Raw genomic sequence first — 41,649 nt, forward strand, 5'->3', positions numbered from 1 at the left:
GCCTGAAGTAATTGTAATGTCTGTACTACTCGGACCATCACCTCCAAAATCATCATTGCTTACTACTGCTATATCTATTGTATTATCTTCCAAAACAGTAGCCACATCATTATTTGCTTCAGGAATGAAATCAGTACAAAAGTCAAAGCTTCCAATACCTGAACCATGAACATTCCCACTAGAACAAGTTGTACAATCTTCCCATACAATTGTAATACTAGCAATTCCATCTACATCTTGAAAATTTACCCCTACTTGATCGTTATCTCCGGTAGTAGAACCTCCTGTTGCATTGACTATACCTGTGCTATTATCGGAGGTATAAGACGGTGTAGCCGAATTCGTGAATGTAGGAAAAATTGTATTACCATCACCATCTAAAGCTGTTATTGTAAATGAATCTCCATTAGCTCCTAAACCATTAATATGATACAAATCAAATCCAAATGAATAAACATTAGAACTAAAACTAATAGTTTGCGTTATGTTTCCTCCTGCTGTAAAACCTGTTGTAAAAAACTGTAAAACTTCATTTGTAGTACTTCCTGAAGCATCAGTCGCAACATCTGGCGTATCAGGTCCCCCTGCAAAATTCCATTCCTCTAAACTTCCTGTTTCTCCCGAAAAAGTGTGTGTAATATTCACACCTGACCCATCTACATTTGTAAATGTATTTGTTAAAGCCCCATCTGGCGTCCAATCAAATTCATTTACACCATTTGGCGAACTTGTGTCCCAATTCAATTCATATACTGTTCCCCCACAATTTGGAATTTCATGTAAAATAGGCTCTTCTGACAAGCAAGAAATAGTTGCCTCCCATCCTCCTGAAGAGAATAAGTTATCTGATGCAAAAACGAAATGTAATTGCGCCCCAGAAGATATTATTGTTCCAGGTGGACTACCTCCACAATAAATACCAATTAAGTTTGCTGCTACTGCTGTATTTCCATTGTATATCTCTAATCTATCAAAAAAGCAGTCTAGGTTATTCTCCACTAAAAAAGAAGTAAAATCCACTACTAAATTCCCCCCCGTAGCAGAAGTTAATGTAAAATTATGGTTTTCATTTATTCCATAATCACCTGTAGATCCCCCCGAATCAACAAAAACCCCACTACATACTGTTTGATCACTTCCTGAAATAGGATATTCTTGTGATAAAACATTAAAAAAAGATGCAAGTAAGACCAACAAAATCAGTCTTACTTTAAAATTGTAAAAGTCCCCCATATAATGATAACTTTTAAATGTTGAAAACTTATCCCCTATAACGTTCCCATTGGTAGCTATCAGAAACTAATACAATTAGATACTCAAAAAAATATGGATGTTAGATTAAAAAGTTGACGTGAAGTATAAAATAAAAATAACTTACATTCCCTGTCTCAGACATTCAAAGCTAAAGAACCCATATCGAGCAAGTTATACAAAACTTCCTGATAACGGGGGAACGTAACCTTAACAAATATATATATTTTTTTTTGTTAAAGTATGTTAATTAAAAATATTTCCTTCTTCTTTTTCACACAAATAGTGTTTATCCCCAGTAAGTAATAGTAATATTAAGGAATACAAAGAAAATACAGCATAATATTAAATCATTGTAAAACCTAACGAAGTTGCTATAATTCATTTTAAGTTACTTTTACGAAACTCTTTTAAAACAATTTATTTTTTTAATAGAAGTTTAATTTTATCTATCACGGTTTCTACCTGTTCTTTCGTAGAAAATTTACTGAATGAAAATCGTATTGAAGTTTTATTTAATTCATCTTCATCTAGCATTTCTTTTAAAACATGCGAAACTTTTTTCCCTCCACTTTGACAAGCACTACCACTTGAAGCCATTACACCTGACAAATCTAAATTGAACAACAGCATTTTATCAGAAATCGGAAAACGTACATTCAAAATATAAGGGCTTGATTTTTCAGCATCTGAAGAATTTCCATTAAATGATACATCTTGAAACACTTCTTTCAATTTCTCGCAAAAATACTTTTTGAGACTTAATACGTACTCTTTATTAGTCTCTAAATTTTGCAATGACATTTCCAAGGCTTTTTCCATCCCCAAAATTCCATGTACATTTTCAGTACTTGATCGTATACCTTTTTCTTGATTTCCTCCAAGTAACATAGGCTTAACAATATGTTTATCATTAAAATATACAAAACCTATTCCTTTAGGCCCATGAAATTTATGAGCACTCGCTACTAAAAAGTCAACAGGATATTTTTCCAGATTGATATCTATATGCCCCACAGCCTGCACAGCATCTGTATGCAATAACGCTTTGCTTTCTTGACAAATTTCTGAGACTTCTTTGACAGGTAAAATATTACCTATCTCATTATTCACCATCATTAAACTTACCATCGTTTTTTTGTCATTTTCTAACAAAACCAATTTAAGTACTTCTATATCTACTTCTCCATTTTTGTTTACAGGAAGGTATACAATTTCGATTCCATGTTCACTTCTAAGGTTTTCTACAACATTTAAAACTGCATGATGTTCTATTTTTGTAGTAACAATTCTTTCAATATTAAGGTTTTTAACCGCATTATTGAGTATCAGATTATTTCCTTCAGTTCCACTAGACACAAAAACAATTTCTTTTGCTGTAACTTTTAACTGTTTAGCTATTTTTTTTCTTGCAGTTTCTACTACCACTTTAGCCTTTCTTCCCATTTGATGTGTAGAAGATGGGTTACCGTAGTTTGTCTCCATTGCTTCTTGCATTACTGTTATAACTTCTGAAAGCATTGGTGTAGTAGCAGCATTATCAAAATAAATTGTTTTCATATCCATTTCTTTATTAGGCAAAGGTACTATTAAGAATTTTGAAAAACATATACTTCTGTTGCTCCCATACCATATTTTTGATAAGAAGCATCTTGATATTCTACAGGGTATTTATTAAACAAATATTGTAGTTCGGCTTTTAAAACTCCTTCTCCAACTCCATGTATAAAAACTATTTTTGAAATTTTCTTTTCTATACAGTATTCTAATTTTCTTTTTGCCGTTTCTAATTGTATCGATAGAATATCATAATTATCAAGTCCTTTTGTCGATTTCACTAGCTTTTCTGCATGCAAATCCACTTCCATTACAATTTCGTTCTTTCGTTTTTTAAAGGTATTTTTTTTCGTTTTTTTCTCTACTTGAATTTTACTTTTTAATAATTGAGATGAAACTTTTGTAGTTTTTAATAATTCACCTTGGTCTACTCCTATTTTCACCAATTCTGATGAAAAAAACCACAATTCCATATCATCACTAGTCTTGATTAATATGTTATTCTTTTCGATTTTTATTACGATTCCTTCAACAACATCATCTAAAACAGCTACTTTATTACCGATTTCTAAACACATACTTAACCTTATCTTAAAAATAGATACCTTTTTAGTTCCTTAATTTTGCACTAATTAATTATTGTACAAAAATACACTAAACCCCCGGTTAACAAGCGTAAAAATTATAATGATAAAAAACAGTTATACTACCACTAAAGATTTTTTTGAAAATGCAAAGAACGATATAGTTCTTACAGAAGAAAGAAAAGAGCTACTATTCTCTATTTCAGATACTATTATTGAAGAGTTTGAAGATCGTGATAAAATTAATTTAAATTTTATTTGTACTCATAATTCACGTCGTAGTCAAATGGCGCAAGTTTGGGCTTTTTACGCAATTAATTATTTTCAATTAAAAAATCTTTTTCCTTTTTCTGGTGGTACTGAAGTTACTACTTTTCATCGTAACACAGTGAAGTCTTTGCAAAAAACAGGATTTGAATTTAATGTTGATGATTTCTCGCATCAAAACCCTCGTTATTTAATCTCTTTTGCTGGTTCTAAAGATTCGATCTTAGGTTTTTCTAAAACATATGATGATGAGAATAATAGCTATCCATATATAGCAATTACTACTTGTGATAGCGCTGATGAAAATTGCCCTTTTATTCCTGATGCAATTCATCGTTTTCATTTGCCATATGTAGACCCTAAACTTGCAGACAATACAGAATCTCAAAGCGAAAAATATCTGACAACCAGTAAACAAATTGCTGGAGAATTATTCGTAATTTTTGAAGAAGTAAAAAGGCTTCTTGATGAAGAAAATACAGCAATTTAATTTTCTATTTTCTTATACTAATTCTTAAATCTCTATTGATTTATCGTAAGGAATACTGTCCAAAATATGCTCTATACATGTAATTCGAGCCTCAGTTTTTCTATTAGCTCTAATTATTTTCCAAGGTGATAGTTCTGTGTTTGTTTTCTTAAACATTTTCTTTTTATAGGCTGTATAATCGTCCCATAACTCTTGTGCTCTTTCATCTACAGCTGTCATTTTCCATTGTTTTAATGGATCATTTTTTATTTCATCAAAACGCTTTTGCTGCTCTTTTTTAGAAATAGACATGTAAATTTTTACCAAACGAATCCCAGATTGTAAGATCATTTTTTCGAAACCATTTACCTGTTTCATAAAAACCTTATACTCTTCTTCTGTACAGAATCCATTTACAGGCTCTACTACAGCTCTATTATACCAGCTCCTATCAAATAACACTAACTCTCCTGCTTTTGGGAACTGTTCTACATAACGTTGAAAATACCATTGCGTAGTTTGTTCTTCACTAGGTTTGGGTAACGCTACAATTCTCATATGTCTAGGATTAATTCTTTCTGTAATCCTACGAATAGCACCACCTTTACCAGCTGCATCACGCCCTTCGAACAATATTATAATTCGTTCATTGTTTTCTATCGCCCAAGTTTGTAGTCTAATTAATTCTACTTGAAGTTTTTCTAATTTCTGCAAATAGTTAACATAACGTAATGCTCTTTCTACATTATATGGCTCTCTAGAAAGCATTGCTAATAAACCTTCTTTAGAATTAAGCTTTTCTGCATCCTGCTCTGTCAATTTAAATTCCGTATTGTGAGGATTCATATTATTTACAGTCATTTTAATCGTTTTGTTTTACAGATCTGAAATAACGCATTACTACATTAGGATCTGGATTTAAATTAATCATAGCATCTTCTTTTCCATCATAATCGAATTTAGACAGTACATGTCTTATCGCTTCTAATCTAGCCGTCTTTTTTCTGTTCGTTTTAATAATTGTCCAAGGACAGTATGTTGTATGTGTATTTGTAAACATCTCTCCTTTATAATAGGTGTATCTGTCCCATAACTCTTGCCCTTTTTTATCTACTGGACTAAATTTCCAATGTTTTAAAGGATTTCCTTTTCGTGCCTCAAAACGTTTTAATTGTTCTTTTTTTGAAATTGATAACCAAAACTTTATTACTAAAATCCCATCTTCATATAGCATGTGTTCAAACTCAGGAACCTGCACTAAAAACTTTCGGTATTGCGCTTCTGTACAAAAGCCCATTACTGGCTCTACTACCGCTCTATTATACCAACTTCTATCAAAAAACACAATTTCACCTGGATTTGGTAGTTCTTTAATATAACGTTGAAAATACCACTGCCCTCTTTCTACTTCAGTTGGTTTATTTAAAGCAACCAAACGAGAAGAACGTGGATTTAAATGCTCCATAAAACGCCTGATATTTCCTCCCTTACCAGCAGCATCTCTACCTTCAAAAATAACAGCTACTCTTTTGTTATTTTTAGCAATCCATTGTTGTAGTTTTACCAATTCAATCTGCAAACATCTTAGCTCCTGCTCGTAAATCAAATCTTTTTCTACTTTTTTAAAAGGGATTTCTTTTTCTGCTATTAAAGCTAACAACTCTTCATTGCTTTTAATTTCCTCAAAGTCTTGAATGGTTAATCTAGGCGTATCCTTCATAGTGTGTTAATGAATTACTAAAGTATAAATTCTTAGTAAGAATCTTATTATTTTTTTGTTATTTCACTATCTTTAGACGGTACATTTTGTTTATGAAAAAAAGTTTTTTACTAACATTGTTATTTATCAATGCTTTAAATTGTATTTCTCAAGTGAAATATAGCAGCTCATTTAATATTATAAATGACAACGATTTATACATATCTACATCTCAAGATAGATACTATACAAATGGAGTTTTCTTATCATATAATTATATGAGTAAAAAAGCTTCTGAAGATCAACTCAAAAAAATCTATTCAATACAATTAGGACAACGCATGTATAGTCCTTTTAAAGCAAACGTCCGAGATATTCGCGAGCATGACAGACCTTTTGCAGCTTATTTATACGCCGGTTTTGGCTTTCGAAATTTCTATAAAAACAATACTTACTTCGGACTTTCAGGAGAAATAGGTGTTATTGGTCCCTCCGCTTTTGGAGAAGAATCTATGGAGTTTGTTCATAATATTTATGGTTTTGCTCCAGCAACTGGATGGAAATACCAAATTAAAGATGCTTTTGCTCTCAATTTTAAAGCAGAATATCTTAAGGAACTTACTGCATCTTCTAATAAATATTTTGATTTAAATTGGAAGAATGAGGCCACTTTAGGAACGGTTTTTACTGATGTTTCAACAGGTTTTCATGGTAGAATTGGTATAAAACCTCTACAAAAAGCAGCAAATTCTGTTGCTTTTAATAGTAATTTAAACAATGACGCTACTGAAACTAACAATGAAAAAGAGCTGTTTTTTTACATTAATCCGATGCTAAGATACACCTTATATGATGCTACAATTGAAGGAAGTTTTTTGAACGACAACAGTATTATTACTTATGATGTAAGACCTTTAGTATTAACGACTGAAGTTGGTTTTTGGTTTACCACAAACAGATTTAATTTTAAATATATGATAGTACATCATACCAAAAAATTAGAAAGCGAAAATGTATCACGACATAATTTCTATGGCGGAATACAAATCAATTATTTATTTAACTAATAAACAAAAAGTACAAAAGTGTTGATAAATTAATTTTAAAAATTGATTGAATAGAATATCTTTGTACAACAAACTACTTTAGAAAGAACAAATGAAATTTATTGTATCTAGCTCACATTTATTAAAACAATTGCAGGTTTTAGGTGGGGTTATTAATAGTAATAATACGTTACCAATCTTAGATAATTTCTTATTTGAATTATCTGAAAACGAATTAAAAGCTTCTGCTTCTGACTTGGAGACAACCATGAGCGCAATTGTTAATGTTGAAAGTACCGATACTGGATCTATAGCTATTAATGCTAGATTATTATTAGATACCTTGAAAACATTTCCAGATCAGCCTTTAACTTTTAAGACTGAAGGAGAGAATACTATAGAAATAAGTTCTGAACAAGGTAAATATGACATGGCTTTTTATAATGGGGATGAGTTTCCAAAAGCCATTGAACTTCCTTCACCTACAAGTACAGAGATTCCTGCGCATGTTTTATCTACAGCTATTTCGAAAACGATTTTTGCTGCTGGTAATGATGATTTAAGACCTGTGATGAGTGGAGTGTTTTTCCAGTTCAATTCTAAAGAATTAACATTTGTAGCTACAGATGCACATAAATTAGTAAAATATACTAGAACAGATGTTTCTGCTGATAAGTCTGCAGAATTCATTATGCCTAAAAAACCACTTAACTTGCTAAAGGGTATTTTAGGTGGAGTTGAAGACAATGTTTTAGTTGAATATAACGATACTAATGCTAAGTTTACTTTTGATAATGTAGTTTTAGTTTGTCGTTTAATTGATGGAAAGTATCCAAATTACGAAGCTGTAATTCCAAAGGAAAACCCTAATAAATTAACTGTAGATAGAGCTTCTTTCTTAAACTCAGTACGCCGTGTATCGATCTTCTCTAGTAAGACTACACACCAAATTCGTTTAAAAATGGCGGGTACTGAATTAAATATTTCAGCTGAAGATTTAGATTATGCCAACAAGGCAGATGAGCGTTTAAGCTGTGATTACCAAGGAGATGACATGCAAATTGGTTTCAACTCTCGTTTCCTTAGTGAGATGTTAAACAATTTAAATGCTAACGATGTTCAACTAGAGATGAGTTTACCAAATAGAGCGGGAATCTTAACTCCTATAGATGGAACTGAAGATGGAGAACACGTAACAATGTTAGTTATGCCAGTAATGTTAAACGGATAGCATAAACATTTTATAAAATATAATAGTAAAACACAGCTTTTAAAAGGCTGTGTTTTTTATTTTACAATCATTTTAGTTGTATCGTAAAGATTTGATTCATTTCTTACCTGTAAAAAATAAATTCCTCTACTAAGTTGAAAATCTGCCAAATTTATTAGTACTTCCTTTATTCCTTTAATTGTAAAATCACTAAACGTTTCCACTATTAATCCGTTTATATCAATTATTGAAATACTTACCTCTTCACTCCTATCTGATTCAATTAAAAGCTTACAATTGTTTTTAACTGGGTTGGGATATATTTTCTGAATATTTAAATCACTAAAAACAGCTTCATATTTTTCATTTTCTCCATATTCATCTAATAATAATTTTACGCTTTTAAACACGTTTAATCTGCCTTCTGAAGTTATTATGTTTTCTAATGAAACACTTTTGTCGCTTCCTTCTAAAATGAGTTGTTTTATTAACAATGCTGTTTCTTGTGGTCTTTCTATGATATCATTTTGAAATTGCTCAATAAAAACTGTATATAAAAGTCCAATTGTACCACTCACATAAGGCGCAGCTGCAGAAGTCCCTCCAAAAACTCCATATTCACCTGAATTTAGCAATGTAACGCTTCGATCACCAGGTGCTGCAATATCTACAGAATAGCTACCATATGCAGCTTCTACTACTTTTTCATCTAGTTTGTTAACATTAGTTACGGTTAGTAAATATTCACTCCTACATGTCGAAGGCATATCTCCTACTTCATCTACATTGATGTTATTATTAGGTACAGAAGAAACTACTAGTACACCTTGTTCTCCTAACTCATTATAAATACTGCACCATTCAGGAAAATCAGCAGCCCATAGCATATTCTTACCCCAAGAACAATTTACAGCTACAATAAATGCACCTTCTTTTCCTCCAGTTTCATTATACTTTTTCCGCATAGATAAGACATAACGCAGAGACTCTAAAACTTCATCAATCTTATCTCCTTTTACTAGATTCATTAGTTTAATTTTTTGTGCACTAGACACCAATCTATTTACTAAACTAAAAACTGGTGTTCCATGCCAATCTCCTAACCCATTATTTATTACATCGTTTGTATCGTTAGAAAAATTCCAACCTTCATAATCATCTACATACCCATTTCCATCATCATCAATATTATTATTTGGAATTTCATGAATATTTGTCCAAAAAACAGTTTCTGAGAACAATTCCTTCCTAACAGCTCCATCAATAATTGCTATTACTGGAGATTTTGGAGTTTTTTCTACTTTTTCTAAAACCTTTAATGCTTCATAAAATTGAATTTTTTCAAAGTTTTGAGCATTAATTATTTCTTGTACTCCAAACAACGTGCAACAAAACAAAAACAGGCGAAATATAATCGCCTGTTTTTCTGTCTTTCTATTCTTATTCTTCAATTTCAATGATTACTGAATTATTAGTTCCTTTATATTTTCTTCTAGCTTTCATTCTATAACAAGGAGTTTCTGTATGAGAAGCAGTTTCATTATTTTTAATTCGCTTCCACTCACTCACTATTGTACTCCAACCACTGTAAGAATATCTTTTATACTGTACTCCATAATAACCTCTTTTCCATGCATTACGCCCAAAAACATTTACGGTTACTGTATGATCTGACGAAGTATCTGCAACACTATAATGAGTAGAATAAGACCACCCTCTCATGTCTTCATTATACGGAGGTACTTCTTCTAAAATAATTCTTTTATTTCCTGCATTTATTTGCTTACTAAGAATTGTGTAAGAAATTTCAGCAGCTACTTCATCAGAATCATCTTCATTATAATTATTTGCTCTACTTTCATCTTGATCTGTAGCATAAACATCTTCTAATGATTGATTTTTATCAATAAGTTTCAAATTAAAATTCTTTGCAGTCCACATGTTAAGTACCGATTGATCATCTGATCCTATGAGTACTACAACAGAGTTTTCCTGATTCTCATCAAAGATTTTTAATTCTTTTTGAAATTTTCCTAATTCTTCTTGAATACTATTTTCTTCTACTTGTGCAACAGATTCATCTGAGCAAGAATTAAAAAATAATGACATTGTAAAAAATCCTACAATTGATAAAGTAGTTACTAATTTTGTTTTAAAGTTTTTCATTGTTGTTAAATTTAAAATGATGTTACCTACTCATACGCTTTTCGGTTTCCGCGTTGGTAAAGGCTGATCAATTCCTTTCTTTTTCTTTTAAAAGAACACTGCAAACATAAATAGCGAACACAATGAAGATGTAATGATTAGTCCTAGTTTATAGAAAGGAAAAACACTCAGAAAAAAACCAGTGAAGTCATGTGCTTTTTGATTTAACTTTTTTTGTTAATATTTTAAACTTTAATAAGTCATAAATAATTGTATTTTTACGTTCTGTAAATACATAAAAAGTATGGGAAAAATTATAGCAATTGCAAATCAAAAAGGTGGAGTAGGTAAAACAACTACTTCAGTAAACTTAGCAGCTGCTCTGGGAGTGCTAGAAAAGAAAGTTTTGTTAATTGATGCAGATCCTCAGGCAAATGCTACCTCTGGATTAGGTATAGACGTAGAAACTGTTGAGTTTGGTACGTATCAGGTATTAGAGCATACATCTTCTGTTAAAGACACTATTATAAAAACAGAATCCCCAAATGTAGATTTAATTCCTGCCCATATTGATTTAGTTGCCATTGAAATTGAATTGGTAGATAAATTAGAACGTGAATACATGCTTAAAAAAGCATTAAGCGAACTTACTGAAGAATATGATTACGTATTAATAGATTGTGCTCCTTCTTTAGGTTTAATTACATTAAACTCTTTAGTTGCCGCTAATTCTGTAATTATTCCTATTCAATGTGAATATTTTGCACTTGAAGGTTTAGGTAAGTTATTAAACACAATAAAAAGTGTACAAAAGATTCATAACAAAGAGTTAGAAATTGAAGGTTTATTACTAACAATGTACGATGCTCGTTTACGTTTATCTAACCAAGTAGTAGACGAAGTTAGAAAGCATTTTAGCTCTATGGTATTTGACACAGTAGTACACAGAAATATTCGATTAAGTGAAGCACCAAGTTATGGAGAAAGCATTATTTCATACGATGCTACAAGTAAAGGTGCTGTGAATTATATTAACTTAGCGAACGAAATTATTAATAAGAATTAAGATACAATGGCAAAAGCAACAAGGAAGCAAGCTTTAGGAAGAGGATTATCTGCTTTGTTAAAAGAAACTGCAGAAGTAAATTCAGCATCTGATGAAAATGCTGACAAAGTTGTTGGGAGTATTATTGAAATTGATTTAAAATTAATTGAGGTAAATCCTTTCCAACCACGTACTTATTTCGATGAAGAAGCGTTAAATGAATTAGCAGCTTCTATTAGAGAATTAGGGGTTATTCAACCTATTACTGTTCGAAAGTTAGCAGAAGACAAATTTCAACTTGTTTCTGGAGAGCGAAGATTTAGAGCTTCTAAATTAATTGGTAAGGAAACTGTACCTGCTTATATTAGAATTGCTAATGATCAGGAAATGCTAGAAATGGCATTAGTTGAAAATATTCAACGTAAAAATCTTGATCCTATTGAAGTAGCTTTATCATACCAACGATTAATTGATGAAATTAAGTTAACTCAAGAAGAGTTAAGTGTTAGAGTAGGTAAAAAACGTTCTACAGTAACAAATTACTTACGATTATTAAAATTAGACCCTATCATCCAAACTGGAATGAGAGATGGTTTCATTTCTATGGGACATGGTAGAGCACTTATTAATGTTGAAAGTGAAACAGATCAGATAAACATTTACGAGAAAATTTTACGTGATAAATTATCTGTTAGACAAACGGAAGATTTAGTTCGTGTTTTAAAAACTGGAAAAATCCCAAAACCTGACACTAAGAAAAAAGCACTACCTGCTGAAATTTCTAGTAGTTTAAAAGGACTTACAGATTTTTTTGACACTAAAATTGACGTTACTGTTAACAATAAAGGAAAAGGAAAAATTTCAATTCCTTTTAAATCTATTGACGACTTTAATCGCATCAAAAAATTATTAGAGTAATTGAAAAGATCTTTTCACATATTTGTTTTTGCCTTCTTTTTTACAACTGTTGCTATTTTTGCTCAGCAACAAAAAGATTCGATAAAAACTACCAAACGATCTATTACAGTTTCACAACTACAAAAAGTAGATTACAATCCTTTGTCGCCATCTAGAGCTGCATTTTATTCGGCTATTTTTCCTGGTGCAGGTCAAATTTACAATAACAGATATTGGTGGCAATTACCATTGATTTATGGAGGAATGGCAACTAGTATTTATTTTTATATTGATAATAGTAATCAATACGATCGTGTTAGAACAGCTTTTAGAAGACGTAAAGCTGGTTTACCAGATGAATTTACGAATCCAGATGGTACTCAAATAATTTCTGATGCTGGATTAGAAAGTGCTCAAAGTCAATTACGTCAAAATAGAGATTTATCTTTATTAACTACAGTTTTAATTTATGTATTACAAATTGTAGAAGCTAGTGTTACTGCACATTTAATTCAGTTTGATGATTCTGATACACTTACTTTAAGTCCTTCAGCAATACCTGATCGAAGTTATTTTGAAAACTCTCCTAAAGTAGGTTTAACTCTTAAATATTCTTTTTAATATGAAATTAGCCTTACTAGGTTATGGTAGAATGGGTAAAGAAATAGAAAAAATTGCCCTAGAAAGAGGACATGAAATTGTTATTAAAACCTCTGGAGACGATACTTACCAAATTACTGATGCAGATGTTGCTATAGATTTTAGTATTCCTACAGCTGCTTTTGGTAACATTTCTAATTGTATAGAACACAATGTACCTGTTGTATCTGGAACCACTGGTTGGTTAGATGAATACGACGATGTTATTCAATTATGTGAAACTAAAAAAGGAGCATTTATCTATGCTTCTAATTTTAGTTTAGGGGTAAACATTTTCTTTGAGTTGAACAGACAACTTGCTAAAATGATGAAATTGCAAAATCAATATGATATAAGTATTGAAGAAATTCATCATACTAAAAAGCTAGATGCTCCTAGTGGTACTGCTATTACACTTGCGGAAGGAATTATTGGAAATACCGATAAAAGTGGATGGGAATTAGACAGAAAATCATCTGATGAAATTATTCCTATAAAGGCTATTCGAACACCAGAAGTGCCAGGTACACATACCATACAATACGATTCTGAAGTAGATAGCATAGAAATTAAACATACCGCTCATAATAGAAAAGGCTTTGCTTTAGGAGCTGTAATTGCTGCTGAATGGTTAAAGGACAAGCAAGGTGTGTTCACTATGAGAGATGTGTTAAACATAGGTTAAAAAACAAAAAATTGATAACGATTAAGACCAACACGCGTCTTATCTATTTATAAAAAATTAAACTAAAGAAATTATGTCATTGACTGGTTGGTTTATACTATTTTTAGTAGTACAAGTAATTCATTTTTTAGGAACATGGAAATTATATAAAGCTGCTGGTAGAAAAGCTTGGGAAGCTTTAATACCGGTATATAATGCTGTAGTTTTAATGTCTATTATTAAAAGACCAAAATGGTGGATTTTATTACTATTCGTTCCAATAGTTAATTTAATTATGTTCCCAGTAGTATGGATTGAAACTTGTAGAAGTTTTGGTTTTAAAACTACCAAAGACAGTATATTGGCAATTGTAACTTTAGGTTTTTATATCTACTATATTAATTATTTTGCGGAACCAGTTTATGATAAAGACAGAAGTTTAAAAGCACCTAGCGCAGCTGGTGAATGGATTAGCTCTATTGCTTTTGCTGTAATTGCTGCTACAATAGTACATAACTACTTTATTCGTCCATATGTAATACCTTCTTCTTCTTTAGAAAAAACATTACTTATTGGCGATTATTTGTTTGTAAGTAAATTCCACTACGGAGCTCGTGTTCCAATGTCTACAGTATCCTTACCTATGATTCACGATACTATTCCAGGATTAAAGGCAAAATCATACTTATTTAACGACAATTATGAAGAGCGTAATACTTCTTTAATTAACAAACTTCAATTACCTTATTTAAGACTTCCAGGGTTAACTAAAATTAAACGAAACGATATTGTTGTTTTTGGGCAACCTGCAGATACTTTGTTAGACATGAATGATTTTCATCCTGACAGAACATATTACAAGCCTATTGATAAAAAAACGAACTTAGTTAAGAGATGTGTTGGAGCACCTGGAGATAGTTTAGAGATTAGAGATGGTTATATTTTTATTAATGGAAAACGCTCTATTCTTCCTAAAAGTGCAAAACCGCAATGGTATCATATTGTAAATACAGGTGGTCAACAACTTAGCGATGCATTTTACAAAAGGTATAATGTTAGGAAAAATGAAATTAGATACAACCAACAAACAGGTGAATATTATCTAAACCTAACAGATGAAGAAGCTGCTTTGATGGCTAAGAACCCGATTGTAAAAAGTATTACAAAAAGAATTCTTCCTAAAGGATATCAAAATGAAGATTTATTCCCACAAAGCCCATTATATAAATGGAATGTAGATAATTTTGGTCCGATTTATATTCCTAAAAAAGGAGTTACTGTGGCCTTAAATCATAAATCTATTCCTTTTTACAAACGTCTTATTCGTGAATATGAGAAGAATGATTTGACCATTTTAAACGACGATATTTATATTAACGGTAAAAAAGCAGATACCTATACTTTTAAACAAGATTACTATTGGATGATGGGAGATAACCGTCAGAACTCATTAGATGCGAGAGCGTGGGGTTATGTTCCTTTTGATCATGTTATTGGTAAACCAGTAATGATATGGTTTAGTCGCGATAATGAAACCGGAAGAATTCGTTGGGAAAGAATGTTTACAACAGTTAGTAATGGGGAAACAAAATCTTATTTCTGGATTGGAATTATTTCTGCTATTCTAATTTTATTCTTTGTATTTAAACCTAAAAAGAAAAAAGCATAGCGTTTGGCACTTTTTATTCCTACATATTTTTCACCTATTAGTCAGTATGCATTTATTACGAGAGCTGATAATATTACTTTTGAACTTGAAGATAATTTTCAGAAACAAACCTATAGAAATAGGTGTTATATATATGGAGCCAATGGTAAACTTTCTTTAAACATTCCAATTAAACATCGTTCAAGTGTTGGACGAAAAAAAACAAAAGATACACTTGTTGAAAATGACTTTCCTTGGCAAAGTCAACATTTCAAATCTTTAAAAGCTGCTTACAGATCTTCTCCATACTTCGAATTTTTTGAAGAAGATATTTTTAAAATTTTCAACAAAAAATATGTATATTTAGTTGACTTAAATATTGATACGTATTTATTTGTTACGGATGCTTTACAAATTAGTCAAGATTTTTCACGAACAAATCAATATGAAATAACTCCATTGGCGGGCGATTATAGGGATTTTTCAATTGCTAAGAGTGGTAGTATATCAATAGAAATGGACACTTATACCCAAATGTTTGATGACAAACATGGGTTTATTTCTAATTTATCAATCTTAGATCTACTTTTTATGGAAGGTCCTAATGCATTGACTTTATTAGATACGGTAAGACTATTGTAGATAGACAACTAACTTAACATTAAAATATTATTATGGAAAGCGATTTAATTGCTTCATTCTGTAGTTTTTATATGAATAACGTATCAGATGAAGCCATTCATCAGTTTTCAAATATCGTAAAAACTAAAAAGTTTAAAAGAGGGGAAACTTTAATAAAAGGAGAACACGACAATATTTCGAAATTCTATATTATAAAAGAAGGGATTGTTGCTAGTTTTTCTAGAAATGCTAGTGAAGATAAAGAGTATATTAGAACAATTCATATTGAAAATTATGCCTTCACCAATCTTTATTATTTAGATTCAAATTTAGCGAATCTAGACTTGGATGTCAGCCCTTCTAGAGATTATTACAAGTGTTTAACAGATTGCTTGCTGCTAGAAGGTAAGTTTTCAGATTTTTTAAACCTCATCCAATCCAATCACGAAATTTGTTTTCTTTACAATAGAATAAATCAAACGCTTTTATTGCAGCTTTTAAAGCGATTAGACAGACTTTCTTTACTCGATGCTACTGATAGATATAAACTACTTAGATTACGTATTCCAAACATCGAAAACCTAATTCCTCAATACCAAATAGCAAGTTATTTAAATATTACGCCTGTTCAGTTAAGCAGAATTCGCAAAAAGTTATATTCTGAATAGATTTGTAAACCTATGTTTATCAATTAACTCTTTGATTTGCCATATATTTGCGGTGAAATAATCCCTATTTCGCCCCCCTTAAAAAGACTTGTCTACCCTTTTTTAAAAACAAGTCTTTTTACTTTAATATTTTTTGAATTAGTGAAGATATCTGATCAGATACTTTAAGTTTTATTATCACTATTAAATAAGCACTTACAATTAAGATGCTTTTCAATATTATATTTAGTATTGGACTTACTTCAAATCCAAATACTTCGAATGTTGGTACATTAAAGTTCCAATAATAAAAGCCTATGAAAAAAACTGTAATTATACTTAAGACTAGCCATGTTTTATTCGTTATTGGACTCATCTTCATTTTTCTATAAACAAATACCAATTTAAACGTGTTTAACATGATAACAGTTAGTAATGTAGCCAATGCTAAACCGTCTGTATTCATATTTATTTTATGATAGAAAAGAACATTTAAGCAATAAACTAATATTGCAGCTCCAACACCAATAGGTAACGTAATTTTATAGAATTTAGAATTTGCTATAATAGGCCCATTATTTCCTAAAAACATATTGTACATCTTAGCTATAGATATTAATAGAACTGCAAACACTCCTTGTTCGTAACCTTTTGGCATTAATTTAAATAGTTCTACAACATTACAATTCACTAATAGAAAAAATAATCCACCTACAACTAAAAGATTAATAGAACTCTTCTTATAAAGACTTTCTACTTCACTTGCGTTATTTTCATTTAGTGATTTTGAAGTTAAAGGCTGTAATATTTGATTCATTGCTCTACTAGGGGCTTCAATAAAAGAACCAATAAAAACAGCTACAGTATAGTAGGCAGCAGCATTAAATGTTTCTTTACTAATCACCATTACTTTGTCTATATCAATTAGCATTGCTCCTGCGCTTCCCGCCAAGATTATAAACAATGAAAAAGTAGTGACTTCCTTGTAGTTTTCAGGAAGGCTAAAGTTTACTTTAGGAAAATAGGTTTTAAACGCATAGAACATCATAATTAAAGTTCTTAAAACATAAAAACCTGTTAACGAAAAAATAAATTGAACTGGTGTTATCATTTTGAAAAACACTAGTATTAATAAGAGCATAATAACGGCTCTATTATAAAACTCTTTTAAAAAGTTACCTAATACCGTTTGTAAATGAACTTTTGCCCAAGCGTAAAAAACTTCGAAATAAGCACAACAAATTGCTATAATATAAATTACTACTGTATAATCTTCTAGTCCTCTATTTTGAGCAGCTATAAAATTTGTTACAATATATTCTTGAATTTTACTCCAAAAAAAACCAACTGGTAATGCTACAAAAAGCGGCGCAATCATTGCTAATGACAGAAACTTGTCTTGCTCTTCTTTTGTTTTATAATATGAGAAAAACTTAACAATCGTATAATGTATACCTAACGCCATTAGAGGTGTTATTAAATTTGCATACGACAAAAGAACTGTAACAATACCTTGAAACTCGCTCCCTAAAATATCTGGATAAAAGAAAACAGTATTCAACCCTCCGATTAAAAACCCTAGGTATATTATAATTGTATTCTTAAACGATTGTTTTAATATAATTCCCAAACTCTATTATTTTACCATGTTTTTAATAATTCCAGATAATCTCTTTGTTAGATTTCTTCTATGAAAATTATCTAGATTTTTAATATCAACCTCTAACTTATCTTCTTTATAGAGTTTATATAGTCGTAAAACTTCTGTTTTAATTTTAGCTTTGTTTTTAAAATCTGCAACAACACCAGCTTCAGCTTCATTTAAAATACCAGCTAAGTCACCATCTTCTGGAGCAATTCCTATAATTGGTCTACCTGCTTGTAAATACTCAAATGTTTTTCCTGGAATCATTTCTTTAGCACTAGGATAATCATTTACAACAATTAATAGTACTTGCGACTCTCTTTGGTATTGTTTAGCTTTTATATGTGGTACATAATTAATCTTAGTAACATGCTTAAAATTTCTTGAATCTATCTCATTCTTGAATATAATTTCATCTACTTTACCGATAAATTTAAGCTCTAAATCATTTCCAAATCCATCAATCTCTTCAGATAATTCTTTCAATGCATACCATAAATTTCTAGGATTACGTTCAGAATTCATGGAGCCAATATGAGTAATTGAGAATTTTTCATCTAAAATATTTGAGGCTTCCAATTTATCTTCTGTATCAAACCCATTAGTTATTACATTTATTTTAGAATTAAAACCTTCATATTTTTTCTTTGCATGATTACTAACCATTAAAACACTATCTGCGCTTTTAACCACTTTTTCCTCTAACTTAAAATGCTTTTTTCTCGCTCTTTTCGTCAGTGGTAGTAAATGAAAATAATCAATACTTGTCCATGGATCTCTAAAATCTGCTAACCATTTAACTCCTAACTTTTCTTTTAATTGCATTCCTATTAAATGCAAACTATGGGGTGGACCAGTAGTTATGACAAGGTCTATTTCATTTTCTGAAAGGTATTTTTTTAGCTTTTTTACAGCTGGCTTTACCCAAAACATTCTTGCATCGGGTATAAAATAGTTAGCTCTTATATAGATTAAGATTTTTGCAAAAAATGAAGGATTAGGATTTAAAAAACCAGCACTTTGTTGCGCTTCACTTTTTTTAAACTTTGCTACAATGTTATTAGGTTCAAAAATTGGACATTTAATTACTTCAATTCCTTCTGGAATATCATCACTTAATGTTGCATCTAATGTAGGATAATATGGATTGTCTGCTGTAAAAACTACAGGTTCTATACCAAAACTTCTTAAATACTTTACGAATTTAAGCCAACGTTGCACTCCAGGTCCTCCCGCTGGTGGCCAATAATATGTTATAATTAATACTTTCAATTGATGTTATTGTATAAAGTAATAAGGTTTTTAGCCGTTACACTCCAGTTAAAGTCATTTTTAATAAAATCTTCTCCATTTGCTCCTAATCTCTTTCTTAAATCTTCAGATTCAAATAACTCTATTGTTTTCTCTATAAAATCAGGAATGTTTTTATCTTCAAAAATCAAGCCTGAATCTACTTTTTCTATGAGTTTTTTCTGAGCTATCGCATCACTTGCTAACACGGGTTTTGCTAAACTCATGTACTGAAATATTTTATTAGCATATGCTACATCGTGCTGTTTACTACGATGTAATGGAGAAATACAAATATCACTTGCCAATATATACGAAGGAAAGAGCTTTAAATCTTGCCAACCTTGAAAATCTACATACGCTTCTATTCCTAATTCAGCTACTCTCTTTTTTAAGATATAATCTGTAGTATTAGATCCAACAATCACTAATTTGATGCTAGGAATACTCTCTTTAAGTGCTGGTATTGCATCTATTGCTGTAAGCAAACCTCTTCGAATATTGGTATCTCCTAGATATAGCATCGAAAAATTATTACGATACCTATCAATTATTTCATTATTTATTACTGCTTCATTATAAAACGCTGCATTTACCGTGTTAGGAACTAGTAAAAATTTTTCTGGTTTCTGAGTTCTTTCTATCAATTCATCTACAAACTCTTGTGAAACAGAAACAATCTTTGTTGCTTTTTCCATAAAAACAGCCTCTTTCTCCTTCCATTTTTTTGGTGAAATTATATATTTCCCCGGAAATTTCTGAAGGTGTGGATAATACTTCATATTATCCGGTAGATTATCGTGCATGTCTAAAACAACTGGTAATTTTAGTTTTTTATTAGCCCAAAAAACTGCTTCTGCTACACGAATATCATGGCAATGTATTGCTTCTATGTTATAAGTAGTTAGAAAATGTACTATTTTCTTTTTCATTATCATAGAATAGACAGGAATGGTATATGCTAAAGCTGATAGTTTATATATCAATTTAGTACTTGGATAACGCTTCACCTCTATTCCATTTATCTTTTCTTCTAGTTTTTGCTCTCCATATGTTAAACAAAATAGAAAAACTTCATGTCCTTCTTTTATTAATTCAATAGCTTCATTTTCTACCCTAGGATCAGGCGGAAATGTATCATCCAATATCATCCCTATCTTCATCCTAGCTCTTTTTTTCTGCATAAACTGCATAATATCTTGGCGTAAATTGCCTTAAGATAGGTCTAAATCCAATCTTTTTAACTGGATTTACCCATTTTTCTGTTTCTTGTATATTCCAATTTGATTTTTCTAATAGCCAATCAAATTGCCAATCTTCAAACTCATGATAATGTCTGTCCCACTCATCTGTACTACTTCTATAAGCTTTAGCAAACCATAATTTTAATGGTACAGTTGTAATTAGTTTATCACAAGGAATTTCTCTTAAAACGTTAAAAGGCGCAATTAAATGTTCGAAAACTTCAAAAGATGTAACTGCATCTACTTTATATTCTTTAACAATTTCTGGTAATAAATCTAGATCTTCTCCATTCGTATTAAAAACAGTATATCCATGTGTTTCCATAATCTCGCTAAATGCATTTCTAGTTCCTAAATCTAGAATTGTTGCTGGAGCTGGTAAAACTTTATTTAAAAAAGCAATGGTTTTACGATACCTAACCGTTTTACTGTATTTATATACGCCGTCTTTTAAATTCATCTTTTTTTATTATAAAAAACAAATCTATACATTCAAAAAATAATTATTAAGTAATTAGAAAGAAAATTTAAAAAAGGAGTAAAAATACTCCTTTTTTATAGTAGGTCTTTTTCATAAGAATTCCCCGTTATCATTTTTCTTTTTCAGGGAAGACAAATTTAAGTTCTAATGGTGTTTTAAAAAAGTTTTATATTGCACTTTTTATAAAATGCATATAGTATTTTATAGGTTTAATACTGTTTTCACCCTTTATAATCCCAGTAAGTTTGAACTTTAGATTGTTCTTAGTATGTATTAGTATTTCTTTAAGTAGTTTGTCGCAAACTAAAATGGAACTTTATAAAGAAAAAGACCTTATTTATAAAGCCTTCAAATTTAAAGACACCAATTTAGATAGTCTTATTTACTATATAAAAAAAATTCAAACATCGACTAGTAAATGCGATCGATTATTTGGAAAATATTTAGAAACGTATTATTTCTATAAACTAAAAAAATACGATACTATCAAAAACTTATTAGGGAAAACTATTCCAAATATGGATTCACTTTATAAAGAAACCCCTAATGATTTATGCTACATCAAGCTAAAAATTAATTCTTTAAACCGCCTTTTTTGGGTATATAAAAATTCTGGAGAATATGAGATGGCTTATGAACAGTTAATAAAGGCATCTAGATTTATAAACTCAAGAAATAATGAAAATTTCGAAAACTTTTACTATTCTTTGAATATAGAAATGTCTAAAGCTATTATTAAAAGTGACCTTAAAATGGAAAAGGACTCTAAAACTATTTTAAAGAAGCTTATTACAAAGTTAGAATCGAAGAAAAATGACACGAATAATTCTTTTCAATATGAAAGTTATCTTCGTAAAAAAGCTGACATCTGTAATCTTTTAGGAAAAACATGTGTTTCGATTAGTAAAAGAGAGAACAATCTTTCTTTTTTAGATTCTGCTGCTATTTATTATAAAGAAGCTTATACAGCTGCTCAAAAATTCATTCCTCCTCATCCAGATACGCAACTTATATACGATTATCGAAGAACCGAAGTACTTATAGCTAAAAAGAAATATGAAAAAGCGCTCCAGCTAATCAATCATTTTCCTAAAATTAATTATGGTACTAGTTATCTTGAAGAAACTAATTTTTATAAAGCCATTTGTTTTCAAAATTTAAAACAAGCCGATTCTGCTATTCATTACTCGAAAAAAGTTTTAGAAAACAAAAAACTTCAAAAAAGTAAGCTTATTACTATCTATGATATTCTATCAAATCAATATGTAAAACAACGTCAATTAGACAGTGCTTATAAATATTCTCAGTTGACCTTACGAGAATTTGATACTGCCAGAGTACACAAACAGAAAACATATCAACTATTATATGATAATGATTTAGAAAAAGTAACTCAGTTAAATCATTCCATTCTAGAAAAAGAAAAGAATAAAAACATCAAAACCATCAGTTTTATTACACTTGCATTGGTGATTATTTCTAGTGCTTTTGTGGTTAAAAGAAGAAAATACAAAAAACAACTTTCTGAAAAAGCCAATGAAATTATTGAAACCACACAAGAACAAGAAATAGTAAAAGAAGAAAAGCCTCAAAAGGTAACTTATAATATTGAAGAGGAATTAGAACTAAAAATTTTAAATAAACTCAACAAAATTGATCTTGATCATGAGTACATAGCTTCTGACTTCTCTATTAATAGTATTGCAGAAGCTTTGCAAACAAATACAACTTATATTTCCTTTGTTTTTAACAAACATAATACCGTAACATTTAAACAATATTATACTCAGAAAAAAATAACATACGTCGTTAATTTATTAAACAACAACTCTATGTATAGAAAGTTTTCTGTTCAAGGCCTAGCAGAAGAAGTTGGATACACTAACGCATCTGCTTTTACAAGAGCTTTTAAAAAACATATAGGTGTTACCCCATCTGCATACATAAAAAGTTTAAAAAGTTAATTCCTTTCTTTTTATAAATGCCCAAACTAATGGAATTCCAAATAAAGCAATTGTAAACAGTAATGATAATAAACTTCCTCTTTGTATTACTTTAGGCTCAAACTTAAATTCAATTACATGCTTTCCTGCTGGTATTGGCATTCCTCGTAATACATAATCTACTTGATAATATGGTTTCAGTTCACCATCTATGTAGGCATTCCATCCATCTTTATAATAGATTTCAGAAAAAACAGCAAACTGTTCTTTGATTGCATTACTATCGTATACCAAGTAATTTGTATCATATTTTCTCAATGCAATTGTGGCTGTTGAATCTTTAGCATATGTTTTACTTCCATCAAAAACACCTTTTCTTATAATTGCTGTTGTTTTTGTATGTAAACTATCTAATTCTTTTATTTCTTCATTAGCTGAATCAACTGATTTTAGTTGTTCAACATACCAAACATTTCCATTTGCTCCTGTATTCTCTTTCACTTCAGTATCACTCAAAATAAAATACTTAACATTTAACATATTCAGTATTTCTATATTGTTTTTTGCCATTTGATACTCAAATAGTTCTTGATAACGCATCATTTTAGCAGCATGGTATCCTCCAATAGATTTATGAAAATATGAAGTCCTTCCTTCATTCATTAAGTTTGCTGTAAAATTAGCTACTCTGTAATAAGAAGTATCTTTTAAAATTTGGTTATCTGCCTTATTCGCAACAAATGGTTTCTGTACTTTTCTTGCTGTAGTAAAATCTTCTTTATTAACATATTTTGTATCTACAGATATTAAATCAAATAGTATTAATACTGTTAACCCAGCAAGTACAGGAACTTGTTTTATTTTATTTTGTAAGAATAACCATAAAACACCACCTGATAATCCGATTAAAACAATAGATCGGATACTATCCATCAGTAGCATAGACTTTCTATCTGAAATTAAAGCATCTAATAGTGAAGGTACTTGCTCATATTGTCCATCTCTAATTCCTATAAAATCAGATGACATATGTACAAAAATGAACCCTACTAACACTAAACCTCCAGTTGTAAGTACAGCTTTTTTTAAAGCTTCTAATTTATCTTCTGTAGTAATTGTAGTATTAGAGAAAAACTCTTTTAAGCCCAAGAAACCTAATAAAGGAATACATAACTCAGCTATTACTTGAATAGAAGATACTGCTCTAAACTTATCATATAACGGTACATAATCGATAAAGAAATCTGTTAGTATTGAAAAGTTCTTTCCCCAGCTTAAAGCAATCGATAAAATAGTAGCTGAAACTAACCAGTACTTTAATTTTCCGTGTACAATAAAAATCCCTAAAAAGAATAAGAAAATTACAATAGCACCAATATATGCCGGTGCTTCAACTATGGGCTGTGTTCCCCAATAGGTTAATACTTGACTTGAATATTCTCTTGCTACTTTTGGTCCGGCTTGAGATGCTACTTCTTTATAGAAATTCGTATTATCTCCAAGTTTTTCTACTGTACCACCTCCCATAAAACGCGGTACTAATAAATTGAATGTTTCTAATTTTCCATAGCTATATTCTGTTATGTAACTTTTATCTAAACCTGAAGAGGCTACTTTTGGTGTTCCATCAGGTTGAATTGTTAACTCTGACTTTCCTCTAGTACTAAATGCAGCATATTCTTTTGTAGATAACAATCTCGTTGCGTTTACCCCAATACCAATAATAAATGCAACTAATAATATTCCTACTTGCTGTAAAAAGGGTTGTACATTTTTTGTTTTTATAGCCTCAATTAACTCCACAATTCCTAAGATCAACAAACAAAAACCTAAATAATATGTCATTTGAATGTGATTTGCTGCAATTTCCAATGCCATTGCTAACGACGTAATTGTAAAACCTAATAAGTATCGTTTTTGAAACACATATAAAACTCCTGCTATAATCGCTGGCATATATGCAATTGCATGTGCTTTCGCATTGTGACCTGCACCGAAAATGATAATTAAATAAGTAGAAAAACCAAAGGTTAGACTTCCTAGAATGGCTAGTTTCCATTCAACTTTTAAAGCATTTAACAATAGAAAAAAGCCTATAAAATACAAGAATAAATAATCTGCAGGCCTAGGTAAAAAACGTAAGGTACGATCTATAATTTTTATATGATCATTTGGGAATTTAGCTCCCATTTGATAGGTTGGCATCCCACTAAACGCATTTCCAAGCCAGTACGATTCTTCATTCTTATCGGCTCTAAACTCATTCATTTCTTTAGCCATCCCAATATATTGGGTAATATCGCTTTGTTTGATTTGTTTTCCAGATAAAACAGGATTAAAGTATAATAATGCGGCTACAATAAATACTAAAACAGCACCTAAGTAAGGTAAAAATTTGGTTAATTTCATTCTTTAGTCAATTTCTTCAAAATCGATATATTCTCCTACCGACTTATCACTTTCTTTATTTTGATTTGGTTTTTTATCTATAACTGTTTCTCCTACTTTCACTCCTTCTTGTGGCTTTTGTCCACCATACTGTTTTTCAGCCTTCTCTCTCATTTTCTCTACTGCCTTTTTCATTAGAAAAGGACCAAATAACCTTGCTAAAAATTTGATTGCATAATAGATTAATGCGATGATAAGTATTGTTCTTAAAAAATTCATAGGGCCTGCATAATGTATTTCTAACATAAATTAATACTAAAAAAAGCAATCAAAAATAACAATTTGATCTAAAACCTTACGTTAATAATCCTGTAAACTTATTAGATTGAATAATTTTACTGTATGTTTGTATTACGTGTAAAATGTTTGCGTTGAATATGATTAAAAAAATTTTAGGGATAATAATGTTCTTTTTTTCTGTAACATTATTTGCTCAATACACGGAAGTAATTAATTCTAACAAGCCTGGTTTTTCAGAAAGTCCTTATAGCGTGGGAGTTGGGGTCTATCAATTAGAAAGTAGTATTTTTCATAGAAGTGCTAAAGCTATTCCTACTTTTAGTAATCCAAGAGCTACAGGGTTAGAATTACATTATAGAATGGGGTTGTTTGATGAAAAATTAGAATTTAATTTAACTACATCGCTACAACAAAGTGAATTTGCGTTTGTAAACGTTTTTGAATCTTCACATTCTAAATTTGGATTTGGACAGTTCACTTTAGGAGCAAAATATCTAGTGTACAAACCAACTTATGAGGATAAATCTAAAGAAGTAAGAAGCTGGAAAAAAAGGCATTCTTTCGATTGGTCTAGATGGATTCCTCACGTTGCAGTATATGGAGGTTTAAATTTTGGTTCTTTCTTGAACGATTTCCATGCACGAGGTGGAATTACTCCTAAACTTGGTGTATTACTTCAAAATGAATTTTCAGATAAGCTTAATGTTGTAACGAACATACATTATAATTATATAGGTGGATATTTACCTGAGTTTTCTTACGTAGTTACAGGAACTTATAATTTTAATGACAGATGGTCTGGTTTTGCTGAACACCAGGCATTATTTAACAAACAAGAAAGTCAGAGTAACTTAGGGCTTGGTGTTGCTTATTTGTTTAATAAAAACTTACAAATTAATTCATCTCTTAGAGGTACTTTTCAAGATAACAGTACAGGTATTTACACTAGTATTGGAGTTTCTTATAGAATTAATAAACATGTTGACAAATATGTTGAATTAGATGAATTTGGGAACAAAATCGAAGGAGATAAAGAGCAAACATATAACAAAGGTTTCTTTGGAAGACTTATTGATAAGATTAAAGGCATCTTCAAGAAAAAAGACAAAAATGCTCCACAGTTAGAAGAAGATAAAACTCCTGAAGAGTTAGAAACTAAAAAGAAAAGCAGAACTAGAGTTCGTAAGGAATCTATCTTAGATGATATTACTAAGAAAGATGCTAAAGCCAAGAAAAAAACAACAAAGGCAAAAGAAAAAGCGGCTAAAAAGAAGAAACGAGAAGAAGAGAAAGCGAAGAGGAAACAAGAAAAAGAGAAACAAAAAGAAGAAAAACGTAAATTAAAAGAGCAAGAGAAGCTAGAAAAAGAAATTCAAAAATTAGAAGAAGAGCTTAAAAAAGAAGAAGAGAAAGAGAAGAAGGAAAAGGAAAAAAAGAAAAAAGGTGATGGTGATAAAGAAAAAAAGGAAGAAGACGAAAAAGATGATCAATAGAAATGATACATTTGTTGTATGATTCAACTAAAAGAAATACACACTCAAAAGGAAATGAAACAATTTGTTTTGTTTCCTTTTTCCTTATATAAGAATAATCCATATTGGGTACCTCCTATTATTAAAGATGAAGTAGCTAGTTTCGATACTTCTAAAAATCCAGTATTTGAGCATGCTAAAGCACGCTTTTTTATAGCTATAAAGGGCAATAAAGTAATTGGACGTATTGCTGCTATTATTAACACTTATGAAATAGAAAAGCAGAATCTAAAAAAAATGAGGTTTGGTTGGTTTGATGTTATAGATGATATTGAAGTAACCAAAGTACTTTTAGATAAAGTAAAAGAAATTGGAAAAGATCACAACCTTGAATATGTTGAAGGACCTGTTGGATTTAACAATCTAGATAAAACCGGAGTTTTAATAGATGGATTTGATGAATTAGGTACTATGATTACTTGGTATAATCATCCTTATTATAAAGAACATTTAGAGCAATTAGGTTTTAAAAAAGAAAAAGAATATCTGGAGAATAAGTTTTTATTTGATGATATTAAAATTCAAAAATATACGAAAGCGAGTAACATTTTACAGAAGAGATATGGACTTACTGCTTTAAACTTTACTAAAACAAAAGACATAATGCCTTATGTAGATGAAATGTTTGAAGTATTTAGTAAAACGTATTCTAAACTTTCTACGTACGTTCCTATTTCTGATGCGCAAATACAATATTTTAAAAATAAATACATCAGTTTTATAAATCCAGAGTTCATCAAATTTGTACTAGATAAAGATCAAAATATTGTAGCCTTTGCTATTATAATGCCTTCATTTTCTACAGCCTTACAAAAAGCTAAAGGTAAACTATTTCCTTTCGGTATTTTTCATCTTTTAAAAGCTAGAAAAAAACCAAAAGATGTTACTTTTTATCTAATTGGCGTAGATCCAAATTACCAAAATAAAGGAGTTACAGCAATCATTTTTGATGAGTTTCATAAAACACTTGCTAACAAGAATATAGAATACTGTATTCGTACACCAGAATTAGAAGAAAATACAGCTATCCATAAGTTATGGTCAGGTTTTAACCCTAGAACTCATAAAAGAAGAAGAACCTATAGATTAGATTTATAATGCAGCTTTTTTATAACGAACATTTAAACGAAGAAACCAAAGAAATTCTCTTTAACAAAGAAGAGAGTCGCCATATCGTAAAAGTATTACGAAAAAAGCAAGGAGATACTTTATACATTACTAATGGTAAAGGATTGTTGTTAACTGCAGAAATTATTATTGAAAGTGATAAAAAATGCGTTGCAAATATTGTAAATATTGCCTCTAAAGAAAAAGAATGGAATTATTATTTACATGTTGCCATTGCTCCTACAAAAAATATAGATCGTTTAGAATGGTTTCTAGAAAAAGCTACTGAAATTGGTATTGATGAAATTACTCCTATTCTTTGTCAAAACTCAGAAAGAAAGGTTGTAAAGAAAGATCGCTTGCAAAAAATCATCTTAGCAGCTATGAAGCAATCTTTAAAGTTTACTGTTCCAAAATTGAACGATCTTACAAAATATTCTGATTTTATTGCTCAACAAAGAGATGGTAATTTATTTATTGCTCATTGTAACGAAGGAGATAAAACTCCTTTAAAATCTATAGATCCTACACATCAAAAAATTACACTTTTAATTGGTCCAGAAGGAGACTTTTCAATACCAGAAGTACAACAAGCAATTCAGCAAAAATATACTCCAATAACACTAGGAACTAGCAGACTTAGAACCGAAACAGCTGGTATTGTTGCTGTACATAGTATTAATTTTCTAAATTCTATGAGTTAGGTTATTTTATAGATTTTCTAAAAAAAAGCCATTTTTAATTATTGAATTCTTAGTATTATACCAGTAAAATTAAAGATACCACATCATATTTTTACAATTAATTTGCTAAATTTAAGTTTGAAAACCCCATAACTAAAAACATCAACTTGAATACCGCAGATTTCTTTAACATTTTTTTACTGGTTAGTGCCCTTCATGGTTTTGCACTCAGTTTGATCATGTTTTTCTCTAAAAATGGAAAAGACAAGAGCTTATTGTTTCTTAATTTAATGATTTTATCTATTTCATTAAATAACTTTCAATCATGGGCATTAGAGAGAAATCTATTTCAGCATCGATTTATGTTGGACTATATTCAAATCCCATGGCATTTCTTAAGTGCTCCTTTCTTTTATGCATTTTTAACGCATTATTTAGACATTGCAGATAAGTCTCGTAAACTTCTAAAGTATTTTGTTTTTATATTTTTTGTGCTTTGTATAGCACAGATAGGCTTTGTTTTCTTTTATTCATTAGGATCTAGTACCCAAGAAGAATTAAATTATGTGTATGAGAAGTATACTTCAATTGAAGAAGTCGTTAGCTTTGTAGGCTCCATTTCGATTTTCTCATACTCTTATTATATTTTACGTAAAAAGAAAAAGCTATTTACCAAAATACTTACTTACGATAATTTAAAATGGATTTACAACTTCTTTAGACTTACCGTAATTGTATATGCTTTATGGATTTTTGCTTTATTTATTAAGTTCAGTTTAAACTTTACAGGTTTTTTGTACTCCTATTATCCTTTAAGAATATCTACAACTATTATCATTTTCATTTTAGGATATCAAGGGCTTCGATACTTACGTATTTTAAAAGAAAGAAGGCAGCTTCGTGAGAACCTAGATATTAAAGAAAATGAAACTCCTGTTCTTTTAGTAGACGAAACACCTAAAACAACAACTACAGAATACACTTTTGAGTCGCAATTTATAGAAATAGACAACTATATAAAAACAGAGAAAAAGTATTTACAACCTAAATATACATTGCAAAGCCTATCTAAAGAACTAGAAATAGGCTCTAGTACTCTATCTGCTTCTATTAATAAAAATGCCAAAAAAAGTTTTGTAGATTATATTAATGAAATGCGCGTAGATCAAGCAAAAAATTTTTTACTTGATTATAAATATGAAGGTTATACCATCGCATCTATTGGTCTAGAATCTGGTTTTAACTCTAAATCTGCTTTTTACGATGTTTTTAAGAAACATACCGGCATGACTCCTTTAGCTTTTAAAAATTCTAAAAATTAAATCACTTTTTTGATTTTAATTTACTATAAATGAATCCAGAATCATCCAACTTGGATGATTCTGGACTATTATAATTACTACAAGTACTATATTAGCCCCGCTTAAGAATCAATATATTGTATAACCATTTGTTTTAATCTATTGATTCTTTAAAGAGTTTAAAATATATAGAGAGTCATAGCTCTCTATGAAGAGGAAAAAGCAAAAACACTGTTATTAAACAGTGTTTTTTTTGTATAAACTTGTCCTAAAACGTCCAAATTAGATGAATCAGGAGTCGATAACTATCTGTTATCCTTATCTTTGAATCGAAAACTTACATAAACCAGTAAATATATTTTAGGGATTATTATTTACTACTTTACTTCACGAACAAGAAGCACCATTGAGAAGGGAATGGTGCTTTTTTTTATGTCTCAATTATTATATCTTGCATAAAAAGTTTTAGAATGAAAAAAATCCTCTTTCTTTTAGTATTAAGTTTTTCTGTAGCACATTCTCAAGAAGTAGGAATATTAAAATATAAAGGAGGTGGCGATTGGTATGCAAATCCAACCTCTTTACCTAATTTAATACAATTCACAAATCAATACGTTAAAACAGCTATTGATTCAAATATTGCAACTGTAGATCCTAGTAGTGTAGATGTGTTTAACTATCCTATCTTATTCTTAACTGGACACGGAAATATTTTCTTTGATAATGAAGATGTAGAAAACTTACGTAATTATCTTATTTCAGGTGGTTTTATACATATTTCTGATAACTATGGACTAGATAAATATATTAGAAGTGAACTGAAAAAAATATTCCCTAAATTAACTTTAGAAGAAATTCCTTTGAATCATCCTATCTATAATCAAACATTTAAATTTCCAAACGGACTTCCTAAAATTCATGAACACGATAAAAAAGCTCCAAAAGGTTTGGGTCTTTTTCACAAAAGAAGATTAGTTGTTTTTTATGATTATGAAAGCGATTTAAGCGATGGTTGGGAAGATAAAGCTGTACATAACAACCCTGAAGAGATTAGATTAAAAGCTTTGCAAATGGGAGCTAATATTATAGAATACGCTTTTAAAAACTAACAAAATAATTTTTAAAGCATAAAAAAGGATATACTTTTGAGTATATCCTTTTTTATTTTCAATTAATTAATGCTTTTTAATTCAATACTGCTTCTTGAATAGCTCTTTGAATTTTTGTTCTAATATTACTTTTTACAAGTTTTCTATTCTTCATCGTTGGATATACTCTATTAGATAAGAATACATATAAAATTCCAGAATTAGGATCTGCCCAAGTATAAGTTCCTGTAAAACCACTATGCCCAAAACTCTTTTCAGAAACACAACCACAAGTTGGTTTTTCTCTTGGATTTATTTGTGGTTTATCGAAGCCTAAACCTCTTCTATTTTTAACTTCAGCATAATATCTTGTGTTAAACTTATCTATTGTTTCTGGTTGTAAATATTGTACACCTCCATAATATCCATCTTGTAAATACATCTGCATAATTTTAGCAACGTCGTTTGCATTTGCAAATAAACCTGCATGGCCTCCTACTCCACCTTGCATAGCTGCTCCCATATCGTGAACATACCCTCTTAATAGCTGATTTCTATAATAATCGTCCTGCTCTGTAGGTACAATTTCCTTCCAGTTAAACTTTTTTAATGGCTTATACGACGTTCTATCTAAACCTAATGACTTGTAAAATTCTTTCTCTACTACCTTATCTAAAGATTCCTTATATTTACTTTCAACAACATCTTTCAAAATATAATACCCTAAATCACTATACTTATACCCTTCTCTTTCTCTTAAATCTGAATCTTTTATAAAGCTTTTTATCGAGTCTTTATAAGAACTTTTCAAGTACAAATCTCTAGCAACACGAATACCAAATTCTTTCGATTTTCTCTTTCGGTATAAATCTTTAGAAATTTTTCCAGTTACCGAGTCTAATGTTTTTGTGTAAAAAGGAATCCAAGATTTTAACTGCGCATAATGCGAAAGAATTTGCTTTATATTTAATACATCTTTATTACTTTTTTCATAATCTGGTAATAAATGATCTAATTCAGAATATATTGAAAGCTTCTTATCTTCTTCAAGTTTCATTACTACTGGTAATGTAGCTAAAATCTTAGTTAGAGAAGCTAAATCATATAAATCTGAATTCTTGACCTTTCTTCGCTTATTATCTGTTTGATAACCAAAACTTTTATTATAAACTACTTTTCCATTTCTTGCTACCAAAATTTGTCCACCAGGAGCCATTTTCTGTTTTAAAATAGTATCTATATAACGATCTATAGCTGATAATTTCGTTGAAGAAAATCCGGCTGCTTCTGGTATTGTATATTCTAATCTTTTTAGCGAAGCTGTTTGTATACCTTCACCTGCTTTAAAATCTTCATTAATAGAAACTGGTAGTTTCCCTTTAATTGGAAAAGCTCCAAAAAGTGCTTGTGCAGATAATTCTTGCGATAATTTACTGTTTTGATAAGACAATACTATCCCTTCAATATTTGTAAATGTTTTTACTTGTAATAGACTATAAGGGCTAGCGAAAACATCTAGTATTATATTCTTATTTCTTGCAATTTCTTGCAACCAAACTAAATCCTTGTTTGAATATTTATATGATTTCCACGGATTCTTATTCGATTTATGAAAGCCTACAATTACTAAATTATATTTTTTCAATTTCTTAATTAAACTTCCTAAATGCTTATCAGAAACTACATCTACCTTAGCATAATTCTTTAATTCTCTTACAAAATAACTTCCTTTTGCATCTCCTAATGAGACATAGGCTATCTTTTTATCTTCTAAGTTTTGAATCGGAATACTGTTAGAAGTATCTTTTATGAGTGTAATTGCATTCTTCAACAATTCTCTGTGCAATAATTCATCTTCAATAGTATTTAAATCTTCTATTAAGTTTTCTTCTGGAATTGGAGTAAAGCTTTGTAATCCTAACAAGAACTTTGCTTTTAAAATTTTCTCTATGGAATAATCTAAACGCTCTTCCGTTAAAGTTCCTTTTGTAATTGATTCTTTAAATAAAGTAACAGTATTAGGAACATCTTGTGGTATTAACAAAATATCGTTCCCAGCCATAAAAGCAGCCAAATTAATTTCTGCTGGCGTTGAATAATTAGCTGCTCCTTTCATATTCAAACCATCAGTAAATATTAAACCAAGAAAACCTAATTTTTCTTTTAATAATGATGTTACAACTCTTTCGGATAATGACGATGGTAAACTTGTATTCCCTTCTAAAGATGGAATACTTAAATGCGCTGTCATTACACTTGCAACACCTGCATCAAATTGCTTTTTAAAAGGATACAATTCTATTGAATCTATACGTTGTTCTGTAAAACTTATCGTAGGTAACGTTAAGTGCGAATCTGTAGCAGTATCTCCGTGCCCTGGAAAGTGTTTTGCATTTGCTAATACTCCTGCTTTTTGCATTCCTTTCGTAAAAGCTATCGATTTTTCTGCTACATTTTCTTTCTTTTCTCCAAACGATCTATTTCCAATAATTGGATTGTTTGCATTTGTATTGATATCTACTACTGGAGCAAAATTAACATGAATTCCTACTCTCTTACATTGCTCTCCAATACGTTCTCCTAGCTTTTCTAGTAATTTCTGATCCTGTACAGCTCCTAAAGTCATATTCCAAGGAAAACGATATGTATTTTTCAAACGCATATCTAATCCCCATTCTCCATCAAATCCTATAAGTAAAGGTACTTTTTTAGCTAACTTCTGATATCTATTGGTAAGCACAACTTGTTTTTCGGGTGTTCCTTTCATGAAAATTAAACTTCCAACATGATATTTAGTAATCATATCGGCAATAAACTTTTCATGTTTTTTGTCTTTATTAGAATATGCTTGCATCATGAACAACTGACCTATTTTTTCATCAATTGTCATTGTTTTCATAATACTATCTACCCATTGTTTCTGCTCCAGAGAATTTTCTGCTCGTAATGGATCTAATTGTTGCGCCTTTACCACACTAATGAAGCTTAGTGCTATTAATAGTATTTTTTTACTCATAAAAATCTTACACACATTTAAAAGAGCATGTATACTCTTTTTCTATTAATTATTAACTGGGGATTATTAATCAATAAACAATTCTTATACCAAAAATCGACTATGCCAACTTTCTTGGGCGGCAATTTCCCATTTGTTCTCAAAGTCTTCTTTAGTATTTACCATGTTATTAAAAACAATGGTTTCTGAAGTTATTTTCTTTGCTTTAGCAAACTCTTGAAAATCGGCTAATTTGACAATATTGATATTCTCTCCATCTCTAAAAGAAATATTCATTTTGTCCATTAGATCGATTCCTAATTCTTGTTCTAATGATTTTATAAAACGTACAGATGCATCTATAGAACAACCAGAAGCATTATTAAAGCTTTCATCTATAGCAATAATTAAAAACTGATTGTATTTTATTGTAAAAGAACCTTTAAGATCATCTCCATGTCGAGTCCACTGATCTATAAATAAAATAGCTTTAGCCGAAATAACTTCTATTTCTTCTTGACTTAAAGCTCTGTTTGCCTGATATACCCATATTCTAGCACTATTAGGTAATTCGTTATAAGGTATGTACATGTGTTGTTTTATCTTAAATTAAACTTTTGTTGCAACGCCTTTAATTTTTCTTCATCGGTCATTTCCGGTCCTTTTGGCGCTGACATTCGCTCTTTAATCTGTTTCAATACTTTTTTGGTATATAAAGGAAAATCTGCTTGTTGTATCCAAGAATAATATCCTGGGTTTTCTTTTAAAACTTGTTTTACTTTTTTCCCTTTATTCTTTCCAAATGAAAATATTTCATCTTTCTCATCGTCAAACAAAATAAAACCTGCAAAATCGGCTCTTTTAGTGTGTGCTGAATACTCACTTAAAGCTTCAACCGAATTTTCTATATCTTCATATTTGTCTAACTGTGCTTTTAAAATTTCATAAGTTGCTAAAGTATCTGCTTCAGCCGAATGCGCATCTTCCAATTCTTTCCCACAATAAAACTTATATCCTGCACTTAACGTACGTTGTTCTTTTTTATGGAAAATTACCTGAACATCGATAGCTTTTCGGTTCTCCATATCAAAATCAATTCCTGCACGTAATAACTCTTCTGCTAAAAGTGGAATATCAAATCTGTTTGAATTGAACCCAGCCAAATCAGAATCACCAATTAGTTCAAATACTTTAGATGCTAATTCTTTAAATGTTGGCTCGTTCACCACTTTTTCATTAGTTATTCCATGTACAGCTGTTACGTGTTCTGGAATTTCTATTTCTGGATTCACTAACCAAGTTTTACTTTCTTGTGTTCCGTTAGGAAATACTTTTAATATTGAGATTTCTACAATTCTATCTGTAGCTATGTTAATTCCTGTTGTTTCTAAATCGAAAAATACGATTGGTTTTTTGAGGTTTAATTCCATGTAAAATTCAAACTTTCTATTAAAGAAAATTATTTAATTTTTATTTCTATTTATTCTATTCGTCGTTTAATTGCGCTTTAAACTCATCTAATTTCCCTAACATTTTTGCATCTAATGTTGGTTCCTTAAAATTATATTTTTCAAATTCACGCAAAATTGTTTCAGCTACTATATAGCGAGCAGAAGGCTTATCGTCTGCTGGCACAATAAACCAAGGAGCATTATCTGTAGAAGTTCTATTCAATAAATCTTCGTAACACTCTTGGTATTTATCCCATAATTTTCGTTCTTTTAAATCTCCTGAAGAAAACTTCCAGTTCTTCTCGGGAATATTTAATCTACGTAATAATCTATTCTTTTGTTCTTCTTTAGAAAGGTGTAAGAAAAACTTTAAAACAATAGTTCCATTGGCTGCTATATGCTTTTCAAATTGATTGATTCTTTCCATGCGTTCATGGTAAAATGCATCATTCAAATCGTCTAAACTATTTACTGTAGGTATCTTTTCTGAAAACACATATTCTGGATGCACTCTTGTGACTAATACATTTTCATAATGTGTTCTATTAAATACACCTACTTTACCTTTTGCTGGAAGTGCTATATAATGTCTCCATAAAAAATCATGCTTTAATTCCAATTCTGTAGGAACTTTAAAACTATGCACTTCTACTCCACGTACATTAAACTGTTTAAACACTTCTCTAATCAAACTATCTTTTCCAGCAGTATCCATTCCTTGCAAGCAGATTAATGCGCTATACTTACCTTCTGCATACATGGCATCTTGCAAATTTGCTATTTTCTTACGTACTTTTTTCAGTTTTTTCTCTGCATCGGGTATCAACTCTATAGTAGATTCTGATGCTAACTGTATTTTATCAGTAACTCTAAATTTTTCTATGCGCATTATCTCCAGTAATTATTCTATAAATGTAACAAAAATATATATGAATTTAGAGAGTTTTGTAAGTCTTTAACAAGGTTTACTACTTACTTAAAAATCAAATTATTTATGATGCCGTATCGTTTTTTTATTATTGCTTTGTTTACAGCTATTTCTATATTTTCTCAAGAAAAACCCGTAGTAGTACTAGAATTATTTACTTCTCAAGGATGTTCTAGTTGTCCACCGGCTGACCGTGTATTACATGATATTAAAAAAAATTTAGATGAAAGTCAAGTTATCCCCGTAGCTTATCATGTAGATTATTGGAATTATATTGGCTGGAAAGATCCTTTTTCTAAAGAAAAATTCACAAAAAAACAGGGAGATTATGGCCGTAAGTTTTACAGCAGCTCTATTTACACTCCACAATTAGTTATTAATGGTAAAGAACATATAGTGGGTTCTAATGAAGTAACAATTCATAAAAAAATAAAATCGTATTTAAAACGAAAAGCCCCGAATACAGTAAAAGTATCTGATGTTAGTAAAAATAAAAACATGGTTACTTTTTCTTATTCAATAGAAGGAAAAATTAAAAATAGATTTTTAGAAGCTCTCTTAGTTATTAATAATAGAACTACTGCTGTTAATCGTGGAGAAAATAGAAATCGTATTTTAAAAAATGCCAATATTGTTGTTGAAGAAAAAACAGTAAGACTTACGGAAAAGTCTGGAACAATAAGCCTCGAAATACCTGATATTGTTATAGCGGAAGATACATTACGATTGGTTTTAATAGTAAAGCACGAAAACTTATCAGTTACTGCTGGTACACAATTAGCTTTATAAAAGCTATTTTTATTCATCGATTTTTCCTTGTTATCAATCGATATTAAGAATAACATTTCTTGTTTCCTTTATAAAAAGGCTTGTAATTTTCGGTACAAACTTAACATATGAAAACTACAGTTATAATAACGGCTAGCTCTAAAAGAAACGGAAATACTGAAAAAGTAGTTACTACTTTTAACTCAGATAATAATTTTGATGTAATAGATTTATTAGATTATAACATCGGTCATTTTAATTACGATTTTAAAAATGCAGATGATGATTTTTTACCTCTTATGGAAAAAATTATCGAACAATACGATACTATGATCTTCGCTACTCCTGTGTATTGGTATAATATGAGTGGTTTGTTAAAGGTTTTCTTTGATCGATTATCTGACTTACTGCACTATAAAAAAGAATTAGGACGACAATTAAGAGGTAAAAAAATGGCGATGATTAGTAATTCTGGTGCTAATGATAGAAAAGCTGGTTTTGAAATGCCTTTTATAGAAAGTGCTAATTATTTAGGAATGGAATATTTAGGAGACACTCATGTTTGGTTTACTCCAGATGGAACTGTAATTAATGATGAAGCTATGCTACAACTAAATAGCTTTAAGGCAAAATTATAGCATAATTAAAATTTATAAGCAGCATTTTTTTGCTGCTTTTATTTTTAATTTATTAATCGTAATATTGCAATATAAAAATACAATTAATGGGATTAACTAAATCAGAAATATTTACACCAGCACAAAATGAACTTGCTGCTATTGCTAAAGTTCTTGGACATCCTGCACGTATTGCTATTCTAGAATATTTAGCCAAAGCCAAAACTTGTATTTGTGGAGACTTAGTAAATGAAATAGGATTAGCACAACCAACCATTTCTCAACATTTAAAAGAATTAAAGAGATTAGAAATTATAAAAGGAACTATTGAAGGCACTAGTATTTGCTATTGTATAAATGAAGAAAAATGGAATGAAATAAATACTACAGTTACTCAATTCTTGCAAATATTCTCTAACTCAAACACTAACTGCTGTTAAAAAAATTTAGTTACATCAATCGTAATATTACAATGAAAAAAGAACTAATTACAACTATAGAGCAAATCGCTAATACATTTATCTCCAAGGATAGAAAAGTTATTTTGGATGTACTTATCAATCATTTAAAAAGTAAACTAGCTAACAATGATTCTATTGCTATCAATTTTATTTGTACTCATAATTCTAGAAGAAGTCATTTAGGACAAATATGGATGCAAACTTTAGCTGCTTATTTTCAAATAGATGATATCACTACTTATTCAGGAGGTTCGGAAGCTACTGCAATGGCAACACAAATAGTAACAACACTTACACAACAAGGATTCGACATACACAAAATTAGTGAAGAACCTAACCCTGTGTACGCTATTAAATATACTGTAAATGCACTTCCAATAATAGGATTTTCTAAAAAATATGAGCATCCTTATAATCCAAATTCTGGATTTACAGCAATTATGACTTGTTCTCAAGCAGATGAAGGGTGTCCTTTTGTAGCTGGATCAGAAAAAAGGATTGCTATCACTTATGAAGATCCTAAATTATCTGATGGTACAAATTTAGAAAAAGAAGTTTATTTACAAAGGAGTAATCAAATTGCTGCTGAATTATATTATGTCTTATCACAATTAAAATAAAAGTACTTATGAAACTTTCAGAAATAAAACAACACTTACTAGGTTTAGAAACAATTGCCTTTGAATTACCAGATGGTAGTTTAGTTCCAGAACATTTTCACGTAACAGAAGTAGGGAAAATTACCAAGCATTTTATTGATTGCGGTGGTGTACTTAGAAAGGAAGAACGTGTCAACTTTCAACTATGGAATGCGAATGATTATAACCATAGATTACACCCCGAAAAATTAGTTTCTATTATTGAATTATCTGAAAAAACATTGGATTTAAAAGATGTAGAAATTGAAGTAGAATACCAAGGTGAAACCATTGGTAAATATGGTTTAGATTTTAACGGTAGAAACTTTTTGCTAACCAATACAGCCACTACTTGTTTAGCAGAAGATAAATGTGGTATTACTCCTGAACAAAAGCCTAAACTAAAACTATCAGACCTACAAGCACAAGGTCCCTCTTGTACACCTGGTTCTGGTTGTTGCTAGTTTGAGTTTCTTTGTCATTCTGAACATAATGAAGATTTTTTTCATTTAAAAAAGTCTTATTCATTTCGATAGATTCTTCGATTCCTCAGAATGACATCACATGCTACTTGTCATTCTGAACTGCTACCTGAGTTTATAGAAGGAAAGTAAAGAATCTTTTTTGAAGAAAATAATAGTAACACCACATTCTTATATACAACAAAACCGCAATTATTAAAAGCTAATAATTGCGGTAAAAACTAATGTATGAGAAAAATTAATACTAGTGTAAACCCCTACTTAAACGCTAGCATTAAATCGTAAACCTCCTCCTTTGTACTCATACTACATCCAAGGAATATATATTTTTTAATTCTCATTTATTTTCATCATTTAAAACCAAACAACACTTATGAAAACATAACAATGATGATCTAGCTATTTCTGAGAATTAAAATAAAATTTGTGTGTGAAAGCATAGCAATACTTTCATAGCTGATGCAATATACACTTTATTCTTTAATTAAACAACCCTTTTAAAAACTAAACAACACATAACTAACAAAATTCTATTTTATTATTTATGCTCTTTATTGCTAAGTAACTACTCTTCTTCTATGCTATTTACATCTGTAGGAATTTCATTAGTACTACCAGGAACTTCAGCACCATTCCCTCCCACTCTATTATCTACCACTAAATTATATTGCTTAGCCAACACATCAATCTCATTTAAAACACCCGTGTACACTACATTTTTTGTCAATGTTTTATGCGCTTCAATATGGCTAATAAGCTCCCTATAAGCAACCGTAGTATTGGTACGTAAATTAGGAATGCTAGCCGTATTAGCCGCAGTTTCCCCAATACGCTCAATATACTTTTGAGAAAAAGTTTCGTTCGCCGTTTTTAAATCAGCAACCCAATCCTGTAAATTTAATGTAGCAATAGCAGCCGTAATAGTTGGTTTAATTTCAATATCATCAATAAAACTATCAATAATAGCCGTTTCCTCTTGGTAGCTCTTACGTGTTACCTGTGTACCATATACTAACATAGCATTTAATACTGTTTGTGCGGCATTTGCAATAGTAGCATCTTTACGATATGTATACCCAGTTACTACTGTTTTAATACCAATAAAAGCTTTATCTCGTTCCTCATCTAAAGCAATAATTTCTTGCGTAATAGCACTTCCTTGCTCTTGTTGATAAGCAGCCTCAATAGCCGTAATAAAATCGGCTAAAGCATCTCTAGGCTCTGTTAACGACAAGGCCGCTACATCTTGCTGATTTACTAGTTTTACAATATCTTTCATGTACTGTAGGTACTCCGCATTACGGTACCTGTTTAAATATGGACTTACCATAGCTTAATTTTTAAAAAGTTAATACTAAATTGAATATGTAAAGAAAGAATAGCAATTCTTCTTTCTTTTCATAGCTAAGTACAATATACATCATTTACAACTAACTATCAAACAGTTAGTGTTTAATTAACATTATTCTTTAAAGTAATTTTATAAACCACCTGTCAGTTCGGGTGCCGACTGAAAGGAGGTGTATCGAGAACTATTCCAAAATACAAACACTTCTCGATACGTTTCTTTTCCTTTTAGTCAAACAAACACTCTAAGTGACAACCTATTTCAAACCTACAAAACAAACCACCTGTCAGTTCGAGTGCCGGCTGAAAGGAGGTGTATCGAGAATTATTCTAAAATACAAACACTTCTCGATACGTTTCTTTTCCTTTTAGTCAAACAAACACTCGAAGTGACAGCCCATTTCAAACCTACAAAACAAACCACCTGTCAGTTAAAGTACCGACTGAAAGGAGGTGTATCGAGAACTATTCCAAACCTCAAACACTTCTCGATACGTTTCTTTTCCTTTTAGTCAAACAAACACTCGAAGTGACAACCTATTTCAAACCTACAAACCGAAATATCTGTCAG

At 30.3% G+C, this 41,649-nt stretch carries 39 protein-coding genes; 21 read left to right on the forward strand and 18 right to left on the reverse strand.

What is annotated here, in order from left to right; genetic code table 11:
• The 3 genes from ACKTTC_RS20405 to ACKTTC_RS20415 all read right to left on the reverse strand — a co-directional run.
• The coding region (locus tag ACKTTC_RS20405) for a CUB domain-containing protein (protein WP_408041726.1) at positions 1-1,233 on the reverse strand (1,233 nt) is incomplete at its 3' end.
• Between the two features lie 438 nt (positions 1,234-1,671).
• Complete coding sequence (locus tag ACKTTC_RS20410) at positions 1,672-2,811, reverse strand: cysteine desulfurase family protein (protein ID WP_408041727.1); 1,140 nt, start codon at positions 2,809-2,811, stop codon at positions 1,672-1,674.
• A 29-nt stretch (positions 2,812-2,840) separates the two neighbouring features.
• The gene (locus ACKTTC_RS20415) at positions 2,841-3,386 is read right to left on the reverse strand and encodes a Smr/MutS family protein (RefSeq protein ID WP_408041728.1); all 546 of its coding nucleotides are present in this window, start codon (positions 3,384-3,386) and stop codon (positions 2,841-2,843) included.
• Positions 3,387-3,495: 109 nt separating this feature from the next.
• On the opposite strand from ACKTTC_RS20415, the gene ACKTTC_RS20420 reads away from it, so the two are divergent.
• Positions 3,496-4,149 carry a low molecular weight phosphatase family protein gene (locus ACKTTC_RS20420; protein ID WP_408041729.1) on the forward strand — a complete coding sequence of 218 codons (654 nt, stop codon included), beginning with the start codon at positions 3,496-3,498 and terminating at the stop codon, positions 4,147-4,149.
• Positions 4,150-4,173: 24 nt separating this feature from the next.
• Here the strand turns inward: ACKTTC_RS20420 and ppk2 (ACKTTC_RS20425) are convergent, their stop codons facing one another.
• A complete protein-coding gene (ppk2, locus tag ACKTTC_RS20425) occupies positions 4,174-4,989 on the reverse strand; it encodes a polyphosphate kinase 2 (RefSeq protein WP_408041730.1) in 816 nt (271 codons plus the stop codon).
• Position 4,990: 1 nt separating this feature from the next.
• The gene (ppk2, locus tag ACKTTC_RS20430; protein ID WP_408041731.1) at positions 4,991-5,848 is read right to left on the reverse strand and encodes a polyphosphate kinase 2; all 858 of its coding nucleotides are present in this window, start codon (positions 5,846-5,848) and stop codon (positions 4,991-4,993) included.
• A 92-nt stretch (positions 5,849-5,940) separates the two neighbouring features.
• Here ppk2 (ACKTTC_RS20430) and ACKTTC_RS20435 point away from each other — a divergent pair, with 92 nt between their 5' ends.
• Positions 5,941-6,894 carry a lipid A deacylase LpxR family protein gene (locus ACKTTC_RS20435; protein ID WP_408041732.1) on the forward strand — a complete coding sequence of 318 codons (954 nt, stop codon included), beginning with the start codon at positions 5,941-5,943 and terminating at the stop codon, positions 6,892-6,894.
• A gap of 91 nt (positions 6,895-6,985) precedes the next feature.
• Positions 6,986-8,104: a DNA polymerase III subunit beta gene (gene dnaN / locus ACKTTC_RS20440; protein WP_408041733.1), complete on the forward strand. Its 1,119-nt coding sequence runs from the start codon at positions 6,986-6,988 to the stop codon at positions 8,102-8,104.
• Between the two features lie 56 nt (positions 8,105-8,160).
• Here dnaN and ACKTTC_RS20445 read toward each other — a convergent pair whose 3' ends face one another.
• Positions 8,161-9,465, reverse strand: coding sequence for a S8 family serine peptidase (locus tag ACKTTC_RS20445; RefSeq protein WP_408041734.1), 1,305 nt, complete (start codon positions 9,463-9,465; stop codon positions 8,161-8,163).
• Positions 9,466-9,523: 58 nt separating this feature from the next.
• Positions 9,524-10,249, reverse strand: coding sequence for a hypothetical protein (locus ACKTTC_RS20450; protein ID WP_408041735.1), 726 nt, complete (start codon positions 10,247-10,249; stop codon positions 9,524-9,526).
• A 283-nt stretch (positions 10,250-10,532) separates the two neighbouring features.
• Here ACKTTC_RS20450 and ACKTTC_RS20455 point away from each other — a divergent pair, with 283 nt between their 5' ends.
• The 7 genes from ACKTTC_RS20455 to ACKTTC_RS20485 all read left to right on the forward strand — a co-directional run bounded on the left by ACKTTC_RS20455 (position 10,533) and on the right by ACKTTC_RS20485 (position 16,410).
• Positions 10,533-11,294: a ParA family protein gene (locus tag ACKTTC_RS20455; RefSeq protein ID WP_408041736.1), complete on the forward strand. Its 762-nt coding sequence runs from the start codon at positions 10,533-10,535 to the stop codon at positions 11,292-11,294.
• Positions 11,295-11,300: 6 nt separating this feature from the next.
• A complete protein-coding gene (locus tag ACKTTC_RS20460; RefSeq protein WP_408041737.1) occupies positions 11,301-12,191 on the forward strand; it encodes a ParB/RepB/Spo0J family partition protein in 891 nt (296 codons plus the stop codon).
• On the forward strand, positions 12,192-12,791 hold the full coding sequence (locus ACKTTC_RS20465; RefSeq protein ID WP_408041738.1) for a DUF5683 domain-containing protein: 600 nt from the start codon (positions 12,192-12,194) through the stop codon (positions 12,789-12,791).
• Position 12,792: 1 nt separating this feature from the next.
• Positions 12,793-13,494, forward strand: coding sequence for a 4-hydroxy-tetrahydrodipicolinate reductase (gene dapB / locus ACKTTC_RS20470; RefSeq protein ID WP_408041739.1), 702 nt, complete (start codon positions 12,793-12,795; stop codon positions 13,492-13,494).
• Between the two features lie 73 nt (positions 13,495-13,567).
• Entirely contained in the window at positions 13,568-15,142 is a 1,575-nt protein-coding gene (gene lepB, locus ACKTTC_RS20475; protein WP_408041740.1) for a signal peptidase I, read from the forward strand.
• A 3-nt stretch (positions 15,143-15,145) separates the two neighbouring features.
• Positions 15,146-15,763, forward strand: a complete 618-nt coding sequence (locus ACKTTC_RS20480) for a WbqC family protein (RefSeq protein ID WP_408041741.1) — start codon at positions 15,146-15,148, stop codon at positions 15,761-15,763.
• 32 nt (positions 15,764-15,795) lie between these two features.
• Positions 15,796-16,410: a Crp/Fnr family transcriptional regulator gene (locus tag ACKTTC_RS20485; protein ID WP_408041742.1), complete on the forward strand. Its 615-nt coding sequence runs from the start codon at positions 15,796-15,798 to the stop codon at positions 16,408-16,410.
• Positions 16,411-16,528: 118 nt separating this feature from the next.
• Here ACKTTC_RS20485 and ACKTTC_RS20490 read toward each other — a convergent pair whose 3' ends face one another.
• From ACKTTC_RS20490 to ACKTTC_RS20505, 4 genes are read right to left on the reverse strand one after another with little or no spacing between them, the layout of a single operon-like run.
• Complete coding sequence (locus tag ACKTTC_RS20490) at positions 16,529-18,019, reverse strand: lipopolysaccharide biosynthesis protein (protein WP_408041743.1); 1,491 nt, start codon at positions 18,017-18,019, stop codon at positions 16,529-16,531.
• Between the two features lie 6 nt (positions 18,020-18,025).
• A complete protein-coding gene (locus tag ACKTTC_RS20495; protein WP_408041744.1) occupies positions 18,026-19,306 on the reverse strand; it encodes a glycosyltransferase family 4 protein in 1,281 nt (426 codons plus the stop codon).
• Positions 19,303-20,487 (reverse strand): glycosyltransferase family 4 protein, encoded by a 1,185-nt coding sequence (locus ACKTTC_RS20500; protein ID WP_408041745.1) that lies wholly within the window; start codon positions 20,485-20,487, stop codon positions 19,303-19,305. Before ACKTTC_RS20500 ends, ACKTTC_RS20495 begins: the two co-directional genes overlap by 4 nt.
• 1 nt (position 20,488) lies before the next feature.
• Positions 20,489-21,028, reverse strand: coding sequence for a methyltransferase domain-containing protein (locus ACKTTC_RS20505; protein ID WP_408041746.1), 540 nt, complete (start codon positions 21,026-21,028; stop codon positions 20,489-20,491).
• Between the two features lie 329 nt (positions 21,029-21,357).
• On the opposite strand from ACKTTC_RS20505, the gene ACKTTC_RS20510 reads away from it, so the two are divergent.
• A complete protein-coding gene (locus ACKTTC_RS20510) occupies positions 21,358-23,013 on the forward strand; it encodes a helix-turn-helix domain-containing protein (RefSeq protein WP_408041747.1) in 1,656 nt (551 codons plus the stop codon).
• Here the strand turns inward: ACKTTC_RS20510 and ACKTTC_RS20515 are convergent.
• Together ACKTTC_RS20515 and ACKTTC_RS20520 are read right to left on the reverse strand one after the other, a co-directional pair.
• Entirely contained in the window at positions 23,002-25,401 is a 2,400-nt protein-coding gene (locus ACKTTC_RS20515; RefSeq protein ID WP_408041748.1) for a YfhO family protein, read from the reverse strand. The genes ACKTTC_RS20510 and ACKTTC_RS20515 overlap by 12 nt on opposite strands.
• A gap of 3 nt (positions 25,402-25,404) precedes the next feature.
• Positions 25,405-25,686 (reverse strand): DUF4834 family protein, encoded by a 282-nt coding sequence (locus tag ACKTTC_RS20520; protein WP_408041749.1) that lies wholly within the window; start codon positions 25,684-25,686, stop codon positions 25,405-25,407.
• Positions 25,687-25,817: 131 nt separating this feature from the next.
• Here ACKTTC_RS20520 and ACKTTC_RS20525 point away from each other — a divergent pair, with 131 nt between their 5' ends.
• The 5 genes from ACKTTC_RS20525 to ACKTTC_RS20545 all read left to right on the forward strand — a co-directional run bounded on the left by ACKTTC_RS20525 (position 25,818) and on the right by ACKTTC_RS20545 (position 31,412).
• Positions 25,818-27,173, forward strand: coding sequence for a transporter (locus ACKTTC_RS20525; protein WP_408041750.1), 1,356 nt, complete (start codon positions 25,818-25,820; stop codon positions 27,171-27,173).
• A gap of 18 nt (positions 27,174-27,191) precedes the next feature.
• Positions 27,192-28,310, forward strand: a complete 1,119-nt coding sequence (locus ACKTTC_RS20530; RefSeq protein WP_408041751.1) for a GTP cyclohydrolase — start codon at positions 27,192-27,194, stop codon at positions 28,308-28,310.
• Entirely contained in the window at positions 28,310-29,023 is a 714-nt protein-coding gene (locus ACKTTC_RS20535) for a 16S rRNA (uracil(1498)-N(3))-methyltransferase (RefSeq protein WP_408041752.1), read from the forward strand. Before ACKTTC_RS20530 ends, ACKTTC_RS20535 begins: the two co-directional genes overlap by 1 nt.
• A gap of 269 nt (positions 29,024-29,292) precedes the next feature.
• Positions 29,293-30,324: a helix-turn-helix domain-containing protein gene (locus ACKTTC_RS20540; protein ID WP_408041753.1), complete on the forward strand. Its 1,032-nt coding sequence runs from the start codon at positions 29,293-29,295 to the stop codon at positions 30,322-30,324.
• Between the two features lie 449 nt (positions 30,325-30,773).
• On the forward strand, positions 30,774-31,412 hold the full coding sequence (locus ACKTTC_RS20545; protein ID WP_408041754.1) for a DUF4159 domain-containing protein: 639 nt from the start codon (positions 30,774-30,776) through the stop codon (positions 31,410-31,412).
• Positions 31,413-31,488: 76 nt separating this feature from the next.
• Here the strand turns inward: ACKTTC_RS20545 and ACKTTC_RS20550 are convergent, their stop codons facing one another.
• The 4 genes from ACKTTC_RS20550 to ACKTTC_RS20565 all read right to left on the reverse strand — a co-directional run bounded on the left by ACKTTC_RS20550 (position 31,489) and on the right by ACKTTC_RS20565 (position 36,726).
• Positions 31,489-34,407 (reverse strand): glycoside hydrolase family 3 N-terminal domain-containing protein, encoded by a 2,919-nt coding sequence (locus ACKTTC_RS20550; RefSeq protein WP_408041755.1) that lies wholly within the window; start codon positions 34,405-34,407, stop codon positions 31,489-31,491.
• An 84-nt stretch (positions 34,408-34,491) separates the two neighbouring features.
• Complete coding sequence (locus ACKTTC_RS20555) at positions 34,492-34,977, reverse strand: ABC transporter ATPase (RefSeq protein ID WP_408041756.1); 486 nt, start codon at positions 34,975-34,977, stop codon at positions 34,492-34,494.
• A gap of 8 nt (positions 34,978-34,985) precedes the next feature.
• Entirely contained in the window at positions 34,986-35,816 is an 831-nt protein-coding gene (locus ACKTTC_RS20560) for an exonuclease domain-containing protein (RefSeq protein ID WP_408041757.1), read from the reverse strand.
• Positions 35,817-35,871: 55 nt separating this feature from the next.
• The gene (locus tag ACKTTC_RS20565; RefSeq protein ID WP_408041758.1) at positions 35,872-36,726 is read right to left on the reverse strand and encodes a PPK2 family polyphosphate kinase; all 855 of its coding nucleotides are present in this window, start codon (positions 36,724-36,726) and stop codon (positions 35,872-35,874) included.
• A 105-nt stretch (positions 36,727-36,831) separates the two neighbouring features.
• Between ACKTTC_RS20565 and ACKTTC_RS20570 the strand changes: the two genes are divergently transcribed.
• From ACKTTC_RS20570 to ACKTTC_RS20590, 5 genes are all read left to right on the forward strand, one after another.
• Positions 36,832-37,554: a DUF1223 domain-containing protein gene (locus ACKTTC_RS20570; protein WP_408041759.1), complete on the forward strand. Its 723-nt coding sequence runs from the start codon at positions 36,832-36,834 to the stop codon at positions 37,552-37,554.
• Between the two features lie 107 nt (positions 37,555-37,661).
• Entirely contained in the window at positions 37,662-38,171 is a 510-nt protein-coding gene (locus ACKTTC_RS20575; RefSeq protein ID WP_408041760.1) for a flavodoxin family protein, read from the forward strand.
• An 86-nt stretch (positions 38,172-38,257) separates the two neighbouring features.
• Positions 38,258-38,590: an ArsR/SmtB family transcription factor gene (locus ACKTTC_RS20580; protein ID WP_408041761.1), complete on the forward strand. Its 333-nt coding sequence runs from the start codon at positions 38,258-38,260 to the stop codon at positions 38,588-38,590.
• Between the two features lie 32 nt (positions 38,591-38,622).
• Entirely contained in the window at positions 38,623-39,231 is a 609-nt protein-coding gene (locus tag ACKTTC_RS20585; protein ID WP_408041762.1) for an arsenate-mycothiol transferase ArsC, read from the forward strand.
• Between the two features lie 8 nt (positions 39,232-39,239).
• Positions 39,240-39,713 carry a DUF6428 family protein gene (locus ACKTTC_RS20590; RefSeq protein ID WP_408041763.1) on the forward strand — a complete coding sequence of 158 codons (474 nt, stop codon included), beginning with the start codon at positions 39,240-39,242 and terminating at the stop codon, positions 39,711-39,713.
• A gap of 583 nt (positions 39,714-40,296) precedes the next feature.
• Here ACKTTC_RS20590 and ACKTTC_RS20595 read toward each other — a convergent pair.
• Positions 40,297-41,061 (reverse strand): DUF6261 family protein, encoded by a 765-nt coding sequence (locus tag ACKTTC_RS20595; protein ID WP_408041764.1) that lies wholly within the window; start codon positions 41,059-41,061, stop codon positions 40,297-40,299.
• Positions 41,062-41,649: the final 588 nt, after the last annotated feature.

It is taken from the genome of Tenacibaculum amylolyticum (assembly GCF_964511145.1).
GTDB lineage: Bacteria > Bacteroidota > Bacteroidia > Flavobacteriales > Flavobacteriaceae > Polaribacter > Polaribacter amylolyticum.

Bases quoted from the DNA above. Each gene is read 5' to 3' on its own strand.
- ACKTTC_RS20585 (WP_408041762.1), top strand. From the start codon at position 38,623: ATGAAAAAAGAACTAATTACAACTATAGAGCAAATCGCTAATACATTT.
- ACKTTC_RS20410 (WP_408041727.1), bottom strand. From the start codon at position 2,811: ATGAAAACAATTTATTTTGATAATGCTGCTACTACACCAATGCTTTCA.
- ACKTTC_RS20595 (WP_408041764.1), bottom strand. From the start codon at position 41,061: ATGGTAAGTCCATATTTAAACAGGTACCGTAATGCGGAGTACCTACAG.
- ACKTTC_RS20570 (WP_408041759.1), top strand. From the start codon at position 36,832: ATGATGCCGTATCGTTTTTTTATTATTGCTTTGTTTACAGCTATTTCT.
- ACKTTC_RS20575 (WP_408041760.1), top strand. From the start codon at position 37,662: ATGAAAACTACAGTTATAATAACGGCTAGCTCTAAAAGAAACGGAAAT.
- ACKTTC_RS20560 (WP_408041757.1), bottom strand. From the start codon at position 35,816: ATGGAATTAAACCTCAAAAAACCAATCGTATTTTTCGATTTAGAAACA.
- ACKTTC_RS20535 (WP_408041752.1), top strand. From the start codon at position 28,310: ATGCAGCTTTTTTATAACGAACATTTAAACGAAGAAACCAAAGAAATT.
- ppk2 (WP_408041731.1), bottom strand. From the start codon at position 5,848: ATGAAGGATACGCCTAGATTAACCATTCAAGACTTTGAGGAAATTAAA.
- ACKTTC_RS20450 (WP_408041735.1), bottom strand. From the start codon at position 10,249: ATGAAAAACTTTAAAACAAAATTAGTAACTACTTTATCAATTGTAGGA.
- ACKTTC_RS20435 (WP_408041732.1), top strand. From the start codon at position 5,941: ATGAAAAAAAGTTTTTTACTAACATTGTTATTTATCAATGCTTTAAAT.
- ACKTTC_RS20515 (WP_408041748.1), bottom strand. From the start codon at position 25,401: ATGAAATTAACCAAATTTTTACCTTACTTAGGTGCTGTTTTAGTATTT.
- ppk2 (WP_408041730.1), bottom strand. From the start codon at position 4,989: ATGACTGTAAATAATATGAATCCTCACAATACGGAATTTAAATTGACA.
- ACKTTC_RS20590 (WP_408041763.1), top strand. From the start codon at position 39,240: ATGAAACTTTCAGAAATAAAACAACACTTACTAGGTTTAGAAACAATT.
- ACKTTC_RS20500 (WP_408041745.1), bottom strand. From the start codon at position 20,487: ATGAAGATAGGGATGATATTGGATGATACATTTCCGCCTGATCCTAGG.
- ACKTTC_RS20520 (WP_408041749.1), bottom strand. From the start codon at position 25,686: ATGTTAGAAATACATTATGCAGGCCCTATGAATTTTTTAAGAACAATA.
- dapB (WP_408041739.1), top strand. From the start codon at position 12,793: ATGAAATTAGCCTTACTAGGTTATGGTAGAATGGGTAAAGAAATAGAA.
- ACKTTC_RS20565 (WP_408041758.1), bottom strand. From the start codon at position 36,726: ATGCGCATAGAAAAATTTAGAGTTACTGATAAAATACAGTTAGCATCA.
- ACKTTC_RS20415 (WP_408041728.1), bottom strand. From the start codon at position 3,386: ATGTGTTTAGAAATCGGTAATAAAGTAGCTGTTTTAGATGATGTTGTT.
- ACKTTC_RS20485 (WP_408041742.1), top strand. From the start codon at position 15,796: ATGGAAAGCGATTTAATTGCTTCATTCTGTAGTTTTTATATGAATAAC.
- ACKTTC_RS20580 (WP_408041761.1), top strand. From the start codon at position 38,258: ATGGGATTAACTAAATCAGAAATATTTACACCAGCACAAAATGAACTT.
- ACKTTC_RS20555 (WP_408041756.1), bottom strand. From the start codon at position 34,977: ATGTACATACCTTATAACGAATTACCTAATAGTGCTAGAATATGGGTA.
- ACKTTC_RS20505 (WP_408041746.1), bottom strand. From the start codon at position 21,028: ATGAATTTAAAAGACGGCGTATATAAATACAGTAAAACGGTTAGGTAT.
- ACKTTC_RS20530 (WP_408041751.1), top strand. From the start codon at position 27,192: ATGATTCAACTAAAAGAAATACACACTCAAAAGGAAATGAAACAATTT.
- ACKTTC_RS20460 (WP_408041737.1), top strand. From the start codon at position 11,301: ATGGCAAAAGCAACAAGGAAGCAAGCTTTAGGAAGAGGATTATCTGCT.
- ACKTTC_RS20420 (WP_408041729.1), top strand. From the start codon at position 3,496: ATGATAAAAAACAGTTATACTACCACTAAAGATTTTTTTGAAAATGCA.
- ACKTTC_RS20455 (WP_408041736.1), top strand. From the start codon at position 10,533: ATGGGAAAAATTATAGCAATTGCAAATCAAAAAGGTGGAGTAGGTAAA.
- ACKTTC_RS20510 (WP_408041747.1), top strand. From the start codon at position 21,358: ATGGAACTTTATAAAGAAAAAGACCTTATTTATAAAGCCTTCAAATTT.
- lepB (WP_408041740.1), top strand. From the start codon at position 13,568: ATGTCATTGACTGGTTGGTTTATACTATTTTTAGTAGTACAAGTAATT.
- ACKTTC_RS20545 (WP_408041754.1), top strand. From the start codon at position 30,774: ATGAAAAAAATCCTCTTTCTTTTAGTATTAAGTTTTTCTGTAGCACAT.
- ACKTTC_RS20550 (WP_408041755.1), bottom strand. From the start codon at position 34,407: ATGAGTAAAAAAATACTATTAATAGCACTAAGCTTCATTAGTGTGGTA.
- ACKTTC_RS20525 (WP_408041750.1), top strand. From the start codon at position 25,818: ATGATTAAAAAAATTTTAGGGATAATAATGTTCTTTTTTTCTGTAACA.
- dnaN (WP_408041733.1), top strand. From the start codon at position 6,986: ATGAAATTTATTGTATCTAGCTCACATTTATTAAAACAATTGCAGGTT.
- ACKTTC_RS20540 (WP_408041753.1), top strand. From the start codon at position 29,293: ATGATTTTATCTATTTCATTAAATAACTTTCAATCATGGGCATTAGAG.